Source organism: Nitrobacter sp. MLSD-S21, assembly GCF_058809865.1.
In genome coordinates this window covers 112,813-170,483 of sequence record NZ_JBXASZ010000006.1, presented here as the reverse complement: position 1 = coordinate 170,483, position 57,671 = coordinate 112,813, and the positions used below count along the sequence as shown (strand labels likewise).

44 protein-coding genes (2 of these 44 only partly in view) are annotated in these 57,671 nt (G+C 61.3%); 17 read left to right on the top strand and 27 right to left on the bottom strand.

Translation table 11 applies throughout. From position 1 onward, the window contains the following. A protein-coding gene (locus AC1RT6_RS16780) for a flagellin N-terminal helical domain-containing protein (protein WP_493029547.1) crosses the window boundary here: on the bottom strand, positions 1–1,301 show its 5' portion. It extends 316 nt beyond the left edge of the window; 1,301 of the gene's 1,617 nt are visible here — the first part of the coding sequence; the start codon lies at positions 1,299–1,301; its stop codon lies off the left edge, out of view. Positions 1,302–1,794: 493 nt separating this feature from the next. Then, a complete protein-coding gene (locus AC1RT6_RS16775) occupies positions 1,795–3,405 on the bottom strand; it encodes a flagellin N-terminal helical domain-containing protein (RefSeq protein ID WP_309774233.1) in 1,611 nt (536 codons plus the stop codon). Between the two features lie 355 nt (positions 3,406–3,760). Here AC1RT6_RS16775 and flbT point away from each other — a divergent pair, with 355 nt between their 5' ends. Next, entirely contained in the window at positions 3,761–4,189 is a 429-nt protein-coding gene (gene flbT, locus AC1RT6_RS16770) for a flagellar biosynthesis repressor FlbT (protein ID WP_079446151.1), read from the top strand. Positions 4,190–4,345: 156 nt separating this feature from the next. Here flbT and AC1RT6_RS16765 read toward each other — a convergent pair whose 3' ends face one another. From AC1RT6_RS16765 to AC1RT6_RS16740, 6 genes are all read right to left on the bottom strand, one after another. Next, a complete protein-coding gene (locus tag AC1RT6_RS16765) occupies positions 4,346–5,803 on the bottom strand; it encodes a pyridoxal phosphate-dependent decarboxylase family protein (protein WP_079446150.1) in 1,458 nt (485 codons plus the stop codon). Positions 5,804–6,133: 330 nt separating this feature from the next. Next, positions 6,134–7,639, bottom strand: coding sequence for a flagellar biosynthesis protein FlgL (locus AC1RT6_RS16760; RefSeq protein WP_079446148.1), 1,506 nt, complete (start codon positions 7,637–7,639; stop codon positions 6,134–6,136). A gap of 28 nt (positions 7,640–7,667) precedes the next feature. After that, on the bottom strand, positions 7,668–9,530 hold the full coding sequence (flgK, locus tag AC1RT6_RS16755) for a flagellar hook-associated protein FlgK (RefSeq protein WP_472789334.1): 1,863 nt from the start codon (positions 9,528–9,530) through the stop codon (positions 7,668–7,670). Positions 9,531–9,670: 140 nt separating this feature from the next. Beyond that, positions 9,671–11,512 carry a flagellar hook-basal body complex protein gene (locus tag AC1RT6_RS16750; RefSeq protein ID WP_079446146.1) on the bottom strand — a complete coding sequence of 614 codons (1,842 nt, stop codon included), beginning with the start codon at positions 11,510–11,512 and terminating at the stop codon, positions 9,671–9,673. Positions 11,513–11,826: 314 nt separating this feature from the next. Next, positions 11,827–12,342, bottom strand: coding sequence for a peptide-methionine (R)-S-oxide reductase MsrB (gene msrB, locus AC1RT6_RS16745; RefSeq protein ID WP_079446192.1), 516 nt, complete (start codon positions 12,340–12,342; stop codon positions 11,827–11,829). Positions 12,343–12,478: 136 nt separating this feature from the next. Then, complete coding sequence (locus tag AC1RT6_RS16740) at positions 12,479–13,912, bottom strand: NAD(P)/FAD-dependent oxidoreductase (protein WP_087881118.1); 1,434 nt, start codon at positions 13,910–13,912, stop codon at positions 12,479–12,481. Positions 13,913–14,020: 108 nt separating this feature from the next. On the opposite strand from AC1RT6_RS16740, the gene AC1RT6_RS16735 reads away from it, so the two are divergent. Together AC1RT6_RS16735 and AC1RT6_RS16730 are read left to right on the top strand one after the other, a co-directional pair. Further along, positions 14,021–14,554 (top strand): SixA phosphatase family protein, encoded by a 534-nt coding sequence (locus AC1RT6_RS16735; RefSeq protein ID WP_079446145.1) that lies wholly within the window; start codon positions 14,021–14,023, stop codon positions 14,552–14,554. Between the two features lie 137 nt (positions 14,555–14,691). Beyond that, positions 14,692–15,120 carry a universal stress protein gene (locus tag AC1RT6_RS16730; RefSeq protein WP_079446144.1) on the top strand — a complete coding sequence of 143 codons (429 nt, stop codon included), beginning with the start codon at positions 14,692–14,694 and terminating at the stop codon, positions 15,118–15,120. Positions 15,121–15,147: 27 nt separating this feature from the next. Here AC1RT6_RS16730 and AC1RT6_RS16725 read toward each other — a convergent pair whose 3' ends face one another. Continuing rightward, positions 15,148–15,738 (bottom strand): hypothetical protein, encoded by a 591-nt coding sequence (locus AC1RT6_RS16725; RefSeq protein ID WP_079446190.1) that lies wholly within the window; start codon positions 15,736–15,738, stop codon positions 15,148–15,150. Between the two features lie 167 nt (positions 15,739–15,905). On the opposite strand from AC1RT6_RS16725, the gene AC1RT6_RS16720 reads away from it, so the two are divergent. The 3 genes from AC1RT6_RS16720 (at position 15,906) to AC1RT6_RS16710 (ending at position 20,277) form a co-directional block, all read left to right on the top strand. Next, entirely contained in the window at positions 15,906–16,340 is a 435-nt protein-coding gene (locus AC1RT6_RS16720) for a hypothetical protein (RefSeq protein ID WP_079446143.1), read from the top strand. A gap of 688 nt (positions 16,341–17,028) precedes the next feature. Continuing rightward, positions 17,029–18,156 carry a lysylphosphatidylglycerol synthase transmembrane domain-containing protein gene (locus tag AC1RT6_RS16715; RefSeq protein WP_139372851.1) on the top strand — a complete coding sequence of 376 codons (1,128 nt, stop codon included), beginning with the start codon at positions 17,029–17,031 and terminating at the stop codon, positions 18,154–18,156. A gap of 57 nt (positions 18,157–18,213) precedes the next feature. Next, entirely contained in the window at positions 18,214–20,277 is a 2,064-nt protein-coding gene (locus tag AC1RT6_RS16710) for an SGNH/GDSL hydrolase family protein (RefSeq protein WP_079446142.1), read from the top strand. Here AC1RT6_RS16710 and AC1RT6_RS16705 read toward each other — a convergent pair whose 3' ends face one another. The 5 genes from AC1RT6_RS16705 to AC1RT6_RS16685 form a co-directional block, all read right to left on the bottom strand. Further along, a complete protein-coding gene (locus AC1RT6_RS16705; RefSeq protein ID WP_472789330.1) occupies positions 20,278–22,815 on the bottom strand; it encodes an HWE histidine kinase domain-containing protein in 2,538 nt (845 codons plus the stop codon). Beyond that, positions 22,812–23,402, bottom strand: a complete 591-nt coding sequence (locus AC1RT6_RS16700; RefSeq protein ID WP_079446140.1) for a biliverdin-producing heme oxygenase — start codon at positions 23,400–23,402, stop codon at positions 22,812–22,814. The genes AC1RT6_RS16705 and AC1RT6_RS16700 overlap by 4 nt, the downstream gene beginning before the upstream one ends. A 166-nt stretch (positions 23,403–23,568) precedes the next feature. Then, positions 23,569–24,597 (bottom strand): NAD(P)/FAD-dependent oxidoreductase, encoded by a 1,029-nt coding sequence (locus AC1RT6_RS16695; RefSeq protein ID WP_079446139.1) that lies wholly within the window; start codon positions 24,595–24,597, stop codon positions 23,569–23,571. A gap of 231 nt (positions 24,598–24,828) precedes the next feature. Further along, on the bottom strand, positions 24,829–25,149 hold the full coding sequence (locus AC1RT6_RS16690) for a 2Fe-2S iron-sulfur cluster-binding protein (protein ID WP_079446138.1): 321 nt from the start codon (positions 25,147–25,149) through the stop codon (positions 24,829–24,831). A gap of 124 nt (positions 25,150–25,273) precedes the next feature. Further along, entirely contained in the window at positions 25,274–25,651 is a 378-nt protein-coding gene (locus tag AC1RT6_RS16685; RefSeq protein ID WP_079446137.1) for an Hpt domain-containing protein, read from the bottom strand. A gap of 379 nt (positions 25,652–26,030) precedes the next feature. Between AC1RT6_RS16685 and AC1RT6_RS16680 the strand changes: the two genes are divergently transcribed. The 3 genes from AC1RT6_RS16680 to AC1RT6_RS16670 all read left to right on the top strand — a co-directional run bounded on the left by AC1RT6_RS16680 (position 26,031) and on the right by AC1RT6_RS16670 (position 34,089). After that, positions 26,031–31,427, top strand: coding sequence for an apolipoprotein A-IV repeat region-like domain-containing protein (locus tag AC1RT6_RS16680; RefSeq protein WP_079446136.1), 5,397 nt, complete (start codon positions 26,031–26,033; stop codon positions 31,425–31,427). Positions 31,428–31,812: 385 nt separating this feature from the next. Further along, complete coding sequence (dgcA, locus tag AC1RT6_RS16675) at positions 31,813–32,808, top strand: N-acetyl-D-Glu racemase DgcA (protein WP_079446189.1); 996 nt, start codon at positions 31,813–31,815, stop codon at positions 32,806–32,808. Between the two features lie 192 nt (positions 32,809–33,000). Next, on the top strand, positions 33,001–34,089 hold the full coding sequence (locus AC1RT6_RS16670; protein ID WP_079446188.1) for a hypothetical protein: 1,089 nt from the start codon (positions 33,001–33,003) through the stop codon (positions 34,087–34,089). 26 nt (positions 34,090–34,115) lie between these two features. On the opposite strand, the gene AC1RT6_RS16665 is transcribed toward AC1RT6_RS16670, so the two are convergent. The 3 genes from AC1RT6_RS16665 to thiD all read right to left on the bottom strand — a co-directional run bounded on the left by AC1RT6_RS16665 (position 34,116) and on the right by thiD (position 36,848). After that, complete coding sequence (locus AC1RT6_RS16665) at positions 34,116–35,165, bottom strand: glycosyltransferase family 4 protein (protein WP_079446135.1); 1,050 nt, start codon at positions 35,163–35,165, stop codon at positions 34,116–34,118. Beyond that, positions 35,166–35,963, bottom strand: coding sequence for a UDP-2,3-diacylglucosamine diphosphatase (locus tag AC1RT6_RS16660; RefSeq protein WP_079446187.1), 798 nt, complete (start codon positions 35,961–35,963; stop codon positions 35,166–35,168). 78 nt (positions 35,964–36,041) lie between these two features. Continuing rightward, positions 36,042–36,848 carry a bifunctional hydroxymethylpyrimidine kinase/phosphomethylpyrimidine kinase gene (thiD, locus tag AC1RT6_RS16655; protein WP_079446134.1) on the bottom strand — a complete coding sequence of 269 codons (807 nt, stop codon included), beginning with the start codon at positions 36,846–36,848 and terminating at the stop codon, positions 36,042–36,044. 171 nt (positions 36,849–37,019) lie between these two features. Here thiD and AC1RT6_RS16650 point away from each other — a divergent pair, with 171 nt between their 5' ends. Both AC1RT6_RS16650 and AC1RT6_RS16645 read left to right on the top strand, forming a co-directional pair. Further along, positions 37,020–37,265, top strand: coding sequence for an Lrp/AsnC ligand binding domain-containing protein (locus AC1RT6_RS16650; RefSeq protein ID WP_079446133.1), 246 nt, complete (start codon positions 37,020–37,022; stop codon positions 37,263–37,265). 79 nt (positions 37,266–37,344) lie between these two features. Continuing rightward, the gene (locus tag AC1RT6_RS16645; protein WP_079446132.1) at positions 37,345–37,770 is read left to right on the top strand and encodes a CHRD domain-containing protein; all 426 of its coding nucleotides are present in this window, start codon (positions 37,345–37,347) and stop codon (positions 37,768–37,770) included. A gap of 19 nt (positions 37,771–37,789) precedes the next feature. Here the strand turns inward: AC1RT6_RS16645 and AC1RT6_RS16640 are convergent, their stop codons facing one another. From AC1RT6_RS16640 to AC1RT6_RS16615, 6 genes are all read right to left on the bottom strand, one after another. Beyond that, positions 37,790–40,081, bottom strand: a complete 2,292-nt coding sequence (locus tag AC1RT6_RS16640) for a xanthine dehydrogenase family protein molybdopterin-binding subunit (protein WP_079446131.1) — start codon at positions 40,079–40,081, stop codon at positions 37,790–37,792. Between the two features lie 88 nt (positions 40,082–40,169). Beyond that, positions 40,170–41,696: a murein biosynthesis integral membrane protein MurJ gene (murJ, locus tag AC1RT6_RS16635; RefSeq protein WP_472789323.1), complete on the bottom strand. Its 1,527-nt coding sequence runs from the start codon at positions 41,694–41,696 to the stop codon at positions 40,170–40,172. Positions 41,697–41,739: 43 nt separating this feature from the next. Further along, a complete protein-coding gene (locus AC1RT6_RS16630) occupies positions 41,740–42,888 on the bottom strand; it encodes a DegT/DnrJ/EryC1/StrS family aminotransferase (RefSeq protein WP_079446129.1) in 1,149 nt (382 codons plus the stop codon). 16 nt (positions 42,889–42,904) lie between these two features. Continuing rightward, the gene (locus tag AC1RT6_RS16625; RefSeq protein WP_244553435.1) at positions 42,905–43,942 is read right to left on the bottom strand and encodes a Gfo/Idh/MocA family protein; all 1,038 of its coding nucleotides are present in this window, start codon (positions 43,940–43,942) and stop codon (positions 42,905–42,907) included. A gap of 220 nt (positions 43,943–44,162) precedes the next feature. Continuing rightward, a complete protein-coding gene (locus AC1RT6_RS16620) occupies positions 44,163–45,575 on the bottom strand; it encodes a mannose-1-phosphate guanylyltransferase/mannose-6-phosphate isomerase (RefSeq protein ID WP_079446185.1) in 1,413 nt (470 codons plus the stop codon). Between the two features lie 240 nt (positions 45,576–45,815). Then, positions 45,816–46,835, bottom strand: a complete 1,020-nt coding sequence (locus AC1RT6_RS16615; RefSeq protein WP_079446184.1) for an NAD-dependent epimerase — start codon at positions 46,833–46,835, stop codon at positions 45,816–45,818. A 191-nt stretch (positions 46,836–47,026) separates the two neighbouring features. Between AC1RT6_RS16615 and AC1RT6_RS16610 the strand changes: the two genes are divergently transcribed. Further along, entirely contained in the window at positions 47,027–47,986 is a 960-nt protein-coding gene (locus tag AC1RT6_RS16610; RefSeq protein WP_079446183.1) for a lysylphosphatidylglycerol synthase transmembrane domain-containing protein, read from the top strand. A gap of 9 nt (positions 47,987–47,995) precedes the next feature. Here AC1RT6_RS16610 and AC1RT6_RS16605 read toward each other — a convergent pair whose 3' ends face one another. The 3 genes from AC1RT6_RS16605 to rfaD form a co-directional block, all read right to left on the bottom strand. Then, positions 47,996–49,939, bottom strand: coding sequence for a nucleoside-diphosphate sugar epimerase/dehydratase (locus tag AC1RT6_RS16605; RefSeq protein ID WP_079446128.1), 1,944 nt, complete (start codon positions 49,937–49,939; stop codon positions 47,996–47,998). Between the two features lie 61 nt (positions 49,940–50,000). Next, positions 50,001–51,470: a D-glycero-beta-D-manno-heptose-7-phosphate kinase gene (gene rfaE1, locus AC1RT6_RS16600; protein WP_079446127.1), complete on the bottom strand. Its 1,470-nt coding sequence runs from the start codon at positions 51,468–51,470 to the stop codon at positions 50,001–50,003. A 125-nt stretch (positions 51,471–51,595) separates the two neighbouring features. Next, on the bottom strand, positions 51,596–52,576 hold the full coding sequence (gene rfaD / locus AC1RT6_RS16595; RefSeq protein ID WP_079446126.1) for an ADP-glyceromanno-heptose 6-epimerase: 981 nt from the start codon (positions 52,574–52,576) through the stop codon (positions 51,596–51,598). Positions 52,577–52,923: 347 nt separating this feature from the next. On the opposite strand from rfaD, the gene waaF reads away from it, so the two are divergent. The 3 genes from waaF to AC1RT6_RS16580 all read left to right on the top strand — a co-directional run bounded on the left by waaF (position 52,924) and on the right by AC1RT6_RS16580 (position 55,316). Further along, positions 52,924–53,994 carry a lipopolysaccharide heptosyltransferase II gene (waaF, locus tag AC1RT6_RS16590; protein ID WP_079446125.1) on the top strand — a complete coding sequence of 357 codons (1,071 nt, stop codon included), beginning with the start codon at positions 52,924–52,926 and terminating at the stop codon, positions 53,992–53,994. 177 nt (positions 53,995–54,171) lie between these two features. After that, entirely contained in the window at positions 54,172–54,765 is a 594-nt protein-coding gene (locus tag AC1RT6_RS16585) for a D-sedoheptulose 7-phosphate isomerase (RefSeq protein WP_493029546.1), read from the top strand. Then, on the top strand, positions 54,762–55,316 hold the full coding sequence (locus AC1RT6_RS16580; RefSeq protein ID WP_079446123.1) for a D-glycero-alpha-D-manno-heptose-1,7-bisphosphate 7-phosphatase: 555 nt from the start codon (positions 54,762–54,764) through the stop codon (positions 55,314–55,316). Before AC1RT6_RS16585 ends, AC1RT6_RS16580 begins: the two co-directional genes overlap by 4 nt. Here AC1RT6_RS16580 and waaC read toward each other — a convergent pair. After that, positions 55,313–56,257 (bottom strand): lipopolysaccharide heptosyltransferase I, encoded by a 945-nt coding sequence (gene waaC / locus AC1RT6_RS16575; RefSeq protein WP_493029545.1) that lies wholly within the window; start codon positions 56,255–56,257, stop codon positions 55,313–55,315. The genes AC1RT6_RS16580 and waaC overlap by 4 nt on opposite strands. A 186-nt stretch (positions 56,258–56,443) precedes the next feature. On the opposite strand from waaC, the gene galE reads away from it, so the two are divergent. Continuing rightward, positions 56,444–57,454: a UDP-glucose 4-epimerase GalE gene (gene galE, locus AC1RT6_RS16570; protein ID WP_079446120.1), complete on the top strand. Its 1,011-nt coding sequence runs from the start codon at positions 56,444–56,446 to the stop codon at positions 57,452–57,454. Between the two features lie 120 nt (positions 57,455–57,574). Continuing rightward, positions 57,575–57,671, top strand: partial view of an ABC transporter ATP-binding protein gene (locus tag AC1RT6_RS16565; protein ID WP_079446119.1) — the start only. Its footprint extends 1,712 nt past the window's final position; 97 of the gene's 1,809 nt are visible here — the first part of the coding sequence; it begins with the start codon at positions 57,575–57,577; the stop codon falls past the right edge of the window.

Here is a 57,671-nt window from a genome sequence, read left to right as displayed (position 1 = left end):
GACAGTCCAAGGCCAACTGCATTCATGTTGGTGCCGGTGATCGTGAGCGTGGACTTTGCGGTCTCGTTGAAGATGAGCTTCAGCGTGTCGCCGCTCAGCAGATTAATGCCGTTGAAAGACGAGTCCGACGCCGTCGTGTTTATCTGCTGAATGATGTTGTTGTATTGATTGACGAGGCCGGCGCGAGCCGCCTGAACCGCTGAATCTTGAACGGGCGCGCCGGCGACAAGGCCATTGAAGGCATATCCCGCGCCGGCCGCGGTTCCGCCGATCGTGCCAATGGTCTCTGCGGCAGCCTCGTTGGCGGTCGAGATCGTGATAACGCCTGCCGAATTGATCGTGGCCTGGAGATTGTTTGAAGCAAGCTGCGCGTTCAGGTCGTTAAGGGTTCTGACGGTACCGTTGGTGCCGTCACCGAACGTGACGTTGGTCGCGACGCCGCCGCCGGTTGCCCCGATCGTTAGCGTCTTGCCGTCGAGGTTTCCCGCGCCCCCGCCGCGCGCCGTCGTTCCCGCGCTCAAGCCTAGCTTTGCGAGAACTCCGGCCGGCGTGGAGTCCGTCAGCGCCAGGTCATGAGCGATACCGGTGTTGAGCGCGATCTGCCCGCTGCCGTTGACTGTCGATGCGGTGGCGGGCGTGGTGTTGCCGTTCAGCGCATCGATCACGCCGGTCAACGCACTGAGTGTCTGGTCGATGCCGATCGTGACGTTTCCGGAAGGGTCGGTCGTCGCCGCGCCCGACGCCGCGAACGTGATGGTCTTGCCGTTGACGGAAAAGCTCTCGCCGGCCGCGGGGCCGGTCGGCGTCGCAACCGCGCCGTCGGTCAGCGCGCTGATAAGGGTGGCGCCGGTCGCGGCGGCGTTGGCGGTGCCGGTCTTCAGGGCGGTGCCGGGCGTTGCGGCGACATTTGTAAACGGTGTCGTGCCTCTGAGATCGAGCGCGGTCGCGCCCGTTACGGGAAGACTTTCCACCGACGATTTCTGTGAATAGCCGACCTGGGATTGCAGAACCTGATTGGCGACCGACTTCGCCGTGTCCACCAGCTTCTGCAGCGAGGTCAGGCCGGTATTGGCCGCCTGCAGCACCTGTATGCCGTTGCCGATGCCGTCAAGCAGATTGCTGATATCGTTGGCGCGGTTGTCGAGCGCTGCTGCAGTGAAATAATTGGTCGGATTGTCGAGGGCCGTGTTGACCTTCTTGCCGGTGGCAAGACGGTTCTGCGTTTGCGCCAGCAAATCGGCAGTAGACTGCAGCGAGAGCAAATTCTGGCGAACGGATGCCGAGAGAACGATGTCGGACATGACTGGCCTTCCCTAACCTGCGCGGACGCCAACTCGCCCCAAGAGCCGGTCGCTGGTCGGAAAGGTGAACAAGACGTTTTAATTTATGGTTAACCCAGGATTAATCCCCGCTCGATCGTCGCGGCCACAAGAAAGCAGTCGTGACATTCTTGGCGCGCACGTCCTTTCTGAACTCAATCGGCAGAATGCAAGGCGGATGAGGGTTTTGTCCTACTATGTTGACTACGAAATTCAATAGCTCGGAAGCATCGCCCCACGAGCAATTTTCGCCGTTCTTTCAAGACCTCATGAACAAGCACTGACAATCCGGCTTCAGAAGAATTGGACCGCCGGCTAAAGCTATTCCGCTTTGATGAAATCAAACCCGAACCCTTAGCTTTTTTGTTTGGCGCGTTTTCTTCACGCGAACCTCGTGTCCACTTCGCTCGAAACGCTACAACAAAAAACGGCGGGGTTTTCCCCGCCGTTTCCGTCGTCTGAGATGCGTTTGCGATTAGCGGAGCAGCTGCAGCACGCTCTGCTGCGACTGGTTGGCCAGCGCGAGCGCCGACACCGCGATCGACTGGCGGGTGGCCAGCGCCTGGCTGTTCGCCGCTTCCTCGTTGGTGTCAGCCAGCGTCAGGTTGGACGAGCCGGTCTGCAACACGTTGATCAGGTTCTTCGAGAAGTCCTGACGGATCTGCACGATCGACAGGTTCGAACCGAAGGTCGAAGCCTGCGAGCGCAGCGTGCCGGACGCGTTGTTGAGCGAGTCCAGAACCTTGTTGGTCGAGGCGTTGTCGAGGAAGTCGGTGCCCTTGACCAGCGACGCGAGGCCGAGGCCAGCCGGATCAAAGGTCACGCCCTGAATGGTCAGGGTGGACTTGCCGGTTTCGTTGAACACCAGCTTGAGCTGATCGCCATTCAACAGGTTGACGCCGTTGAAGGACGAATCCTGCGCGGTGGTCTTGATCTGGTCGATCACCGCGTTGTACTGGCTGATCAGCGTGGCGCGGTTGTTCTGCGCGTTGGCGTCTTCCACCGGCGCACTCACCGTCACGGAAGCTCCGAACAGGCCTGCACCAGCGGCAACCGCCGTACCACCGAACGCACCGATCGTGGCATGGGCATGATCGTTGGTGGTGGTGAAGGTCAGCGCGCCGGCCGTGCTGATCGAGGCCGACAGGTTGTTCGCGGCCAGCGCCGTGTTCAACTGATCGAGGGTCGTCACGCCGCCCGTACCAAACGTGATGCTGGTCGCGGTGCCACCGTCGGTCGCGGCGATCGTCAACGTCTTGCCATCGAGCGCAGCCGGAGTTCCGGCCGTGCGGGCGTAGGTGTTGGCGGTAAGACCAAGCTTGGTGAGAGCAGATCCGCTGATCACCAGATCCTGGGCCGTACCGGTGTGGATCGAAATCGCACCGGCCGCAATCGTGGACGTGCCAGCAGTATTGCCCGTGATCGCATCAATGGCATCGAGGACATCGCCCACGTCACCGGTGGTCACGTCAATCGAGAGCGTGCCAGCCGTCGCCGAACCGCTAGTGCCGGAACCGCTGTTGAACGAAATCGTCTTGCCGTTCACAACGATGGTGTCGGATGCGCTGATATTGGACGCAAGGTTGTCCGAACCCGCACCCGCCGTACCAGCCAGCTTGGTCGCAGTCGTGATCGCCGCTGCGCCACCGGTGTCGTCGTTGTTAACCGCCGAGCCGGTCACGGTCCGGTCAGTCGGAGCGCCGCCCGGTCCGAGCAGGTTGTCCGCCGTCGCGCCGGTGATGGCGGCAGTGGTCGCCTGCGACTTGGTCGAATATCCCGTGGTCGCCTGGAGCGCCTGGTTGGCGATCGACTTGGCGGTATCGACCAGCTTCTGCAGCGAGGTGATGCCGGTGTTGGCAGCCTGCAGCACTTGCACGCCGTTGCCGATCGAGTCGAGCAGGTTGTTGATGTCGCTGGCGCGGTTGTTGAGGCCCTGCGCGGTGAAGAAGTTGGTCGGGTTGTCGAGCGCCGAGTTGACCTTGTTGCCGGTGGCAAGACGGTTCTGCGTGGTGGAGAGCAGATCAGCGGTTGACTGGAGGGAAAGCAGATTCTGGCGAACCGATGCGGAGAGAACGATATCGGACATCTTTCATACCTTTCTGGTGTGAATACACATACGCCCATACGCCGAAGATCCTCGGCGAGGCGCCACACTGGTGTGAAGACTCTAAGAAAGCATGAAGCCAATCGCAGACTCGCGCGGCTGTTCGGCCGGCGGCCGAAGCGAGCGCATGGCTTGATTTGCGCCGGTATGGACGGGATTCAAGGACATTTCATTTCCGGTGGCCGCTACCGCCGTTTACCCGGCGTTAACCACAATCGGGAAGGATCACGGCCAGACTGTCCGCGATGCTCGCGCCGACGCGGCCGTCCGCCGCATTTCGCAGCGAATGGCAGTGCCGTGCGTTCCGGCACGCTTCATTCAATGACAGGAAACCGTCATGGCGCTGAAAGTCGAATTGAAGCCGCATGAACGCATCATCATCGGCGCCTGCGTTGTCACCAACACCGACCAGCGCGCGCGGCTTTTGATCGAAGGCGACAAGATTCCGATCCTTCGCGAGAAGGACATTTTGACGCCTGAAACAGCGGACACACCCGCCAAGCTGATCTACCTCGCGGTGCAACTGATGTACCTGTCGCCGGAGCCACAGATCAATCACGGCACGTATTTCAGCCTGCTGCGCGACATCATCACCACCATGCCGGGCGCGTGGCCGATCATCGAGGGCATCAACAACGACATCCTCAACGGCGACCTCTACAAGGCGCTGAAGGAAGTCAAGAAATTGATCGCCTACGAAAAGAAGCTGGCGGGTATGAGCGACAGCACCGCCGATCGCGCCGACAGCAGACGACGCTCCGCCTGACATCACGCCGCGCGAGCATTTCCGGTCAAGTGGAATCCGGTTAGCAGAAAGAAAATGCCTTCGATCAATCTGCGCGTATTTCGATCGCGAACCGGTATCCACTTCGCTCGAAAACGCCATAATACGCGCCGACGCGGGCGCGCGGCCGTCACGGCTTCAGGTTTCGCGCGCGCCGAATTCCAGCACCGCTGATACCAGCGCTTCGATGTCGCGCATTCCGGTGCGATGATTGACGATCGCCGCGCGGATCGCGAGCCGACCGTCCAGCATGGTCGTGGACGGCGCTGCGATTCCCGACTCGTGCAGCAATGCGACGATTTCCGCATTGACCCTGTCGGCATCGTCGGCCCGATAGCGGAAGCACACGATGTTGAGTTGCACCGGCGCGAGCAGTTCGAGTTTTGGTTCGGCCGCGATCTGCGCTTCCAGGCAGCGCGCCAGCGCGCAGGTCCGGCCGATCATCGCGCCGAGCCTTTCGGTGCCGTAGGCTTTCAACGTGAACCACGTCTTCAACGCGCGAAAGCCGCGGGACATATCCGGGCCGTAGTCGCATGGCCACGGCGAGCCCGCCGCAAGCCCGCGCGTTTCCCGGCGCAGATAGGCGACCGGCGCCGCAAATGTGCGGCGGTGCTGTTCGCCGTCGCGAACGAGAAGGAAGCCCGCGTCGTAGGGCACCTGTCCCCATTTGTGGAAATCGAAAGCAATGGAGTCGGCGCTTTCAATTCCTGCGAGGCGAGGTGCAATCTCCGGCGACAAGACCCCGAGAGCGCCGAATGCGCCGTCGATATGCAGCCATAGTTTCTCGTCGCGGCACACGCCATGCAGCGCCGCAAGATCGTCAATCGCTCCGATGTCGACTGTTCCCGCCGACCCGATCACGAGAAATGGTTCAAGTCCCGCGGCGCGATCGACGGCGACCTGCGCACGCAACGCATCGGCATCGATGCGATGACAGCGGTCAACCGGAATCCGCCGCAGGGCGTCGGTGCCGAAGCCTGCGAGGTCCATGGCCTGGGCAATGCAGCCATGCGTCGCAACCGATGTATAGGCGATGAGACCGGCGCCGCGATCCATCAAGCCCCGCTGGCGCACGGACGGGCCGATTCGCGCTGAACGCGCCACCAGAATTCCCATCAGGTTCGCCATCGACGTTCCCGTGACGAAGATGCCGCTCGCGGTATCGGGAAAGCCGAACATCTGCCGGACCCACAGAACGATCTGCCGCTCGACTTCGATCGGCATCTGATCGCGGCCGGCGACATTGGTATTCAACCCCGCCGCCAGCATTTCGGCCAGCATCCCGACAGCCGTGCCGCCGCCGTTGACCCATCCCATGAATCCGGGGTGGACATTCCCGGCGGTGTACGGAGCGATGTACTCGGCAAACTCCCGATAAATGTCGGCCACATCGGCGCCCTCTCGCGGCAGCTCTTCGCGGAAACGGGCGCGCGTTTCCGCCGGTATCGGCCGCCATACCGGGCGCTCGCGAACCTTGGCTATATGATTGAACATATCATCGAGCATCCGGTGCCCCTCCGCTCGAAGCTTGTTCCAGTCGTCTGGATCGAGCGTTTCATCGGCTTCCGGCAGCGTGTCGCGCGATGCAGGCTTCATGATGCGCGCTCCCCGCCGCAAGCGATCATCGTGCACGGCGCATCGAAATGACGAAGGACGAATTCAATCTCAAAGCTGCGCATGAAACGTGCTTCCTTGCCGCGCGCAAAAGGGCTTCTGACCGGCATTTCCCGATGGGCTGATAAACCGTCGCGCCTGCCCGCTCCAGTTCCACTTAGAGCATTTTCGTTCGAAAACGCCATAGGGAGGCGGGCCAGTCCCGGCAGCGCGGAATTCCCAATGAGTAACGCATCATGACGGGTTTTGGAACGGGTTTGTCGTTCCTTCGTCAGGGCTGAAGCTATCCTGCTTCGGACGTAACTAATAACGTCAGATGAATTTTACCAGGCTGAGCTGCGAGAGCATCGCGGTGGTCTGGTATGACGCCTGCAGGTCGGTTTGCAGCGCCAACAACTGACTCGCGACCTCGTCGGTGGAGACATTCTCCGCCTGGTCGATGATATTCTGCATGGTCGCTTGCGTCAGTTTCTGCCGCGCGGTCGCATCCTTCATCACGGTCTGCGCGTTGGCGAGGTCGACCTGGATGTCACGGATATTCTGACTGCCGGGCGCGATCGTCAGATTTTGCGCAACGCGCGAGTTGAGCGCCGAAATCTGGTCGGTCGCGTTCGGATCGGTCGGCGATGTCGTCACCGCCGCGAGAACCGCAACGGATTCCATCAGCGAGCGGATGGCGTCCTCGTTCGCGCGCATACCATACTGCACCGTCACCGAAGGATCGACCCGAACGGTCGAGGTTGCGCGCGCCGACCCGGCTCCGGCGTCGCCGGTGTACCACTGCACGGTATCGGCGGCGGTGCCGTTCACCGCGGCCGTGGCGGTCGCAAGCGTCGCGGGCGGCGTAATGTCGACGCGCTGCGGCGGCTGATCGAAGAAATCATGCGTCGCGCGGATGGCGGAGGCCGCGACCAGCGCTGTCTTTGCCAGCGTTCCGACCGAGCTCGTCAGTGCGGCGTTGAGATTGGCAGCGGTTGCGGCAGGCGTCGCGCCGATCGCAAAGCTGCCGGCAGGCGTCGGGACTGCGCTGGAGGCCGTCAGTTGCACTGTCTCGCTGGTGCCGTCCGGAAGATTGAAGGTGAAGCTCACCGCGTCGCCGTCGGCCGGGTTGGTGGCACCGAGATCGATTGAAATGGCAGGCGGCGCTCCGGCCGGACCTGTGACGGTGGCCCCTGTCAATGACGACGACACCGATTGCAGTTTCATGCCGTAGACCGAGGGCGACGCATCCTCCGCAACTGACACCGACGTCGCGGTCGGCGAGGAAATGTTGAGACGGCCAAGGCCGCTGGTACCGAGGTCGGCCTGGTTGCGCTCGGAGATGACCTGCTTCAACCCCGCCTGCCCGGCCCCATTGCCGTTCAGGATGAGATCCGACGCGGCCACCGACTGAGTATAGATTGTGCTGCCGGAAAAGATGTAGCGGTCGCCGGCCTGCGTATTCAGGATGCCGACCACTGACGAAAATTGCGCGACCGCGGTCTGCTGGCCTGCGGTCTGTCCGGCGCTGTTCAGCACCTGCGATCCGCTGTTCGCCGCATTTTGCAACTGCGTACCGATGTTGGAGAGTGCCTGCAGCGCCGTATTGGCAACTCCGATGTTGGTGTTGATCTTCATCATGGTGTCGGTATACGCGGAGATGTTCGACAGTTGCGCGCGCGCCGCGATCGCAAAGCCTTCATTGGCGCCCATGCCCGAGTAGGTGGTCGCACGCTTGCCGCTTGTGAGTTGGTTTTGCAGATCGGCCATCTGCGTCTTCAGGTTCTGGATCGAGCCGCCAAGGATGGTGTTGCCGAAGCTGATTCCGTTGATCGCCATGCGAACCGCCTTTACGCCGTCGTTACAATTATGCCTGCAGCAGCGTCTGCATCATGCTCTGCACCACGGTCATCACATGCGCATTCGCCGCATAGGAATTCTGCAACGCGATCAGATTGGACATTTCGGTATCCATGTTCACGCCGGACTTGGCGTCGAACTTCTCCTGCAAAGTATTGACGACGATGTCCTGACCTTGCGCGACCTGCTTCGCTGTTGTCGCCGTGCCGCTCTGCAAGCTGACGAACTGCTGCAGGAACGATGGCAATGTACCCTGAAACGGCGCGGCGGCCGCGCCAAGGCCGGTGTTTGGAGAGTATGTGAAAGTGGCTGACGTCAACCGGTCGAAAATGAAATCGGAGCGCGTGGTGTCGCCGGCGGGAGTCAGCGGCGAGGTGTTGTAGACCGTGAGCTTCGAGGGATCGGCAAGCAGCGCTGCGTTGACCTGAATGCGCCCCGCCAGCCCGGTGATCTGCGACGCGGTGCCTGTGATCGCGCCGGTATAGAGCGAGGCACGGTCGGTGAAGAACGGCAGTTGCGGACTGCCCGAGGTCAGCGACTGCACCGTCGTCGTAGTCGATGCCGCGGTCACGGTCGATGCACCCGAACCGTCATCGACCACCCGCAACTGCGACCCGGAAGCGGAAAACGTCAGATGCGACGTAGCTCCTAGTTGCGCATTCAGTTGCGACACGATCGAGGCGAGCCCGCCCGAGAAATCGACGCCGATCACCCTGTCGTTTGGATTCGAGGCCGTGTTCGGAATCGGCAGCGCGGTTGGGTCGTCCACCCGCACCACGGTGACGGTGTGCGAGACGTTGCTGGAGTCGGTGTAGGTGACGTTGAATGCGTTGCCCGGCAGCACGCTGGAGAGACTGGTGTCGAATCCCGATGGCGGTCCGGCCACCGGCGCGCCGCTCGTGGTGACGTCCGACAATGCGCTGGCGAGCGTCGCCGCCATCTGGTCCACCTGGTTCTGCGCCTGCACCAGAATCTTGTCACGCAACTGGACATCGGCGGCGATCTGACCGGAGTTGATGCCTTGCAAGGCGATCATGTCCATCTTCGCGCCGTTCGGGAGCTGGCAGATGATGGTGCCGACGCTCGACTGCGCGGGATCCGCGCTCCATCGCGAGTTCGCGGTAAGCGAGGACTGCGCGTTGAACGTCAGCGTTGAAGCGTACACACCGCCGACGAGCTGGATGCCAGACGTGGTGAATACCGAGGTCTGATTGACGCCGTCCGTCGTCACGCGGATGTCCATCAACCTTGAAAGCTGATCGATTGCAGCGTCGCGTTGATCCATCAGCGTCGCGGCCGCCGGGTCCTGAGCACTCAAGCTTTGCAGCTTCTGATTGAGCTGCGCGATCTGTTGCATCGCCGCGTTGGCCTGCGAGACCGACACCGAGAGATCCTGCTCGGCGTTGGAGCGCAGCGTCTGGATGCCGCTGGTGGTGGCGTTGAGCTGCTGCGCCAGCGCCTGCGCGGCGTTCAGCACAGAGGATTGCGCCGCCGTGTTGCCCGAACTCGCCGACAGCGCCTGCAATGCGGAGGTGAAGTTATTGTAGGCCGCCTCCAGCGTTCCATCGTTGCCGGGGGTGCCATAGACGTTCTGCAACTGGCCGAGCACTCCGGCGATCTGATTTGCATAAGCGCTGCCGGCATTTTCCGTGCGCAACTGCGACTGGACATAGGCGTCAAGCGTGCGGTTGACGCCGATAATGCGGACGCCGGAACCGGTGCTGCCGGTAACGATCTGGTCCTGCACCAACGTCTGCGCGACGTAGCCCGGCGTGTTCGCGTTGGCAACGTTGCCGGACACGATCGACAGCGCGGCCTGGTTAGCGCGCAAGCCGGACATCGCGATGGAGAGGGCCGAACTCAAACTCATCTTTTTGCCCGCCTCGAAACCGGATCAATCCGCGTCGTGACCAGAGTCCGATTCAACTGCGTTGAATCAAACTCTGTTCTATTCATTCGACTGAGCATGATCTTGTCCGAAAACCGGTTCCCACTTTTTGGGATCATGCTCTATCGCAGCACGTTCAGAAGATCCTGAACCATGCTGTTCGCGGTGGTGATGACTTTCGTATTCGCCGAATAAGCCTGCTGGGTCACGATCAGCTTGGTGAACTCATCGGCGATATCGGTGTTGGAGCCTTCGAGCGACGAGCCGCTGATGTGCCCTGCCGCACCCGCGATTGCAGGCCCCGACTCGTCTGTCACCGCATAGGCCCCGCCGTCGAGCGCCTTGAGGTAGTTGGTGCCGTTGAAGTGCGACAGCGACACCTGCGCGAGAGACAGGTTCTGCCCATTCGAGAAGGTGCCGACCACAACGCCGTCATTGTTGACGGCAACCGACTGTAGCTGTCCGGCGGCGTAGCCGTTCTGGTTGATCGCATTGATGGTGGCGTTGCCGCCGCTGCTGGCGTACTGGGTCAGACCGCCGGAGCCGATATTCAGCGTGAGATTGCCGAGCGACTGGGACCCGACACTGACGCTGGGAATGGTGACGGACGACCCGACCGGGCTCGAAAGCTGGCCGTTGGTGCCGAAGGTGAAATTGGTGCCGACGTTGATCCACGCCGCTTGCGTGCCGGTGGCGTTCGGATTGGCCTGATAGAACAGGTTCCAGGTATCGGAATGCCCGGCGCCGAGCGAAGCGCTGTCGGTCTTGGCCCAGCGCAATTGCAGGTTCACCGCCGTCCCGGTCGCATCATAGGCCGTGACCGCGCCGCCGCTGATCGATTGCTGCTGGAAGATTGTCTGGTCGTTAGCGATCACCACGCCAGCCCCGGGCGTGCCGCCGCCCCCGCGCGCTACGTTGGTTGTCGCGCCGAAGCCCATTGCCGTCCAGCCCGCGGCTGCGCTCGTCACCGAGAGGTCCTGCGCGGTGCCAGTATGCAGGGTGATTGCGCCGGTGCCGGCATTGATCGTCGGAGCCTGGCCGGTGATCGCGCCGATCTTGCTCAGCAGATCACCGACGGTGTCGTCGATGCGGACATGGGTCGCATCCTGCGCGCCCGGCGGCAACGCGGTGCTGGCGTCGGTGAAGGTGATCGTGGTGCCGTTCACGGTGATGGTGTCACCGACCGCGAATCCGCCCGGCAACGAGTCGCTCGGCGCCGTGCCCGACAAAAGCGTCGCGCTGGAGATCGCGACCGCAGGCGTCTGCTGATTGGTCGCCGGCGACCCAGTTATGGTGTTGTCGGTATAGGGCGGGGCCGGTGTGCCGACCACAAGGGGATTGAAATTGGTCGTGAAGTCGGACGGGTTCAATCCGCCGGCCGCCGTAATGCTCCCGACCGGCGCGGTCGCGCTCGACAGCGTTCTCGGCACCGCCGGAAGATTGGCGGCGTATTGCACCGTCGTCGTGGCTTGCGCAGGAACGAAGCTATTCTGGAATTTCAGCACCTGCGGCACATTGCCGAGCGGGTTGCCGGTCCTGGGATCGACCGTCACGCCCATCAGATAGTAGCCAGCGCTATTGACCAGATGGCCGTAAGCATCGACCTGAAAATCGCCGCGCCGCGTGTAGTAAGTCACGCCGGAAAACTGCGGCTGGTTGTCGACCCGTCCCGTCGGCGCCTGGACGTTGAAGAAGCCATCGCCGTTTATCGCCATGTAAGTGCCAACCGTCGAGGCGGACACCGTTCCCTGACTGCTGATGGTTGGCGTCGCATAGGCGGTTACGCCGCCGGCAACCTGGCGATTGGGGGTGGTCGAATCCGGGATCAGGTCAACGAAGGCGGTGGTGATACCCTTATAGCCTGTGGTCTGGGAGTTTGCGATGTTGCCGGAGATATTCTGAAGTGCAAAGGACTGTGCCTGCAAACCGCCGACCGAAGTATTCAGTGCGTCGAAAATACCCATGCGTCGTCTCCAACTCGATCCAGGCGGCGGCCCAAAACGCGGGTCAAAATTCGCCGCGGCCGGCAAACGACATCGCAAGCTCCATGCCACCGGAAGAGACAAATTATTTCAGCAAGTTAGCATAGAGCTCCGGCTTCAAAGCCCGGGGCATTCTTGCCTTGCTCGGCAACTCTTGCCGGGAAGCGCCTCGCGGTGGCGAGCGATCGGGACTACTTTTTGCGAGGGGTCCGGTTCGCTGTCTTCGGAAGATATGAAGGAGTGCCGGGCCGAGCCCGGCCATCACGATCTCCATCCGGGGATGAAGCAAACGAACTTTACGTCGCCGATGGCGAAGCAGGATGGAAGACGAGCGCCAACCCGTCCATGCAGTATCGCAGGCCCGTGGGTTTCGGCCCGTCGTCGAAGACATGGCCGAGATGGCCCCCGCAGCGACGGCAATGCACTTCGGTCCTCGCCATGCCAAGCGTTGTGTCGGTAGATTTTCCGACCGCGTTGTCGAGCGGCTTCCAGAAGCTCGGCCAGCCGGTACCGCTTTCGAATTTCGTCTCGGACGAATAAAGCGGCAGGCCACAACCGGCACAGGCGAATGTGCCCTTGCGATGCTCCTTGAGCAAGGGACTGGAGAAAGGCGGCTCGGTGCCGTGCTCACGCAGGATGTGATACTGCTGCGGCGTAAGTTGCGCCCGCCATTCGGCATCGGTCTTTTCGATCTCGAACTTTCGCGAGACCTTCGTCCCCGTCGCCCAAGCGGATTCTCTCCCTGCCCAGCGGAAGCCGAACAGACCCGCAAGACCGGCGGCGGATGCGAGCAGGATGCGGCGATCAATCATGGTTGTCTCCGTGCAAGCGAGAACCGATTCACCTTGCATCTCATACGGGACGACCTGGGCAAAGTTACACGGACGTGTCGGGAATGTTCTCACGTTCTTGCGAGGTGGTTTCCGGAAGCGTTTTGGCTTCCTCCCATTAGCGGGGCGAGGTTGAAGAGCCGCCCGCTCCTGTTTCCCCGGAATCATTTGGCGCCAGCGCATGATGAGCCGCGGATCGCCGCGGACGCGATCCCGTCTGGCGATTGGCCGCATTCAGCCGCGCCTGCCGCGCCCGCTCGCGATAGCGCGCCAGCGTGCCGGCGGCGGCGGATCGCGCTTGCATGGCCATGCTGATCGCATAGCCTGCCGCGCGTCCGGTCATTCCGCCCGCCCATACGAGTTCGAACGGCGCAAACAACCGCCAGCGGTCATCTCCTTCCAGCATGCCGCGGGCGATCAGTTGCCCGGCCATCGCCGAGGTATTCAGCCCCTGCCGGCCGAAGCCGCTCGCAACCCACAGTCCAGGCCGTAATTGGCCGACCTGCGGCATACCGTGCACGGTCTGACCGACCGCACCACAGAAAGCCTTCGCGATCTCGACAGTACCGAGTTGCGGGAAGGTGGTACGGATGCGCTTGCAGATCCCCCCGGCATGGCGCTCCGGCCGCGCCTCCCAGGTCGTTTCCGGGCTCGCCCACATCAGCCTGTCGCCATCAACGATCCGAAAATGATCGATCCCGTCAGTGTCGATGACAGAGCCCTGAAACCTCATCACCTCGGCGAGCCGCTCGCCCAACGGCGAAGTGACGGCGGCATACCGCCAGACCGGCACCAGAGTATCGGACAATCGCCGCAACGCTTCGCCAAGATGGACATTGCCCGCAAGCACGACGTTGGAAGCCCGCAGCCGCGCCCGCGGCGTCGTAATGCGTTTCCGAATCCCGGACGAATCGATGCTAACCACCGGCGTCCCTTCGAAGATGCGAGCACCGGCCTTACGCGCGAGCTCCGCGAGGCCGTGAACATATTTGCGACCGTCGATCTGGAACGCTCGCGGATAATGCACCGCGTGAAAATACCGGTCGGTGCGTAAGGTGTCGCGGACGCGGTCGATCTGCCATCCCTCTGCCTCGGTCGCAAAATCCTCGCTTAGCATTTGCAGTTGGCTGATGAGCCGCTCGCCGGCATCGACATTGGAAACCTCGAGCGCGCCTTCCGTGAGTCCTAGTCCCGGAATGACATCTTCAGCGGCATGGGCGCGAACATAATCAGCGCCCTGCTGAGACAGCGACCAGAGTTCGTAGGCATCATCGAAACCGACGCGCGCGATCAGATCGGAAAGCGGAAGTCCGTAGCCAGGCATCGCCGTGCCGAGATGATGGCCGGACGCACTCCAGCCGACATGGCGGCCCTCGAGCACGACGACGCTTGCGCCTGTCCGTGCCGCCTCCAGCGCCACAGTGAGGCCGGCCAGGCCGCCGCCGACGACGCAGATTTCAACGTCGAGATCGAAAGTCAGTTGCTCGCGCCGCTGCGCCGCAGACTCCGCGTCACCGGGACCATCGGCCGCAACTATGTTATCCGAAATCATGACGTTTCCTACCACTACCCCTGTGACCTTGTCCCGTGCAAGGTTGTAGACTAAGCCGGCCCTACCCCGCGTTCCGGGTCATGCTTAACCTCGAATCGAGCCAGCGTCATGCGCCGCCTTTTGCTGCTTCGACACGCGAAAACCGAACGCGACTCGCCCAGTGGAAGCGATCGGGACCGCCCGCTTGCCGCGCGCGGCCGCAACGACGCCGCCGAAATCGGCGCGTGGCTTCTCACAGAGCGATCACTGCTGCCGGATCTCGCGTTGATCTCGACCGCTGTGCGGGCACGCGAGACCTGGGACATCGTTCGGCAAAAGTTTTCGGATCAAATGGCTCCGGGACTTGTCGAGCACCTGCCGGAGCTATACGGCGCCGAGCCGGCGCAACTCCTGACAATTATTCGTTCCGCCGGCCCGGATCCTGAGCGCCTCATGATCGTCGGGCACAATCCCGGCATGCACGACCTCGCGCTTCGTCTGATCGGCGGCGGTGACGCAGCCGGACGTGCGGCGCTGGCCGACAACCTGCCGACGTCGGGTCTTGCCGTCATCGACTTCGCCGTCGATCGCTGGGACAGCATCACATTCGGTGGCGGACAACTCGTCCGGTACGTCAGCCCGAAACTGCTGAAGGAAGCCTGACAGTTCGGCCTTTCATCCGACTCCGCATCGCTTTCATGATATGCTTGTATGGCACGCAGCATGGCAAGCTGCCCTTGAGTCAGCCCCTTAGGAAGACAGGATTCGACGCGGGGACTGGGCATGATGGAGGACACCCGATGTTCAAATCCATTCTCGTGCCGATCGATCTTACCAACACCGATCTCGCCAAGCCCGCGGTTGCAACCGCGGTGTTGTTGTCGCAAACCTCGAACGGAACCATCAGGCTACTGAACGTGCTGCACATGACGCCGGTGATGCTCACCGAATACGTGCCGGCGGATTTCGACATGCTGCAGCGTCAGTCGTCCCAGGAGGCGCTGGCAATCGTCGCACGCGAGGTGGGCATCGAACCGTCGCGCATTTCCAGCGTGGTGCGGCAGGGCAACAGCGTCTATCATGAGATTCTTGAGGAATCCCAGGCCGTCGACGCCGACCTGATCGTGATGGCTTCGCATCGGCCGGCGATGAAGACCTACTTTCTTGGCTCCAATGCCGGCTATGTGGTGCGTTATGCCAGTTGCTCGGTGTTGGTCGTGCGACATTGAGCGTCGAGAGCGAGGAGCAGCGTCAGTTTACGGCAGCAACTCCCGCGGCAACGCATTGAATGTGTAGGCACGCGGTCTGTTGCGGTGCATGAAACGGCCGATCTGCCAGCCAAAAAGCGCAGACAGACCGACGATGAACAGGGCGCCGGCCCATTCGCCTGTGACCATCGCCCGCACCAGCAGGGCTGCCATCGCTACGGACAGCAGCGTCAACACGCCCGCGCCCGCAAAATAAAGCACCGGGTTCAGGCCGCCAACGAGCATGGTGCGCGCGCCATGCGCTGCAAGCCGTCGGTGCAGTTCGACGATGAACGTGCTGTAGTCCTTGTCCTGCGCATCCATCAGCGCCAAAGTCCGCCAGGTGGTGGACATCACGATGATGCATCCGCCGTTCCGATGGCTGATCTCGGTGCGGAATCGGTGCGACTGCATCGACATCGGCCGGTAGGACATGCGCAAGGCAGCGACGTCCGCATAGCGCCATCTTCCCGTCCGGCGGCCAACGCGCCACGATATCCCGTCATCCTCCAGCGCGAACCGATGCGCTGAGCCGATCAGCGAGGCTCTATAAGCGTATCCAACGCCAGGCGGCGGTATCTCTGGTGGCGGCGACACAATCAGTACCCTTCGCACAGCGGTGCGTTCTCTTGCTCGACGTGCAGTTTTTATCCTAGAGTCTTTCACCGCTTCACGGAAACAGCGAAAGACTTAAGCTTTTTGATTTGAGGCGTTTTCTTCACGCGAACCGGATTTCACTTCGCTCGAAAACGCTATAGAAAACCCTCATGGCTGAAACCGCTTATTTTCCGCGCCACTTGATCGTCGGCGGGGCAATGGTGTCCGGCATATTGCTCGCTCTCGCCGTGCACATGCTGGGCGCTCAGATTGGTCTCGACCTCGGTGGGCTCTGGCGTTCCGATGCCAAGGAGTTCATGCCTGCGGGTGCCGCGATCGCATGGTGGCTGGTCGCAACGGCCAGCTTCTCCGGCAGCTATTTTGTCGCGACGCTGATGCATAGCGCAGCGTCCAACCGCATTCAGCAGCGGCTCCGGCAGTTCCTGATCGTAGTCGCCGTACTGTTTCTGGCGGGCGCGGGACAGGCCGCCTCGGCGCCCAGCACCGCGCCGACCGTCTCAAGTTTCATAACTGGCCTTGCCGTGCTCGGCCTTGGCGCGGCGATGGCCTTCTGCGGCGCTTACTTCACGCTGCGCAAGACCTGACTCTCAAAACGTCTATTTGCATGGCACTTCCGAGTCGCTAAGTCCCGGCACAAGCTCATCGTGTGCTGGCATTCCGTCCTGGCTGTCCTGAGCAGGAAGGGGTGATCGATCCGGATTCGATTCGCACCGGCTCGCCAGTGCACTGCGAAGCGGCCATGCACAAGTTCAGCACCAGCTTCACAAATTGTTTCCCTCGCGTAATAAGCGATGTCATACATCCGACGCATAAGGAGCTGTCGGGGCTTTGATGATGTCGTCTGCAAGAACTTCCTAACCGGCGATGGAACACGGGGCGTCTTATGCCTATATGCATCGTCAACTCACTTTCGCCGCTGCGGACGCGCGCAGCGGGGATGTGTCCTGACTTTTTTCAACCGGTGAAGGCGCCGCCGCGTTCAGGCCTGATAGCGACCGTCAAACGCCCCGTTTTGTCTTATGAGTTTTTCGCGTATGAGAGACGGAACAGCCGCTTGCCTTCCTCTCCGCAATCGGCTCGAAACGTATCGTGACCTGGTGTGGTGGTCAGAATTTGGCGTCATGGTCCCGACGAGGCCGTCGAGCGGCGTCTTCTGAAATCAAGCCACACCGGAATAGTGAGATTACTAGTGTCCCTTGATTTCGAAATTCGCATTGGACGTTTCCACAAGGCCATAAGACCTTCGGAATCGGGGCGCTAGCGGGAGGACGAATGCAACGGCTGCTGACCGCGCTGCAGCGCGGCTTCAAGGAATGGATCGGCTGGAAACGGCTTGGTGTCGTTGCGAGCTTCGTCATCATCGCTTTCGCGATCACGACTCTTATCCACACCCTTAAGGGCGTCGACTCCGGTGTTATCCTGGTCGCGCTGACGGAAAAGTCGCCCTCCGAGATCGCCTTGGCCGCGCTTTGCGTCGTCGGGGCGTTCTGCACCCTGACCTTTTATGATTTCTTCGCGGTGCGGACGATCGGCAAGGATCACATCCCCTATCGCGTCGCGGCGCTCGCAGCCTTCACGAGCTACACCATCGGCCACAACGTCGGCGCGACGGTGTTTACCGGCGGCGCGATCCGGTTTCGGATCTATTCGGACTATGGGCTGAACGCCATCGACGTCGCAAAGATCTGTTTTATCTCCGGGCTGACGTTCTGGCTCGGCAACCTGTTCGTGCTCGGCATCGGCATGGCCTGGCATCCCTGGGCGGCGAGCGCGATGGACCTGCTGCCGCCGTCAGTCAACCGCCTGATCGCATTCGGCTGCCTCGGCGGCATCGCAATCTATCTCGCCTGGATCATCACCGGTCGCAACCGCCGCGAACTCGGGCAGAACGGCTGGAAGGTCGTGCTGCCGTCCGCGCCGCTGACCTTCGTGCAGATCCTGATCGGAGTCGTCGATCTCGGATTTTGTGCATTGGCAATGTATCTGTTGATGCCCACGCATCCGGACATTGATTTCGTGTCGGTGGCGGTCGTTTTCATTCTGGCCACCCTGCTCGGCTTCGCCAGTCATGCGCCGGGAAGCCTCGGCGTGTTCGACGCGGCAATGTTGGTGGCGCTGCCGCAGTTCGGCAAGGAGCAGTTGCTGGCGACGCTGCTGGTATTCCGGATTCTTTATTTCATGATCCCGTTCGCCATTGCCATCACCATCATGGGCACCCGCGAACTCTGGCTCAACGTGGTGCAGCCTTGGCAGCACCGCCGCAGGATCAACGGCAACGGCAACAGCGACGTTGTCGGTGACAACGGCGCTAACGACGACCACGGTAAGGGCAACAGTGATGGCCCGCCGGATGAGGCGGCATCGCCACGGGCGGCCAAGTCGCCGGTCGTGCAGGACTGAGCCGGCGACTTCCTCTCCGCTCTTATTTCCGCCAAAACTGTCACGTCAAAACCATTCATGCTTCGCGCCCACGCCTCGTTCCTGGTCGGTATTGCCCTCACATTTCTTGGCAGCCTTGCTCTTAGCAGCCTTGCCGCGCAGCAAATCGCCGCGCAGCCGCTTTCCACTGGCATCGCCCCGGCCGACCCCGCTGCTCCAATCCAGGATCAGGCTGCCGGCGGAATGCAGATTTCCTGGGAGGTCCGTAGTCGCTTCCGGCTGTTCCGGGAGGAGCGGGATTTCCAGATCCATGTCGCCGCTGCCGGCAACCAGAGCATTCTCGCTGCTGAGCAGGCGCTGGAACTGCAAAGCGACGGTCGCGGCTGGGCTCGCAACGCCGTGAACCGTCTTTGCATCGATCTCGGGGGGCACATCAGCGAGCCCTGCACGCGCGACAAGATCAAGGAAAGCTATCTGACGCCGACGGAGCATCCGGTCACCGTGCGCCTGACCGGCGCGGTCCCGGTCGGCGCCGTCTGCGCCTGGTCTTTCGATGATGGCGACGGCCCCCGCGCCACGACGCAGGACTGCGCCGAGCCGATCGACTTCCGCGCCCGCTATGGCCGCGCCACCAACGCCACCGTCGATGTCACGAGCGGCAGCGACGCACCGCAGCGCCTGATGACGCAGATCAAGGTGCGCGACATCCTCGTCGCCGGCCTCGGCGACTCCATCGCTTCCGGTGAAGGCAACCCGGATCGCCCTGTTGCGCTGTCGGACGAAGGCTTTTGCTTCCGCTCCTATCTCGGCGGCGCGGCGGACGAATTTTACCGGCCGAGCCGCGCCGGCTACAAGGGCGGCCGAGCCTGCGGCACCTCCGGCTCGCTACAGACCTGGCAACAATACGGCGCGCTGTGGATGAACGCGGCCTGCCATCGCTCGCTTTACAGCTACCAGGCCCGCACCGCACTCGCACTCGCGGTGCGCTATACGCACGTCGCGGTGACCTATCTGCCGCTGGCCTGCACCGGCGCCAGCATTCCCGACGGGATGCTGGGTTCGCAGCGTGCGCGCGAATGCCTGACCTCGAAGTCGTCGGCCAAGTGCCAGGGCACCGTCAACGGCCAGATCGCCCAACTACGCGAAGCGCTCGCGGCTGCGAGGCACCGCCAGCCCGACCGCAGGCTCGATCTCGTGCTGATGACCATTGGCGCCAACGACATCAATTTCTCCGGCCTCGTGTCCGACGTCATCGTGGATGCGGCAACCGAACGCGCGCTGTTCAGGCGCGGCGGCCTGATCGGATCGGTCGACGATTCACGATCGAGCCTTGTGCGCGACCTGCCGCAATCCTTCGTCCAGCTGCGCGCAGCATTGAAGCCACTGTTGGATAACGACCTGTCGCGGGCGGTGTTCGTCTCCTATGCCAACCCGGCGCTGACGAACGGCGGCGCGCCCTGCACCGGCGGCAAAGCGGGCTTCGACGTGCACCCGTCATTCAATGCCGATCCCGGGCGGCTCGCCGCGGTCACCGGCTACGTTCAAAATGAATTCCTGCCGCGGCTGAAAGCCCTCGCCTTGTGCCAGTCCGGCGTGATCTGCCGCGATCCCGCCGGCGACCGCATGACCTTCGTCGAGGCGCATCAGGCGGCTTTCGCCGATCACGGGTTTTGCGCGCGCGCCGGCAGCGATCCCGAATTCGACCGCGAATGTTTCTCGCCCCAAGGCAACAGCTTCGTCAGCAACATCGTGGAGGCGCCGCAGCAGCCTCTCGCCTGCGGCCGTGAGGCAAGCGCGTTCCGCGCCTATCTGCCCCGCGCGCGCTGGATCCGCGACGCCAACGACAGCTACTTCACCGCGATGACCTACCCGCAGGCGCAGTCCTCATCAATGCAGCCGTCCGACATCCATGACGCGACATGGGGACTGCTCTCCGCAGTGTATGGCGGCGCGATCCATCCGACCGCCGAGGGTCATGCCGCGATGGCGGACGCCGCGCTGCCGGCGGCCGAGGCGCAACTGCATCTCAACGCCGCCGACGGGAGCAACGTGACAGGCGAACCGCTGCCGCCATTGGCGTTGCCGACGTCGCCGGCACTCACCCCACCAGCGGCAACCCCACCCGCACCGATGCAGCAATAGTCAGCCTGCGCACGCCATGTTTGCAAGCGCGGCTTCGACCACCTCTCGTGTGTAGGGCTTCTGGATCACCGGCACGCTGCCGAGTTCAGCCGGTATTGGCGCGCGCTCGCCGTAACCGGTGGCGAAGATGAATGGCACATTCAATTCCTGCAGCTTCATGCCAACCGGAATACTATTCTCGTTGCCGAGATTGAGATCAAGCAACGCGAAGCTCGGTTTGGTGCGTTCAATTGAGTTCAACGCCTGAGCGACTGAGGCCGCCGTATTCACGTGGCGAGCGCCGAGTTCAAGAAGGATCACCTCGCCGCTCATTGCGATGATGAGATTGTCCTCCACGATCAAAGCCGTGTCGGAGATGCGGGGCGCCTCCTGCTTTTTTGCTTCAATCCGCTCCGACGCGTTCGCCAGAGACGGCACCCACTCGATAAAGTTGGGCGGGATGACAAAGCGAGCCTGAACGCCGAACAAGTCAAAATGGATCTCTGCGTCGCCTTTGAGGTCGAAGGGAATCGAGCGCTCGATGATGGTGGTACCGAAGCCGCGGCGCGATGGAGGCTGGACCGGCGGGCCGCCGCTTTCCTTCCAATTGATCACAAGACCCGACTGATCATCAATATTCCAGATGATTTCGACCCGGCCGACCGAGTCAGCCAGCGCGCCATACTTGGCCGAGTTGGTCATCATCTCGTGGACGACCAGCGCCAGCGCCGCAAACGCCTTGGGATCCAGAGCGACCTCAGGCCCCTTCATCTCGATGCGGTCGGCGCGCGCTCCGAGATAAGCGCCCGCTTCCGACTCCACCAGCGACCGCAATGCGACCGGCGCCCAGTTGAGATTGGTGATCTGGTCGTGAGCGCGCGCCAGCGCCTGGATGCGGCCGCCGAGCACGCCGGCAAATTCCTCGATGCTGACGGCCGTGGTCTTGCTCTGGGCAACCAGCCCGCGCACCAGGCTCAGAATGTTGCGGACGCGATGATTGAGTTCTGCAATCATCAATTCCTGCCGCTCCTGCGCGTTACGGCGCTCCCGCGCTGCGAGATCGGCAAGTTGCAGGATCACCTCGAGCAGCGTGACCCGAAGGCTTTCCGCGATATGAAGATCGGCTGACGTCCAGGGTTTGGACTGGCCGCGCACGACTTCTTGCCAGAGCTCGAAACTTTTGCGCGGTGTTAGCCGGGGCCCGTGCGGTCCCTCCTGATAAGATTTGTTGGGATCGCCCGCCCAATTCACCGACTGCTGGATTTCCCGGCGGAAGAAGAGCAGGCAGTCGCGCGGGGTCCGCGACAGCGGAATGGCGAGAAAGCCCGCGGCCCGGTCGCGAAACGACTCGCCGGCGGCGTAAACTTTGCCTATCTCGGCGGTGGCGAATATCCGTCCCGGCGAGGTGCGATTGATAAATGCTACGAGATCCTTGACCTCGTTCTCCCGCGGTGTCTCACCATCGAGCGTGATCTCTCCCTCCGACCACACGGCGATCCCGTCGCATGCGATCATCTTGCGATACTCGGGCATGAAATCCAGCACCGCGCGCTTGCTATGGGCGTGCGTCGCCGCCGCCTCCATCAACCACTCCTGGATTTGCTGTGCCTTGCTCTCGTAGGCGACGTCCTCTTCGCGGATTTGTCCCTCAAGTATCCACGAAAACATCTGACCGAATAATTCGGAAGCGGTCCGCCGCTCGAAGGAAATGTGCCTCGGCGAATAGTGGTGGCATGCGAACAGCCCCCACAGCTTGCCCTCGCGTAGGATCGAGACCGACATCGAGGCGCCGACGCCCATGTTGCGCAAATATTCGATGTGGATCGGAGAGACCGAACGCAGGACGCTCATCGACAGGTCGAGCGGATTGGTATGCATCGGTAGCGATTGCAACGGCGCGGGCTTTTCATTGATGTCGGCGATGATCCGCAGCCAGTTGCGCTGATAAAGCAGCCGCGCCTGCTTCGGAATGTCCGAAGCCGGGTAGTGCAGGCCGAGGAAGGACTCCAGGCCGGAGGTCGCGGCTTCGGCGATTACCTCGCCGGAGCCGTCGAAATGGAAGCGGTAAACCATGACGCGATCGAAGCCGGTCAGAACCCGAAGCTGCCGCGCCGCCTCCTGTGCAAGCTCTGTGGTGGTGCGCCTCTTGCGGATACGCGCCAGCATCAGGCGAACGAGCTCGCCGGAATTGACGCCCGGTTCAACGATGCTCGGCTCTGCCTCGATCACGAAGTAGACGCCAGAGAAATGAACCGCCAGATCGAATGGCGGCCCATCCGGCATGAGTGGAATGCCGAACATACGCTCGACAGTGTCCGGGCCCGAGAGAAAATCAATCCGCTCGCGGATCGACTTCACCGCCGACTCCAGCAGGATGTCGCCGAGGGGACACTGCAATAATTCACCGGCGGCAATACCGAGGTGCTGCTTCACGCTTTCGGAAGCTATGCTGATGGTGAAATCGGGCAGCAGCGCGAGCAAAAAGCCGAATGGCTGGACGCTGCCAGGAATATGGATCGGCTCGCGATCGCAATTTGTAAGATCGACCTCGATGTTCATAAGCGCGCGAACGCCATGCCGAAGAGATTGAAAGCCATGATCGAGCCGGCGACCGCGCCCGCCTCATCGGCTATACGGCTTTTCCGATTGAGTACCGCAAGAAAAGTCTGCCACAACGACACTGAGCCATGGCCGAGATAGGCTGTTGCATTTACCACCATCGGATCGGACGATGCGCTCACGGTGCGCAACAGATATCTGGCGCCAAGCCGCGAGCCCTCCAGAACGTAAAGCACACCGAGTGTCTCGGCGTGGCTCAAGCGCTTAACCGACGGAAGCGGCAGGACTTGTCCCCCGATCCGCGCGAGATCACTGCGGATCGCTTGAGTACGCGCACGCTCCTGCCAATCCTCGACAACCGCGTTCACATTGGAGTCTTCGAGCGCTGCTTCGAGCGGGATCAAGGCCGCTGCGGTCGCTTCAAGAAAATGCCGATAGCATGCGAGGCTAGTCAAGTTAGAGGCGGCTATCCGCGCGTCCAACGATTGATGCGCTGTAGCCGTCGCTTCACGCAGCCGAACCCGAAGTCCCTGCGAGCGTGAGCCACGAGCTCTACCTCGAGCGATTAATTCCGCGAAAGTATGCATTACCCCAACCCGCTGGAAGCTCGGTACCAACGTAAAACGCTAGATACCGCGCCTGGTTCCACACGAGCACAGAGGCTATAGCGCCGCCGAACAGGCAGCAGGATTCTTAATCGAAATTTGAGGTCGCGATGAAACGCCGGATCAAAGTCGGCGAGAACATCCGGTCTCAATTCACCCCGAGCTTCTTCTGCAGGCTCGACGACGAGGTGGTGTACTGGAACACCAGCCGCTTGTCCGGATAGACGTAGCGATGCGCCTTCTGCGCCATCAGCGCGCCCTCGTGGAAGCCCGAGAGGATGAGCTTTAGCTTGCCGGGATAGGTGTTGATGTCACCGATCGCGAAGATACCGGGAACGTTGGTCTCGAACGACGCGGTCTCCACCGGAATGAGGTTGTTCTCAAGATGAAGGCCCCAGTTGGCGACCGGGCCGAGCTTCATGGTCAGACCGAAGAACGGCAGCATGGTATCGCAACTGACCGTCGACATCGCATTGTCGCTCCCCTTCACCTGCGCGCCGGAGAGTTTTCCGTCCGCGCCTTCCAGCGCCGTGACCTGACCGATCTTCAAATCCATCTTGCCGTCGGCAACCAGCTTGCGCATCTGCTCGACGCTATGAGGCGCCGCGCGAAAATCGTCGCGACGATGCAGTAGCGTCATGCGCTTCGCCAGCGGGTGCAGGTTGAGCGTCCAGTCGAGCGCGGAGTCGCCGCCGCCGACGATCAGAATCTCCTTGTCGCGGAATTGCTCCATCTTGCGCACCGCATAGAACACGGAAGTATTTTCATAAGCCTCGATGCCGGGCACCGGCGGTCGTTTCGGCTGGAACGAGCCGCCACCCGCGGACACCACGACGACCTTGCACTCGAACACCTGGCCAGCGTCGGTGGTGACGCGGAATCCGGGATCGCCGATTTTCTCGATGCTCTCCACCATCTCGTTGAGATGGAACGTCGGGTTGAACGGCTTGATCTGCTCCAGCAGGGCTTCGGTGAGCCCTTGACCGGTCACCAACGGAATACCGGGAATGTCGTAGATCGGCTTCTCCGGATAAAGCTCGGCGCACTGCCCGCCGATCTTGTCGAGGATGTCGACAAGATGCACCTTCATGTCGAGCAGCCCCAGTTCGAACACGGCAAACAGTCCGCAGGGGCCCGCACCGATAATCAGCACATCCGTCTTGATCGCTTCGCTCATGTCAGCTTCTTTTTCCGTTGAAACCTTTGCGCGGGCCAGCAGGACGGCCGCGCCGCTGCCTGGATATTCCTGACGCGTTTCTTCCCGCGAACGCTTATCAAATTCGCTTCGCTATAACCAACCGGCCGGTTTGAGGAAAGCCATAAACTGTCGCGGCGCCTGCACCGCGTCCGGCCAGCGTCACGCCAGATGCGGCTTTGTGGGCGGGCGTCAGTCGGCTATGCGACGCGCTTAAGCCTGCCGTTCCGGTACCGTAACCACGAGGCCTTCGAGTTCGTCGCTTACCTTGATCTGGCAGGACAATCGCGAATTCGGCCGCACATCGTAGCCGAAGTCGAGCATATCCTCTTCCATCGGCGTCGGTTTGCCGACCTTCTCGGCCCACGCGTCGTCGATATAGACGTGACAGGTGGCGCAGGCGCAGGCGCCGCCGCATTCGGCCTCAATGCCGGGAACGGCGTTACGGATTGCAGCTTCCATGACGGTCGCGCCGTTATCGACGTCAACAGTGCGGGTTTCGCCGGAATGGTCGACAAAGTTGATCTTGGTCATAGGGTGCCGTGTTGCCGAACAGATTACTGGTAATGAGGAAGTTCGGCTGTCCTATAACGAAACGATCGGGCCAACGCCAGCGGTCGGCGCAAAAAGGCGCACTCGCAGGAATTCGCCCGTGGCCTCAGGAGCGCCGCAGGATCGCATCAATTGCCTGGCAAACCTGATTGACGGTGTCATTCAGCGTAACCCGCGGCTCGGCCGGATCGGCACCCTTGCGAAGCGCGGTTTCCAGGTCGGCGGCGGCAACGGCGACGTGAATGGCGCCTATCGCCCGCGCGGAGCCCTTCAGTTTGTGCGCCAGGATCGCGGCATTCGGCGGAAGTTGCGCCAGCGAGGCGGCCAGCTCGGCGGCCTGACCGGCGAACATTGCCAAAACCTCCCGTTCAAGACTGTCATCGCCGAGTGTCATGCGATGGAGATGGTCGAAATCGATCGGCCCATCCTCTGGAACCAACGGTGGCGAGGGCATCCAGTCGACCTGTCCAAGAGAAAACGACATTGCTGCTATCCGGGCATCCGCTGCGACGGCGAGGTTCCCCCCGCAGAATCCGACCCAGCCAATCACGGAACTGGTTAATGGAACGTTTCAGGTACGAAACTGACCTTCCGTATGTTTAGAGACCAATTTCGACCTACTGCCCCATGACTTTCGAGCCGCCAGAGCGGTCGGCGCCGCCAGCCGTTAACGATGATTAAGATTGTGTTAATCACGACCATTTCATTCGAGACGCCAAGCCAATAGGATGTTGGGGGGAAGTGACCGACAACGGGCGGTGGCGATTGCCGCGCCTGGGACCGGCTTGGGGCTCGGGTCGGCGACCGGACTTGCAGCGGCGACGCGAACTTGCGGTTTGCGTAACACGAGGGCGTGGACTGAGATGGCGAACAATCCCAAGAAGATCAAAGATCCGACAGAGGTCGCTCTCTCCGCCATACAGGAGGCGCTGAGCATAGGTGAGGCATCCGCAGCAGACCTTGATCAGGCTGTGACCCGTCACGATGTCTTCCCGCCGGTCCCACCCGCTGGCCATGGCGAGGAGTGGCCCGGCATCCGTGCAGATCGACCGATTCCTGAAGCCGCAGAAGGACCGCACTTCACGCGACGCCCTGCCAACGACGACCGTGAAACGATCGGGCAGATCCTTCAGTCGCTCCAAAAGAGCGGTCCTTCCCGCAACATCTATACGCTGGCGACGCTGTTCGCCGGTATCTGGATTCTCGGCGCCGGTCTTCTGACGATCAGCTTTTTGCCGTCGCTTCAGGCGGCCCTTGGTCAGGGTAGCGGCGGCACGCTCGCCCTCACCGGTCTGATTGCCGTGTTTTTCGCCCCTGTGCTGCTGTTCTACTTTTTGGCCAATATGGCGTGGCGCGGACAGGAATTGCGCATGATCGCTCAGTCGATGGCCCAGGTGGCGATCCGATTCTCCGAGCCGGAAGGCTTGGCCAGCGATTCAGTGGTAACCGTGGGACAGGCGATCCGGCGCGAAGTCGCCGCGATGGGTGACGGCGTCGAGCGTGCCATCGCCCGAGCCGGCGAACTGGAAGCTTTGGTCGCCAACGAGGTCGCCGCGCTGGAACGTGCCTATTCTGATAACGAGGTGCGGATTCGCGCTTTGCTTCAGGATATCGCGCATCAGCGGGACAACCTCGTCGGCCAGGCCGAGCAGGTCCGCAGTGCGATCTCGGGTGTCCAGATAGACCTGCGGCATGACATCGCGCTGATCAGTGATGCCATCGCCTCGCGCGTCGACGAAGTCGCAAAGGGTATCACCGGTACGTTGGAAGAGCGCGGCGAGCACATCACAACGGCTCTTAGTAATGCCGGAGACAACATGATTTTTGCGCTCGGCGAACGGGGCGGCGACTTGCTCGACCGCCTTGAGGAAGCCAGCGCCCAGACCGCACGCGCCGTTCTCGACGCCAGCGAGCGCTTGACCAGCAGCCTTAATTTCAAGACCGGTCACGTCCACGATGAATTCGTCGATCTGGCCGACCGCGTCCACGACATGCTGAACGATCGGATCGACCGGATTACGGGCGACTTCGAGCAAAAATCGGCATCCATCGTCGAGGGCATTTCGGACCGTACCGAACAAGTCCACGACGCTCTGAAAAATTCCAGCGATTCCCTGCTGGTGGAGCTCGAGCTTCGCGGCGGCGACCTTGCCAGCAAGATCGACGAGGCAGGCAACCGGCTGGCAAGCCGGATTCTATCGTGCGGTGACAAGGCGAGCGAAGCACTCGACGTCACAGTCAACACACTGGTGGCCAACGTTGTCACTCAAACCGAAACCGCGCACGATACGCTTAGCCTTCAGATGAACGCGTTCGATCAACTGGTGAAAGACCAAGGCTCCGAACTCGCAGAGAAATTCGCACGCGACAGCGGCACGCTCGGCGCCCTGATCACTCGCCACATCTCGGAGTTTGATCGCACGGTGAAGACCTTCGGCGCTGAGATCGTCGATCGCCTTGGCCAGCGCACCGAAGATATCGCACAGAGTATGAAGAACTATGTCGATACCTTCGATACACGACTGACTTCCAATGGAGGCGAGATCAGCGCCGCGCTGGATCAGCATCTGGCAAGATTCGAAACCTCGCTCCAGTCGCGCGTCACCAATCTCGATGCTTCGTTTGACGCTAAAATCAAGTCGTTCGACGAATCGGTCAACGGCCGCCTGAAAACACTGGAGCAAATCTTCGATACGCGTGCAAAATCAGTCACGGAGACAATCGACAGCCGGCTCGGCACCCTCACCTCGTCGCTATCCGATGGCACCGCTCATGCGATCGGCTCGATCGAGAGTCGTCTCTCCCTCCTTACAACATCGCTGGCTGAAGGCGCGACGCAGGCCGTCGTGGCCCTTGAAGGACGCATCTCAGGGGTGACCGAAGCCATCGACGACCGTAGCGCTTACCTCGCGGATACGATCACAGCTCGGTTCCAGGAAATCCATCAAGGTCTCGACGAACGTGTGGGCTTTGTCGCAACCGCGATCGATACACGAGTCGCGCAGTTCGAGGATCTGCTCGGATCGCGAATTGAAGCTGTGGCAGGCCGCTTCGAATTGAGCGGGCGCGAGGCCAGCGACACACTGTTGGCACGCGCCGAAGAGCTGTCGCTCGGTATCAAGTCGCACGTCGAGGATGCGGAACGCTCGCTGACCAATCTGGTCGTCAACACAAGCGAAACCATTCAGACGGGTGCTCGCTCTGCTAAACAGTCCCTGCTTTCGATTTCAACCGATGTGGGTGCCCAGCTTCAGCTGACGTCGACGGAGGTCGAGCGCGCCTTGACCACAGCCGGAACGGCGGCTGCCAGCTCCATCCTCAACAGCGCCCGCGAGGCGCAGACGACGCTGATCAACTCATCCGCAGAGACTGCAAGTCAGGCGAAATCCCTGTCAGCCGATATCGAGCGGACGCTGACTGCCGCTGGCGCCAACACGGCAGATTCGGTTCTCGCCGGCGCCCGCGCGGCGCAGACCACGCTGGTCGCCGCGTCATCGGACGCCGCAAATCAAGTGAAATCGCTCGCGAGCGATATCGAACGCACGCTCACGACTGTCGGGTCCGACGTTGAGCGCATGCTGTCCGCCACCGGCACGTCGACCGCGAACACTGTACTGTCGAGTGCGAGGGAGGCCCAGACCACACTCGTCAACGCTTCGGCCGACGCCGCAAATCAGGTCAAATCGCTCGGAAGCGACATTGAGCGAACATTGACAGCAGCGAGCGTTGATACCGCCGCCGCCATACTCAACAGCGCACGCGAAGCCCAGAGCACTCTCACCACCACCTCGGCAGAGGCCGTAAGTCAGGTCAAGTTGCTTGCAAGCGACATCGAGCAGACATTGACGACAGTGAGCGCCGGCACCGCCGCCGCCATACTCAACAGCGCACGCGAAGCCCAGAGCACCCTCACCACCACGTCGGCCGATACCGCAAGCCAGGTCAAATCGCTCGCAAGCGACATCGAGCGGACATTGACGACAGTAAGCGCCGATACCGCCGCCGCCATTCTCAACAGCGCACGCGAAGCCCATAACACCCTCACCACCACGTCGGCCGATACCGTAAGCCAGGTCAAATCGCTGACGAACGAGATCGAACAGACGTTGACGACGGTAGGCGCTGAGACCGCCGCCGCGCTTCTCGGCAGCGCACGTCAGGCCCAGAGCACGCTGACCACCGCTTCCGCCGACTCTGCCAATCAGATCAAAGTGATCTCGTCGGATATCGAACGCACCCTCCACGCAGCCGCGGCAAATACCACCGAGATAATTCAGGCGAGTGCGCAAAATGCGCAAACCGCCCTTGTCTCGGCATCGAACGAAGTCAGCATGAAGGTCAAGTCGGCCTCGACCGACGCCGAGCGCTTGATCTTCTCGGCCAGCGGCGGCTTCGGCGCGATGATTACCGGTAAAACGGACGAAATCGTCAATTACGTTCAGCAGCAGACGGATCGTCTCTCACAGGTTCTCGACACCAAACGGGGATCTCTGATCGAAGCTCTCGGGAGCAAGGCCGATCAACTCAACTCCGATATCGGCCGCGTTACCGGCGACGCCCTCAAGTCGATCGAAGCCAGAGGCCAGGCATTCTCGCAATCGATCGCGGCGAATGGCTCTGACGTGGTCCGCACAATCACCAACGCGGGTGAGCTAGCAACGGCCGCGGTCAGCAAATCATTGAAGGATCTCGAGGAGGCATCCCACTCCGCCATCGATCAGTCCCGGCAAGCATCCATCGCGGCCGTCACCGAGATGCAGGAGACCAGCAAGATATTGCGCACGGATACAGTTGCGCTGTTTGAGCGGCTGCGCGAGGGCAATATTCTCCTTCAGGAGGTTCTCACCGGAGCGCACGAAAATCTCAATTCGCTAGAGCGCACGCTCGTCACACGCGTCGCCGATTTCGTCACTACGATGAGGGATGTCACCTCGCAGAGCGGCCTCGCGACTCAGACACTTGAAGATCAATTGACGTTGTTCAACACCAAAACCTCGAAGGCTCTCGATGATCTTGGCGGCTTATCCGCCGAGTTTGAGAATCATGGAAAAATTTTGGTCGAAGCTACAGCGCGAGTCGAACAGAGCAACCGAAGCGCCACCTCCTCCGTCGAGGAGCGTAAGTCGGCGCTGGAATCACTCGTGACAACAATCGATTTGCGGACGACCGACTTCGACCAACGGCTGACGCGTTTTACGAGCTTGCTCGATGAATCGCTCGCCGCCGCCGAAGAGCGCGCCCGCGATATCGCGCGGGTGGTGGCCGAAACCGCCGGCGCGGGATCTGCCGCGATCAACCGTCAGTTTGAGGCCGTTCGGGCTACGGCCGAGGAAGAACGCCGGCTGACGTCAGAATCGATGAGCGAGATTTGCAAGAAGGCGAGCCAGGAAGCTGAATCGATGCTCAGGCAGTCCGCCGACCGGTTCGCCGCGTTGGTGCAGAGCATGAAGCAGATGTCGGCCGAGATGCATTCCGAACTGGAGGCGACGCGCGGCGAGCTTCGTCGCGGCGTGCTCGAGATGCCACAGGAGGCGGCGGAGAGCACCGCTCAGATGCGCAAAGTGATTGTCGATCAGATCGAAGCGCTTGCCGAACTCAACCGGATCGTCGCACGCCATGGCCATGGGTTCGACGTCGTCAGCAGCGGCAGTTCGCAGCGCGAGGAAGAGCCGGTGATGGCGGCCGCTGCCGGTCGGAGCGCGGCAACGGCACGCCCTGCGGCACGTATGCGTGACAACGGCAGTGCATCGAACCTGCCGACGCCGGACCTTGGCATTCAGTCAACTCGCCGCACCGATCAGCCAGCCAAACCGCCAGGCGCTGACGATGAGGGTGACGGTTGGCTTTCGGATTTGCTGAACCGCGCCGATACCGGAAGCGGCGACATTCCACGCGGACGACCAGCGCCGCCGGCTGCGCCTGTAAATCCTCTGGATTCACTGTCGCTCGATATCGGCCGCCTGATGGACCGCAAGCTTGTCGGCGAGATGTGGGACCGCTATCAGCGTGGCGAACGCAAGGCCTTCACTAAGCGGCTCTACACGCCAGGAGGTCAAAAGGCCTTTGACGAGGTGGCCCGCAAATACCGTACGGACCGCACTTTCAAACAGACGGCGGATCGCTACATTGCCGAATTTGAACGGCTGCTGGATGAGGTCGCACGCGACGAGCGAGAACCCTCGGTGATAAGCGACCATCTGACATCCGAGACCGGGTTGGTCTATACCTTGCTCGCGCATGCGGCGGGACGGCTCGCATAGCGCTTCACAGGCTGAAAAACGGAGGCTTAAACCTCCGTTTCTTGGCTTTTGATACCGACGAAGACCAGATCGCCCCCGGAATATCGCAGCCCTTTCAATTCAAGGGGCCGCAGCGGGCACAAGATCGCGCTACGCAGCATGCTCCTTCCGTCCCTTTAGAAGGCCAGCCGACAGCGCGGGGGCCGTGCGTTGCCGCCAACGTTTAGCCAGCGCCAGACCGGTCGCCTTGCGCAACCGTGTTCAGTGTGGGATCGTCGACCAACATTGGTTCCGCGCAGTGGTCTCTGCCGACATGAAGCGGAACGTCAACATGGGGTCGCTGGCTCGCGGATTTATCCCTCCCAACGTGACCGGCTTGCGGTGCATTCGGACCTGCCAATTGGAAATATTGTCGAACGACGCAATCACGCTTCGGTGCCGCATCGAACGCTGGCCGATCGCCGGGAGTTTCACGATCAGCCGCGGCGCCAAGACCGAAGCCGTCGTGGTCGTCGCCGAAATCAGCCGGAGTGGCCACACCGGACGCGGGGAATGCGTTCCATACGCTCGTTATGGGGAGACACCGGAAGGGGTTCTCGCTGCCATCCTTGGGATGCAGAAGCCTCTCGCAGCAGGCCTGGATCGCCAATCACTCGCGTCCGCCATGCCAGCTGGCGCGGCGCGGAACGCACTGGACTGCGCGCTCTGGGATCTCGAGGCTAAATGCAGCGGCCGGCGGATATGGACGTTACTGGATCGTTCGGCGCCCTCTCCTCGCTCCACGGCCTACACAATCTCACTCGGCTCGCCTGAGGCGATGGCGGCAGCGACCGCCAAAGCCGCGCATCGGCCCCTCCTCAAGATCAAACTTGGTGGCGACGGCGATCCCCAGCGCATAGCCGCTGTGCGCAAACAGGCGCGCGAATCGGAACTGATCGTCGACGCCAACGAAGCATGGACGCTTCATAATCTCGAGCGGAACCTGGCGGCTTGCGAGGCCGCCGGCGTCACGCTCGTCGAGCAACCCCTCCCCGCAGGGAGCGACGACGCGCTGGCACGCATTCGCAGACCCATTGCTGTCTGCGCCGATGAAAGCGTTCATGACCGGGCATCGCTCGACGGCCTTCGGGAACGCTACGACGCCATCAATATCAAGCTCGATAAGACCGGCGGTCTGACCGAAGCGCTGACCATGGCAGATGCGGCTCGCGCATTGCGTTTCGAAATCATGATCGGGTGCATGGTCGCAACTTCGCTGTCGATGGCGCCCGCCATGCTGATCGCGCAGCAAGCCCGCTTCGTCGACCTCGATGGTCCGCTGTTGCTGGCTGACGACCGTGACAACGGTCTTCGCTACGACGGCAGCACGGTCTATCCGCCGAACGCGGAGCTCTGGGGCTGATCCCGCTGGCTCTCACGGAACGTTCTTAGGGATGGTGCGCCGGCAAGCTCACGGGCAAACGCAAACCACCTGCCCTCCAGAACGCGGCGAATGGGGGATTTCTGATTCGGATCGCGTCAATTCAATTGCGATTCGGGCTGAATCGTGTTGATCGTTACAGCAACGCGCAATGATTTACGCGACGAGTTTGCCATGGCCGATGAAGCTTTTGCCCTGTCGCCGATTTCCGCCAGCGCTGCGCCTCTCAGCGAGACCGACTTCGACGCCATTCGCGAAGCCTTTATGGAGACGTCGAGAGGCCGGTGGTTTCTTGCCGAGTACGCCAAGCGCAACCGCAGCGCCGACACTGCGATGGTGCTCGATGCCGTTGCGCGCATCGAGCAAACTATCGCGACTCAACAACAGGCAGCGCCCGCCGACACATTGCCCAACGCACTCGCCGCGATCAGGAGAAGTCTCGTTGAAGCCAGAACCGCCACAATGGCGGCATTCGACAAGCGGATCATAAACGATGCACTCGTCCCGATTCAGAATGGCGTACGCATCATTCGTGAAATCTCGTGGCGTTGGCGCGAGATCGGCGGGGACAGCCGTATTTGCGATATCCTCGAGTCGCAGGCCGGCGCGATCGAGAAAGCTCATTCACAGCTTGCCGCCAGAGACGACGTGGCAGTGCTGCATTCAGCGTTCAGCCTGATCGAGGCAACACTCGACGGGTTGTGGGACTCGCCGAGCTCGAAGGCTTCTCCGTCCCCACTCAAAACCGCATCCCCGACGACGAGCGATGAAGCCGTCACCCTACCCGAAGAAGCAGCATCTCACGAGCAGGCAATGGCGGAAGCTGCTGTCGTTGAGCCAGAAGCCGCCACCGCTACTGCGGGCGACACGCCGGTCGCGGCCGCCGATGGAGCGACGACGGAAAATCATATCGAACGCGAACCCGCCGCCGAAGTGAGTGAACAGGACATAGCGCACGACGACGCCGTGCTCGACATGATCGCGCTCGAAATGGCAGCGCCTGATTTCGAAGAACCCGCGACGGACCATGCTATTGACAGGCCGGGAACCGTCGAGCTAGCGCCAGTTGCCGAGCCGATCGCAAACAGCTCTGACGCGCGTATTGATCCCGAGCCCGAGTCAACACCCGATATTGCCGCGCCACCTTCACTCGGCGTCTCGCTGCTGGAGAGCGGAATCGTCCCGCGAATCACGCCGCGTTCCGATCCGATGGCTCCGTTCAGGCGCATGACTCAAGCAGAAAAAATCGCGTTCTTTTCCTGACCATCCGTCTCCCATTGCAGCTTTTGTCAGGCGACGAAACGCGGGTTGGCGATGTGAGAACTTGCCGCCCTCGTCTCAGCTGCACAAGCCTCAACTATATTGGTGACGAAAGCGCGGGCTGACTTCTCCCATGTCCGGCTGGCGGCAAACTCAAGGCAGGCCTCGGGCGCGATTTTCAGCGCCGCCAGGGACGCCGATCGTAAATCCTCGTCGAGGACGCCGACGGGAGTATCACCGATGACATCGCGCGGGCCGGCCGCAGGGAAGGCCGCGACCGGAACGCCGCTCGCCAGCGCTTCGAGAAGAACGAGGCCGAACGTATCGGTGCGGCTCGGGAACACGAAGACGTCGGCGGCGGCATATGTTGCTGCCAGTTGTTCGCCTGCTTGCGCGCCGAGAAAGACCGCGTCCGGATAGGTCCGCTCGAGCGCTGCGCGAGCCGGTCCATCGCCGACGACAACCTTGGTGCCGGGTAGATCGAGGCTGAGAAACGCATCGAGATTTTTCTCGACTGCAATGCGTCCGACCGACAGAAAAATCGGGCGCGGCAGGCGGAGATCGGTCTCCCGCGGATGAAACAAGCCGATGTCGACGCCCCGCGGCCACAGCACCACATTGCGGAAGCCACGGTGGCGCAACTCGTCCGCAAGCGCTGGGGTTGCTGCCATGACCGCTCGGCTGGCACTATGAAACCAGCGTAGCGCGGCCCATATCCAGGCTTCGGGGATCGGCGCCCGCGCCGAAATGTAATCCGGAAAACGGGTATGGAAGCTCGTCGTGAACGGCCTTGCATGCTTGCGACAATAGCGACGCACCAAAAGGCCGATCGGCCCCTCGGTCGCGATGTGAATGCTGTCGGGATTGGCCTCTGCGATCAGCGCGGCGATCCTGGTCGGCTCGGGCAGTGCGACGCGAATTCCAGGATAACCCGGCAGCGCAACAGTCCGGAACGACTCCGGGGTCAGGAAGCGGATATCGACGCCAAACGGCCTGGCGGCGGCGGCAGTCATCGTCAGTGTCCGCACGACGCCATTGATTTGCGGATGCCAGGCGTCGGTAGCGATCAGTATACGCATCTACGCCGCACGCGCGCTTATAGGTACCACAGACGGCGAATGGCGCAACGGATCGGCCCATGTGATGATCTCAAATCGACCGTCCTCATGTTCGGCAAGCGCGGTGCAACTCTCCACCCAGTCGCCGCAGTTCATGTAGCAAATGCCCTGTTCGTTGCGGATCGTGGCGTGGTGAATATGGCCGCAGATCACGCCGTCGGCGCCGTGACGACGCGCCTCGCCGGCCAGCGTCTGCTCGAACGCGCCGATGTAGTTCACTGCGTTCTTGACCTTGAATTTCGCCCATTTCGATAGCGACCAGTACGGGAATCCGAACGAACGGCGGAACGCGTTGACGATACGATTGGCCCGGATGGCGAAGTCGTAGGCTTTGTCGCCGAGGTGGGCGAGCCACCGTGCGTTCTGAACCACCAGGTCGAAGATATCTCCATGGATAACGAGATAGCTCCGCCCGTCAGCGCCGTTATGGATCGCGTTCTCGACGACCTCGATGCCACCGAAATGCGTTCCATAATAGGACCGAAGGAATTCGTCGTGGTTGCCGGGCACGTAAATAACTGTCGCGCCTTTGCGCGCCTTGCGCAGCATTTTCTGGACGAGGTCGTTATGCGATTGCGGCCAGTACCAACTCGACTTCAGCGCCCAGCCATCGATGATATCGCCGACGAGATAAATCGTCTCGGCATCGTGATACTTGAGGAAATCCAGCAACTGGCCGGCCTGAGAGCCGCCCGCACCCAGATGGACGTCGGAGATGAACAGAGCCCGGAAACGGCGATCTGGATTGCCTTCATTCATCGCGTCGCTGCCCATGGTAGCGCAGCTACCATGCCGTCATGACAGAGCAATGACAGACACAATCGGACGACGACACCATCAGCCGCGATCGAACCCGTGAAAATGATGAACAGGTCCATGGCCGCGACCGACGTTTAGCCGGTCGGCGGCTGCGATCGCCGCCGTGATGTAATCTTTCGCTTTGCGCACGGCGGTTTCCATGCCGTCGCCTTTGGCCAGACCTGCAGCGATAGCCGACGACAGCGAACAGCCAGTTCCGTGGGTATTTTTCGTGGTGGCACGCGGAGCGGCAAACTGAAGCGTTCCTTGGCGGGTGACAAGATAGTCGACGCTTTCGGGACCATGCATGTGCCCGCCTTTGATCAAGACCGCAGCACAGCCTAGCTCCAGCAACCGCTGGCCCTGCCGCACGATATCGCTTTCACTCTCAGCAACGGGTTCGTCGAGCAGCATTGCGGCCTCCGGGAGGTTTGGCGTCATCAGTTGCGCTCGCGGAGCAAGTGTTCTCCGTAATGCCTCAACCGCATCAAACTCCAGCAGGCGGGCCCCCGAAGTCGCGACCATCACTGGATCGAGCACCACATGCGCGGGCGCCCAGCGCAACAGGCCAGCGACGATGGCATCGATCGTGGCGGCGTGAGCGACCATCCCGATCTTAAGGGCTGCGACATCGAGATCGCTGAACACGGCGTCGATCTGCGCGGTCACGAAATGGGCCGGAACGTGGTGGATTCCCATGACGCCTTGCGTGTTCTGCGCAGTCAGCGCCGTAATGACAGACGCTCCATAGACGCCAAGCGCGGCGAATGTCTTGAGGTCGGCCTGGATTCCCGCGCCGCCGCTGGAGTCGGAGCCAGCGATGGTCAAGGCGATAGGGACTGTCATCGTCTTCTCACGTAAGCCATCAAATCACGCCAGCATAATCAGCGCGGACCGGCAGGGATAGGCAACAGGGTTAGCCAGCAGGCGCAGGCGCGGCGTGCTTTCTCAAGCGCGACCGGTGTGCTCCCGACCTGAAATTGTTATATTGGAGCTTCGTCCTTCCGGAGATACGCGATGGTCCCCTTCTTCGTCCAATTCAAGTGCAAGCTCGGCCAATCCTATGCCGTCGCCAACACGCTCGCCGAAGCCGAGATCGCCTCCGAGATTTATTCCACCGCCGGCGACTACGACCTGCTGGCGAAGTTCTATGTCGATAACGACACCGATATCGGTCACTTCGTCAACGAAAAGGTGCAGGTCATTCCCGGCATTCAGGACACCCACACCATTATTACTTTCAAGGCGTTCGGATCGAAATAGCTGCTGCCGGTATCGGGAACAAACTGCGGAAAGCCTCGTTTGAATTTGCGCCAACTCTGAACACGATGAGGAGAAAACGATGAAAACCGCCGGGATTTCTCTCGCTGCCCTCACCCTCGCCGCTGCTATCACGTTCGCGGGTCAAGCCTCCGCTGAAAAACTGAAAGCAACCCTGAACGGCGCATCCGAAGTGCCCGCCAATACCAGCAAGGGCACCGGAACGGTCGATGCGAATTACGATCCCGCGTCCAAAAAACTGACGTGGAAACTGACCTATTCGGGTCTCACCGGTCCGGTGACGGCCGCCCATTTCCATGGCCCGGCAGCCGCTGGCGAGAATGCGGGCATTGCAGTTACGATCCCCGATGCGACGTCCAGCCCGGCCGACGGCAGCGCTACGCTGACCGACACGCAAGCCGCCGATCTCCTTGCCGGCCAGTATTATGTCAACGTCCACACCGCAGCCCATCCTGGCGGCGAAATCCGGGGTCAGGTCACCAAGTAGGCTTCCGACTCGACCGTCTTCACCGGCTCCGCTGAGCGTTTTGGATCGCCGTCCAGACTCGCTCGGGCGTCGTTGGCATGTCGATGTGGTCGATCCCGTACTCCCGCCACAGGCCATCGATGATGGCATTGACCACCGCTGGGCAGGAGCCGATGGCGCCTGCTTCACCCGCTCCCTTGATCCCGAGAGGATTGGTGGCGCAGGGAACATTGTGGGTCTCGAAGGTGATTGAGACGCCGTCGGCGGCGCGCGGCAGCGCGTAATCCATCAACGTACCGGTGACGAGCTGTCCGTCCTCACTATAGACCGCGTGCTCCATCAGCGCCTGGCCGATGCCCTGCATGGTGCCGCCATGGACCTGCCCCGCAAGCAGCAGCGGATTCAACGTCACGCCGAAATCGTCGACGACCACGTAATTCACAAGTTCGATCTTTCCGGTCGCCGGATCGATCTCGACTTCGACGAGATGGGTACCGTTCGGGTAAGTGCCGTCGGCGCTGCTGAAACTCTCGTCGGCCGTCAGCTTCGATGGATCGGCGCGCTTTGCAAGATCGGTTAAGGAGACGGAGCGGTCCGTACCGGCGATACGGATCGAGCCGTCGCTGATCTCGAGGTCGGCCGCGCTGGTTTCGAGCGCCTCGGAGGCGATCTCGCGGAGCTGCGCGCCGAGCTTGCGTGTCGCCCGCTCGACGCTGACGCCGCCGGACGGAATCGAACTCGACCCTCCGGTGCCGAGACCGGTAGCGACCACATCGGTGTCGCCCTGCATCAGGTAAACCCGTTCGGGAGGTATCCCAAACTGATCGGCGATGATCTGCGCATAGGCGGTGGCGTGGCCCTGCCCGGTTGATTGCGTACCGATCAACACGGTGACGTCACCATTGGCATCAAGCCGTACGTCCGCCCGCTCGCGTCCCATGGTGCCGCAGACCTCGACATAGGTGGCCAAACCGATACCACGAACAAAACCCCGCTTTTTCGCCGCTTCAGCCCGCTTGGGAAATTCCTGCCATTTCGCGATCTCGATCGCGCGCGTCATGTGCGTCGCGAAATCGCCGGAGTCATAGATTTTGCCCGTCGCGGTCCTGTACGGCATCGCTTCCGGTGAAATGAAGTTCTTGCGCCGGATCGCGTCCGGCGTCATTCCGATCTTGCGCGCAGCGGCATCAACCAACCGCTCCACAACATAGGCTGCCTCGGGCCGGCCCGCGCCTCGATAGGCATCGACCGGCACGGTGTTGGTGAACACGGCGCGGACGCGGCAATGAAACGCCTGGATATCATAGAGGCCCGGTAGCATCCCGGCTCCGCTATATGGAATGTCCGGACCAAAGGTCGAGAGATAAGCTCCCATATCTCCCATCAGATCGACGTCCATGCCGAGGAACCTGCCGTCGTGGGCCAGCGCCATACGCGCGGTCGTGACGTTGTCGCGCCCCTGCGAGTCGCCAACGAAATGGTCCGACCTCTCTGCCGTCCATTTGATTGTTCTGTGAAGTTTTTTCGAGGCGACCGCGATCAACGCGTATTCGCGATAAGGAAACAGCTTGGTGCCGAATCCGCCGCCGACATCGGGACAGATCACGCGCATCTTTTCCATCGGTATCTTCAGCACGGACCGGCAAAGGATCTCGCGCAGGCGATGGCTGCCCTGACTGCCGACCGTCAGCGTCAGGTGATCGCGTCCCGCGTCATATTCGCAGACTGCGGCGCGCGTCTCCATAAAGTTGGTGACGACGCGCGGATTGACGATCGAAATCTCGGCAACGGCATGCGCCCCGGCGAAGGCTGCATCCGCCGCCTTCTTGTCGCCGAGCGAAACGTCGAACAGAACGTTACCGACGTGATCGGACCAGACCTGAGGTGCGCCATCCTTCACGGAATTGGCGACGCCAACAACCGAGGCAAGCGGCGTCCATCCGACCTCGATCGCCTCGAGCGCGTCCCGTGCGTGCTCGACCGTATCGGCGACAACGAAAGCGATGGCATCACCGACATGCCGCACCTCGTCCTTCGGCAGAATGGGATACGGCGGCGCGGTGAAGGGTTGGTCAGGCAAACTGAACTGGCAGGGCAAGCCCCCGAGATCGCCGACATCGGCTGCAGTGAGAATCAGGGCAACCCCCGCCAAGCCCCGAGCGCGCGAGGCGTCGATGCTGTATGTTGCATGAGCATGCGGTGAGCGCAGCATCAGCGCGTGCAACGCATCGGACGGCGTGTGATCGTCGGTATAGCGCCCCTTGCCGCGAATAAGGGCATCATCTTCCTGGCGCCGAACGCTTTGGCCTATGCCGAACTTTACGGGAGCCATGGGATCTCCAGCTATGTTCCCGGATTACCGAGATACTGCAGCGGAACACTACCGAGCGCAATGCTCGAGCAACTGTCGGAATCGGAGACTAGACCCGCACCAACGACCTCAACCAGCGCGGACCGAACAGCAGCAAAATCGCGCCGGCATAAACGAGGGCTCCGACGATCATCAGCAATCCGAGCACCGCTTCGTCGCGCATCGCGCTCCAATCCGCAAACTGTCCAGAGGCGAAGCGCGCGGTGAACCACAGCGCCGCTGCGAGCACCGCGCCCGCGATCAGAAATTTGACGAGCGAGACTCGCAACGCCCGATCGACCTCGAAGTATCCTGCCCGCATCGCAAATCCGATCACGAGCAGAAGATTGATCCAGGCCCCGACCGCGGTGGCGAGCGCCAGACCGACCTGCGCCAGCGAGCCCATCAATGCCACCTTGAGCACGAGATTGACTCCGAGCCCGGTGAGCGAAGCTTTCACCGGAGTCGCGGTATTCTTGCGCGCGTAGAACGTGGCGACCGCGCTGCGGATCAGAACAAAGGGGATGAGACCCACCGCGTAGGCTGCAAGCGTCGCGCCGGCCGCCGCCGCATCCGCCGCGGAAAAAGCGCCGCGCGCGAACATCGCCCGCATGACCACATCGGGGACGGCCAGAAAGGCGGCCACGAACGGCACCGAAAACAGCAACGTGAAATCGAACGCCCGGCGCTGCGATGCCATTGCACCTGCAAGATCACCGCCCGTGATCCGCCGCGACATTTCCGGCAGCAGCACGGTGCCGATGGCGATACCGATCACCCCGATCGGCAATTGATTAAGCCGGTCGGCATAATAGAGCGCCGACAGCGCGCCGACCGGGAGAAAGGTGGCAATGATAGTATCGGCAAACATCGCCAGTTGCGTTCCCATGGAGCCGACAGTTGCAGGTCCGAGCGCGCGAAAGAAACCACGTACGTCGGCGTCGAGCGTTGGACGTGTCAGCCGCGGCATCAGGCCGTGACACGCCGCGTCGGCCGCCAATAAAAAATATTGCAAGAAACCCGAGAGCAGCACGCCCCAGGCCGCCGCGTGTCCGGCGCTCGGAAAAAAGGCGGCGAGCGCCAGCGCCATCATCATCGACAGATTAAGGAAAATCGGCGCCGCGGCCGCGCTGGCAAAGCGGTGGACGACGTTCAGCATTCCGCCGTACAGCGTCACCAGCGTGATCAGAAGAAGGTAAGGAAAGGTGATCCGGGTCAGCGAAATGGCGAGCTCGCCGCGTATCGGGTCATCAGCGAAGCCGGGTGCCAGCAATGCGATGACCTGCGGCATGAACAGCCATGCGATCACCAGCAAAATCACCTGCGACAGCAACAGCAGGGTGAAGATGCGGCTGGCGAACAATTTTGCAGCAGCAGGGCCGCCGGCAGAGACATGCGCGTAAGCAGGCACGAACGCAGCGTTGAAAGCGCCTTCGGCAAAAATCGCCCGGAAATGATTCGGCAATCGCAGCGCCACGAAGAACGCATCCGCGACCGGCCCGGCGCCAAGGATTGCCGCGAGCATGATGTCGCGCGCAAACCCCGTCAGCCGCGAGAGCAGCGTATATCCGCCGACGGTGAAAATACGTCCAAGCATCCGGCGTTTCTACAGGATCGCCTTGCGGCGCAAAATGCCGAAGTCAGTTCGGAAGCGCGGCGCGCACAGCCTCGATGATTCGGCCCTGGGTCGATTCATCCAGATAGGGATGCATCGGCAGGCTGATGACCTCGGTCGACAGCTTTTCGCTGACAGCAAGGCCGCCGGCGGCGACCGGGAAGCTCCGATAGGCGGTCTGCTGATGCAGCGACCTCGGATAGTAGACCACGGTCGGAATGCCCTGCGCCTTTAGCGTCGATGCCAGCGCCTCACGGCCCCCATTCGGCAGCCGGATCGTGTACTGCGCCCATACCGAGGTGCAATCCGATGCGACGCGCGGCACGATCGCAACCTGCCCGAGCCCTTCATTGTAGCGTCTGGCAACTGCATTCCGCGCCGCAATCTCGTCAGGGAATATCTTGAGCTTTTCGATCAAGACCGCCGCCTGCACAGTATCGATGCGACCCGTGAGACCCAGCCTCACGTTGTCGTACCTGTCAGATCCCTGACCATGCACACGCACGCTGCGCAATGTGTCGGCCAGTTCGGCATCGTCGGTGAAGATCGCTCCGCCGTCGCCATAGCAGCCGAGCGGCTTGGCGGGGAAGAAACTGGTCGCGGTCGCAAGGCCGAACGTACCCAACCGCCGGCCCTTGTAGGTCGCGCCAAAACCTTGTGCGGCGTCGTCCAAAACGAACAGATTCTCGGCCGCAGCAACTGCCGCAATCGCATCATGATCGGCGGACTGACCAAACAGGTCGACGGGGATGATAGCCCGGGGCTTGAGACCCTGCCGTTTCGCGACGGCGATGCCGTTCTTGAGCGAAGCGATGTCGATATTGAAGGTTGTCTCGTCAACATCGACAAACACGGGCGTCGCGCCGAGCAGCGCCACGACCTCTCCGGTCGCGCAGAATGTAAATGTCGGGCAGATCACCGCGTCGCCAGGGCCGACTTTCTTCGCCAGCAGCACCATCAACAGCGCATCCGTGCCACTCGCGCAGGCCACCACATGCTTCGCGCCGCTGAAAGCCGCAAGATCGGCCTCCAGGCGTGCGACCTCCGGACCGTTGATGAACTGGCAGTGCGTCAGGACACGAGCTATCGCGTCATCGATACGTTTACCCAGGCGACGGCGCTGTTCGGCGACGTCGATGAATGAAATCGCCTGAGAAGGCATATGCTGCTGCATTCTGTGCTCTGGGCTATCAGCCGGCAGCACGGCGCACTGTCTGCACCGGCGGAGCGACGGGAGACTGGTCTTGCAGGCACTTGATCGCGATCGCGAGGCTGGCGACGCCTTCGGCGCCACCCACGGCCGGAGCTTTGCCCGAACGCACCGCATCAACAAACGCGATCAGTTCGGCGCGCAGGGGCTCGTCATGACCTACCGGAAGATGCCGCATGGAGTAGCTGCCGTCCGGCTGAAAACCGAAACATTCCGTGACCTGGCGAGTCAGCAGATCACCCATCACGTACTTGCCGCGGGTTGCGACCGTAACGTTGCGGGCCTTGAACGGCGTCAGCCAGTTCGTATTGATGTGCGCGAGCACGCCGGACGCGGTCCGGAACTGAAGCAGCGCGATATCCTCCCGCTCGGCGACCGCACAGGAGAGCTGGGGCTGGACGTCGACAATTTCGGATTCTGTAAACCAGCGGATCAGGTCGATGTCATGCACGGCGAGGTCGATCACAACACCAACATTCGACATGCGCGGCGGAAATGGCCCGACACGCGTGATCGCGATCGAGAGAATATCCTCGCCCCCAATCGCCTGCTTGATGGCGGCGACCGCCGGGTTGAAGCGCTCGACATGGCCGACCATCAGAGTCAAACCAGCACGGTGCGCCGCTGCGACGATCTTAAATCCCTCCTCGACCGTCGAGGCTATCGGCTTCTCGACCAGAACATGAACGCCGCGCGCGATACAAGCCAGCGCGAGTTCACAATGAAGATGTGTCGGCGCAGCGATGGTCACCGCGTCGACGCCGGCGGCGAGTAGCTCATCGAATGTCCCGAAGGTTCGGCACCCGGTCATCTCGGCCGCACGGGCACGATGCCCGGGCAAGGGGTCAACAATGCCGACGAGCCTGACGCCCGGAAGACCGGCCAGCACGCGGCCGTGATTGCTGCCCATGACGCCCGCGCCGATCACGCCGACGCGCAGCAAGCGCTCGGACGCTGCAGTTTTCAATGCAGGCGGCTTTAATGCAGACGGCTTCAGTGCAGATGGCTTGGAACTCATCAGGTACCCCAAAAAAAACGGCAGCCTAGGCACCCCCGAACCCGACCGCGCGTTCTCCCTAGCACGCCATAACGAAAGAGGCGATTAGAGGAATAACAATCCCAACACGTTTTGATTCAAAGAATTACATAACATTGTGGCCGGCCGAACGAAGAACAACACCTTTGGATACGGCAACAGTGTGTCCACAGATTAGCCGATTCGGTGCCCGAGCCGTAGCTCAGTTTCGCCGATAATCATCCTCGATCCGGACGATATCGTCGTCGCCAAGATAGCTGCCGGTCTGCACTTCGATCAGCTCCAGGGGAATCTTGCCCGGGTTCTCCAGCCGGTGGACGGCTCCAATCGGGATATAGATCGATTCGTTCTCGTGCACGATCTTGACAACGTCATCGACCGTCACCCTCGCCGTACCGCGCACCACGATCCAGTGCTCCGAGCGATGGTGATGTTTTTGCAGCGACAGCCGGTCGCCGGCCTTCACGGTGATGCGCTTGACCTGATGCCGCTCGCCCCTGTCGATCGACTGGTAAGCGCCCCAGGGCCTATGGACCCGCAGATGTTCTTCCGTGACCTGCGGCGCAAGGCCCTTCAACTTCGCCACCAGACGTTTCAGCCCGCTGGCGTCCTTCTGACGCGACACCAGCACGGCGTCCTGCGTCGCTACCACAACGAGATCGTCGACACCTTCCAGCGCGACCAGTGCTTTATCGGTCGCGACATTGCAGTTGCGGGAATCCTCGAACACGGCGATCCCCTGCGCCGCATTGCCCTGACCGTCCTTGTCCGACAACTCCCAAACCGCATGCCACGATCCGACATCTGACCAGCCGCAATCAACCGGCACCACGGCCGCATGAGCGGTCTTTTCCATTACGGCGTAATCGATCGAAATTGCTTGCGCCCTCGAAAAGGCCTCCGGATCGAGCATGACAAAACCAAGATCCCGGCCAGCATGGGATACCGCATCGGTCACCGCGGCGACGCTGTCTGGATCGACGTTGCGATATTCATCCAGAAGAACCGCTGCGCGGAACATGAAGTTGCCGCTATTCCAGAGATACCCCGCCTCAAGGTAACCGGCGGCGGTTTGCGGATCGGGCTTTTCGACAAACGTCGTTACCACTCGCACCGCGCCCGCAATCGCCGCGCCAGGGTTGATATAGCCGTACTCGGTCGCCGGCCGCTGCGGCCGAACGCCGAAGGTTACGATGCGGCCACCATTGGCGGCAGCTAATCCCTGGCGGCAGGCGGAGACAAACGCTTCGGTGTCGCGGACAACGTGATCTGCGGCGAGCGCGAGCACGACGGCTTCACTGTGACGCATTTGCGCGAAGATCGTCCCCGCGGCTATCGCCGGCCCCGAATCGCGCCGTGCCGGCTCCAGCAGAATGTCCGCTTCAAGCCCCATCTCAGCGAGTTGTTCAAGCACCATGAAACGGTAGGCGGCGTTGGTGACCACGATCGGCCGCTCGAACAGCAAGGGATCGGACACCCGTCGCAGCGTATCCTGAAACGTCGAACGCGGCCCGAACAACGGCAGAAACTGCTTCGGACGCCCCTCCCGCGAGGCCGGCCACAGCCGGGTTCCCGCACCGCCGCACATGATGAGCGGGACGATACGCTCACTCACAGGACCATCTCCGTATGCTGATTTGTCCATCCCGATTCCGACGTTCGCAGACCCTTAGAGAAAAATGGAAACCGGTTTTCGGATAAGATCATGTCAATCAAAAAGTTAAGGCCAGAGTCTGATTCAACGCAGTTGGATCAGACTCTGCCGGCCATCTTGATGCGAACCCGGATCAAAGGGACGAGGGAAGCCGTACGATGAAAGGCACTCAATCGGATCACGCAAACCCCGACGGCCGCACTAATTGACCCGATGATAACGACAATACCAGGCTGCAAAACGATGAATACCATCTTCCAGTGAAGTCGAGGGACGGAAACCGACGTCACGGGCAAGATCATCGATGTCAGCAAATGTTGCCTGTACGTCGCCGGGTTGCATCGGCAGCAGTTCCTTTTGCACGGATCGTCCGAGAGCTTTCTCCAGCAGGGTGACGACGCTCATCAATTCTGCCGGTTTGTTGTTGCCGATATTATAAATTCGCCATGGAGCCGAACTGGTCCCCGCATCCGGAGCATCGCCCGACCAACTCGCATTAGCCTGTGGCGCATGATCGATCAGGCGGACAACGGCTTCCACCACGTCATCGACGTAGGTGAAATCCCGTTGCATGTTGCCATGATTGAACAGCTTGATCGGCTGCCCTCCGACGATCGCGTCGGCGAACTTGTAGAGCGCCATGTCCGGTCGGTACCACGGGCCATAGACCGTGAAGAAACGCAAGCCCGTCGTCGGAATCCGATAGAGGTGGCTATAGGCGTGCGCCATGAGTTCGTTGGACTTCTTCGTCGCCGCATAGAGGCTGACGGGGTGATCGACATTATCATGAACGGAAAAAGGAAGCTTTGTGTTTGCGCCGTAAACAGAGGACGATGAAGCAAACAGCAAGTGAGGACAGCAGGCGTGCCGACATCCTTCTAGGACATTCGCAAAAGCCGTGAGGTTGGAATCGACGTACGCATGGGGATTCTGCAATGAGTAGCGAACGCCCGCCTGCGCTGCGAGATGGAGCACGACCGAAAGGCGGTGTTCAGCGAACAATGCGGCCGTCGCCTCACGATTGGCCAGGTCGGCTTTGACAAAACGAAAGTGTGAATCCTTGCGCAAGATTTCGAGCCGGCCATCCTTGAGTGCAGGATCATAATAATCGTTGAGACTGTCAATGCCGATAACCCGATGCCCCTGCTTCAGGAGTCGGCCGGCGACGTGAAATCCGATGAAGCCCGCCGCGCCGGTAACCAATATCGGATAATCCGACAATTTCACTCCTCAGGAACTGTGAGCCGCGGCCCACGGGGTAGCCCTGCCTCGTTATCCATGGCATCGCAGGACCGCAATACCCCGCTGTGCACGACTATTGCCAGAGGCAATCCAAAACCATACCAAGACAAGACGTCCACTTTGTCCCGAAGAGCCCGATGGCCAACTTAACCTCGGCACAGACAAGCGCAATGCGCCAAATTCTGCTTTCAACGGCAAAAATACTGATTTCGGCTGCCCTGCTCTACCTAGCGCTCCGTAAGGTCGATATCTCTGACCTCCTCTCGCGCCTCGGTTTCACCAGCGCCGGCTGGATCGCGCTCGGCATTGTCGTAACGCTATTGCAGGTGTTCGCCAGCGCCATGCGGTGGCGTGAAATCAGCGCCGACTGCGGCGCCAGCCTCTCGGTCGCACAGGCGGTGCGCTATTGCATGATCGGCTCGTTTTTCAACCAGACCCTGCCTTCATCGATCGGCGGCGACGCCATGCGGCTCTGGCTGGTCGGACGTGGTCCGGCCGGTTGGCGGGCAGCGGCCTATTCGATCTTCGTCGACCGCGCGATTGGCCTGATTGCGCTTGCCCTGCTGATCGCCGCGAGTCTGCCGTGGAGTTACCGTCTGATCGGCGATCCCCAAGGCCGGCTCGCATTGCTGTTCGTCGATCTTGTCGCGCTCGCAGCCGCCGGTGGTTTCCTGCTTCTCGGTAGATTGCATTGGCACTGGCTCGGACGTATCCGGGCCGTGCACCATCTTCGCGCCTGCTCGATCATCACGAACCGTGCCATCTTCAATCGAGAGCGCTGGTCGAAGATTGCGTTTCTGTCGCTGCTCATCCATATCCTCGCCGTGGTGATTGCATGGTGCGTTGTGAAGGCAATCGCCGCGCCAATCCTTTTCAGCGAGATTTTCTTGCTTGTCCCACCGGTCATGCTGATTACGATGCTGCCGATCTCGATAGCCGGCTGGGGCGTGCGCGAGGCGTCCATGGCTCTGACTTTCGGATATGCCGGACTGGCGACTAGCGAAGGCGTCAATGTCTCGCTGCTGTACGGCGCGGTGTTTTTGGTCGTAGGCGCGCTCGGGGGACTCGTCTGGATTTTCAGCGGCGAAAGAAGTCAGAAAGGATCGACCTCAATCGAGAGTGCCGAATAACGCAGCGGTTCATCGCGACATATCGGGCGCGAGAGGCGAGGTTTGCGCGGGATGCGCGCCGAACTCCGGCACGGCATCTTTCAGGATCGATCGGATCGCCAGCTTGTTCTCGCTCGCGACGGCTTCCTTTAGAACCGCAACCCACTCGCGAACCGTGTCCATCGGCGGCTCGTTCGGCTTTGCCGCCAAGATCCCCGATAAGCCGATCTCGATCGTCGGCTCCTGGCTTGCAAACAGGATTTCGTTCAATCTTTCGCCCGGCCGCGCCCCGGTAAAAACAATCTCAATGTCGCTGTGAGGCTGCAGGCCGGACAGGCTGATCATGCGTTCGGCCAGATCGACGATCTTCACCGGCTGACCCATATTCAGGACATACACCGAGACATCATGTCTTTCCGGCATCGCTGCATGGCTGGCCGCGGTAAGGACGAGATCGCAGGCTTCGCGGATCGTCATGAAGTAGCGAACCATGTCCGGATGCGTGACTGTCACCGGACCGCCGGCTTCGATTTGCGCCTTGAACTTTGGTACCACCGATCCGTTCGACGCCAGCACGTTGCCGAAACGGACTGAAATCAGCCGCATCGGAACTTTGCCGGCCGCACGTGCCGCCAGTTCACGATCCAGCGCCTGACAATACATCTCGGCAAAACGTTTGGTCAGCCCGAGCATCGACACCGGCTCTATCGCCTTGTCGGTGGAGATCATCACCATGGATTCGGCACCCGATGCCAGCGCGGCATCGGCGACATTGACTGAACCGAAAATGTTGGTCTTGACGCCCTCGCCCCAGTCCCGCTCGAGGATGGGAACATGCTTGAGCGCAGCCGCATGAAACACGATGTCGGGCTTGAATTCGTTCATCAAGCGCATCAGCCGCTCGCGATCACGAATGTCAGCAATGCGACCTTCCACCACAGCGGCTCGGCTCGTGGAGCTGAACTCCTCCACGATCGCATAAAGAGCAGGTTCAGAATTTTCGACGATCAACAGACGGCTCGCACCAAACGTCACGACACGTTTGCAGATTTCGGACCCGATCGATCCGCCGCCGCCGGTCACGACAACGGACTTGTTCTTGATCAGTCCTTCGAGCCGTTCATAGTCGATGGTACGGCTTGGGCGAAGCAGAAGATCTTCAACGGCGACCGGCGTCAGGCGCGGAATCTCCCCTCCCTCCCCTAGCGAGGGCAGCCGGCTTACCTTAAGGCCTAGTTTGCGGCCGTAAGCGAGAACCGTTTCCGGCTGGGCGTCGGGCTCGAAGGCGGAGGGCGTCATGATGATGCGCTTGATCGACGTCTGCCTTTCCGCAAAATCCGTTATCACCTCTTCGAGTTGATCCACTCCACCAAGGACGGCAACGCCGCGTATCGTCTGACCAATGTCAGCGGCCGACGGCGACAATAGGCAAACCGGTCGCAATTGCTTGACCGCGCCACTCTCGACCGAACGCAGGAGAATTTCGGCATCCGCAGCGCGTCCGACGATGATGGCTGGCGTTGCGTCGTCGGCCCTTACGTGAACAAGGGTCCGCTTGTAACGAAAATACCGATAGGTAAAGCGCGTAGCTGCGAGCAGAAATATCTGCAACAGCCAGTAAAGTATGATCGTCTTCTTTCCAAGAAAGAACGTGCCATAAAGATTGGGGGCGATGATGACGTAGTCGAAGACCAGGATGACGAATGCCAGAAGCGAGGATGCCTTGACGATATTGAGGGCGTCCACAAGGGAAATGAACCGCCATTTTGTTGTCGTCAGGTTAAAGACATAAAAGATAACGCAGCTGATGGCCAGGAAATAGGGCAGCGCTTTCAAGAGCAGTGGCAAGCGCAGGGCAAAATCATGATCATCAAAACGGAAGTAACAACTCACGAGCACCGCTGCCACGACCGTTATCAGGTCATGCAGCGCGATCAGAACATTTCGGGAAGTAAACTTTCGGCGCGGATTCATGAGGCTTTGGTCCGGACAGTATAAGAAACGAAAACACGCCGGCCACTGCGGAGCAAGACTCTCATGCTCGGCCTCCTGCGCGCTTCACCAGCGACGTCGTACTGAATCCTTTCAGAGTATCGATCAGCACCACTTCCCCGCCTCGTGCAGTAACTAGCTCCTGACCGACGACTTGCTCAAGAGAATAATCTCCGCCCTTGACGAGCACATTCGGCTGGATTCGCTCGATCAGGTTCATCGGCGTGTCCTCTTCGAAAACCACAACGAGGTCGACAGCCTCGAGCGCAGCCAGAACTTCTGCGCGCGCCCGCTCATTCTGGATCGGACGGCCCTCGCCTTTCAGCCGCATCACGGACGCATCGCTGTTTAATCCCACGATCAGCCGGTCGCACGTAGCGCGTGCTCCGGTCAGCACCTTGACGTGACCGGGATGCAGGATATCGAAACAGCCATTGGTGAAGCCAATTCGCAGACCTTGCGCACGCCACGCCGTCAGGTGTTGGTCAAGGTTGACCGTCGATTGCGCGATTTTCTCTTCGGCGGCCAGAGAGGCCGGCGGCAGAATATTGCGGCGCAGTTCCGCGAGCGTGACAATCGCAGTCCCGCTCTTGCCGACGGCAACAGCAGCTGCGGCGCTCGCTGTCCGCAGCGCGGTTTCCCAATCTGCGCCCGCGGCAAGCGAAACCGCGAGCGTGGCGACGACAGTATCGCCGGCGCCCGTCACGTCGCGAACCTTGACGGTGTGCGCGGGAACATGGATGACCTCGCCCTCGCGCGGCACCAGCGTCATGCCATGTTCGCTTTGCGTCACCAGCACGGCCTCACCATCGACGAGCCGCATCATTTCGCGAGCCGCTGCCGCAATGCTCGGCTGATCGTCGGCGCGGGTGCGAGTCGCATCCGCAAACTCCTTGCGGTTCGGCGTGAGCAACGTGGCGCCGCGATAGATGTTGAAATTAGCGCTCTTCGGATCGACGATCACGCGCTTGCCAAGCCGGCGCGCAGCATCGATGACGTCGCGGATTACCCGCGCTGTCAACACTCCCTTGGCATAGTCGGACAACAATACGATGTCGGCGCGTGGCAGTTGCGGCAGAATGGCATCGATCAAGGTCTGCTCCACCGCCCCGGACGCCGGAACGGCCATTTCCCAATCGGCTCGCAGCATGTGGGTCGAAAAATGCTCCGAAACAAAGCGGACCTTGCGCGTCGTCGGTCGCGCCGGATCCGAAATCAACAATGGTTCGATCAGGCGTTCCCGCGAAAGCGTGGCCCGGAGCCTCTCGCCGGCGTCGTCCTCACCCGCCAATCCAACGAAGATGCAGCGCGCACCGAGCGCGGCGATATTGCGCGCCACATTGCCGGCCCCACCGACGTTGGTTTCGCTCCGCTGAACCGCGATGACCGGGGCGGGCGCCTCCGGCGAAATCCGCGAAATCTCGCCGTACACGAACTCGTCGAGCATGAGATCGCCGACACAGAGGACCGTCTGGCCGGAAAAGCCATTCGACAAGTCGTCAAAATCGATCATCAAAACCCTTCACCTGTTGCTGGAGTCTGATGCAATCGCATCAACCAGACCCAAGCCCATCCTTCGGTCGAGCATGATCTTATCCGAAAACCGGTTTTCACTTTTCGGGATCATGGTCCAGCACGTCAGCGAAAGCGATCATCGCGATCCAGATAGCCTTTGACATAGGCATCGACGGCTTCCTCCAAAGGCGTGAAGCCTCCGTTGTAACCAGCGCTTTGCAAGCGCTCGATATCTGCTTGCGTAAAATACTGGTAGGCCCCGCGAATCTGTTCAGGCATATCGACGTATTCGATATTCGGCTTCGTGCCAAGCGAGGCATAGGCCGCAGTCATCAGATCGCGAAAGCTGCGCGCCTCGCCAGTTCCCACATTCAAAAGACCGTTGACCGAAGGCGTCGCAAACAACCACATCATCACACGAACGACGTCGTCGACGTAAATGAAGTCGCGGCGCTGATCGCCATCGGCGACGCCTTCACGGTGCGACTTGAACAACTGCACCGGGCGGCAGCCTTTCACATCGCCGAAGCGGCGCGCCAGCACGCTCATCATGGAGCCTTTGTGATATTCATTCGGTCCGAACACGTTGAAAAACTTCAGACCAGCCCATTGCGGCGGCAGAGCACCACCTTTGGCGGCGCGGTCCACAACGGCCATGTCGAACAGGTGTTTGCTCCAGCCGTAGAGATTCATCGGCCGGAGCGCTCGCAGCGCGGACAACGATTGATCATCGCGAAAGCCCTGCGCGCCATCGCCGTAGGTTGACGCCGAAGAGGCATAGATGAAAGGCGTCATGGTCGACGTGCACCAGTCGAGCAATCGGAGCGACAGCCGGAAGTTGGTCTCGATGACGAGATCGCCATCGGTCGCCGTGGTTTCGGAGATCGCGCCGAGGTGAAAGACGGCGTCCAGGCGACGGCCGTCCAGCCAACGCATCAATTCCTCGGGTGGAACGATATCCGCAAGCTGCCGCTTGGCGAGGTTACGCCATTTGCCGTCATGTCCCAGCACATCGCACACCGCCACATCGCTGCGCCCGGCGTCGTTCAACGCGGCAACGAGATTGGATCCGATAAAACCGGCGCCCCCGGTCACCAGCAGCATGATGTCCCCGTCATGGATGTGCGACTCTTAGTGGTCCGTTCTAACATTTGCATCCCGGCGCGGCAGGCGTTCTTTGCAAATGTTAGAATCAAGAGCCCACTAGCAACCATAAGGTTTTCCAGTGGAGTTTTGAATTTGACATTCCCTTGCCGGGTTTGCGGCAAAGTGGGTGGCGAATGTCAAATTCACCCCACTGGTTTGCCCCACTCTAGCCCGCGAGGCAACTTAGGTGGGCCTGCCGTGTGACGATCGGCCGTGAAAAACAGCGCGCGAGATAACTTTACCTCACGGGTCGGAGCGGATACCGAGGACCGAACATCGATCCTGGATTGCGCATCGATTAAGATATGAAAACAGATTCACCATATGGGCCGGAAATGGCCGACCCGGACGATACCCGACCCATTCTGATCGTTCCCTACATGTGGATCGGCGACTTCGTGCGCGGCCACACGGTGGTGCGGGTGCTCAAACAGCGCTGGCCGAATCGACCGGTGGATATGCTGGTGACAACGCTCTGCGCGCCGCTGGTCGATTATATGCCCGGAGTGCGCGCTGGCGTGGTCTGGGACCTGCCCCGCAGCCGGCTGGCACCGACGCAACAGTGGAGTCTCGCCCGGCAATTGCGCGCGCGCGGGTATGGAACGGCCTTCGTCATGCCGCGCACCTGGAAATCGGCGATCGCGCCCGCGCTGGCCGGCATCCCGGAACGGGTGGGTTTTGTCGGCGAAGCGCGTTTCGGACTACTTAACCGCTGGCGGTGGGGTGAAAGAGCCCTGCCCCGCATGATCGACAGGAAGGCGTCCCTGGCGCTTCCGGCCGGGGCAGCCCGGCCACCTGAATGGCCGGCGCCGCAGCTTCGGATATCCACCGAAGACGTCACCCGCTGGCGGCAGGCGCAGGGATTGGGCGCGGGACCGGCGGTGGCGCTGGCACCCGGGGCGGTCGGCTCCAGTAAGCGCTGGACCTCCTACGCCGAGGCCGCCCGAATGCTGGCCGAGCGCGGAATCGACCTTTGGGTGATCGGCGGCCCCAATGAAAAAGCGATGGCGACCGAAATCGCAGCAACCGGGGGCCCGCGGGTCCGGGATCTCACGGGTCACGACCTGCGAAATGGCATTCTGGCGATGGCGGGGGCCACCATTGCAATATCGAACGACTCCGGTCTGCTACACGTCGCGGCTGCGATCGGAACGCCGACACTGGGAATTTTCGGGCCGACCAGCCCCTATCACTGGGCGCCCTTGAACGGGCTCGCCGCGACGATTCAGGCGAAAACGCCTCTCCCGTGCCAACCATGCCATCGTCCGGTCTGCACCAGGAATGATCATCGTTGCATGCGCGATATCCCCGCAGCAGAGGTAATCGCGATCGCGGAACGGGTGCTTGCGGAGGCCGGCGCGCACGACGCACGTTGATGCGACACGCCATGCTTGCGTGAGTATGACGCGCTCATTACCACTGCTATAGCGTTTTCGAGCGAAGTGGATACCGGTTTGCGTGAAGAAAACGCGTTAAAATAACAATCTAGAGCTTCGCTTCTGATTCAATCAGAAGCGAAAATGCTCTGGCCATCACGGTGACAAAGGTGCGTCTTGAGCCAGAACCCGATCGCAACCCATTTTCAGCAATCGCTGACGGCCCTCCAGCGCGCAGCCAATGACACGGCGCTGCTCGCAGTCGTAAGCGACATTGCTGTCACGATCATCGACGCGCTCCGTTCCGGAAATAAAGTGCTTCTGATCGGAAACGGCGGAAGCGCCGCCGACGCCCAACACATCGCCTCGGAAATCGTCGGGCGTTACAGGAAAGAACGGCCCGGCTACGCCGCCATTGCCCTGACGACCGATACGTCCGCTCTCACCGCTATCTCCAACGACTACGGCTTCGAGCAGATTTTCGCCCGGCAGATCGAGAGTCTGGGCCGACCTGGCGACGTGCTGCTGGCGCTGTCCACCTCGGGACGGTCCCCAAACATCCTCGCTTCCCTATCCGCCGCGCGACGACTCGGACTTGTCACCGTCGGTTTTACCGGCCTCAAAGGGCAAAGCCTGCACGAGATCTGCGACCGCCTTCTCGTTGCGCCGAGCGACGACACCCCGGTGATCCAGCAGATCCACATGACCGCGGCTCACGCGATCTGCGATAACGTGGAGCACGCCCTGGTGGACGGAGCGGGCCGCAAGTGAGCGGAGCGGAGATCGCTCAGGCCGGCAAACCCGCCGCCTTCCTGGACCGTGATGGCGTCATCAATCATGACGACAGCTATATGGGTACGCGCGATCGCATTCGTTGGATGCCCGGCGTCGCCAGGGCAATCCAGCGGCTAAACGAGGCCGGCTATTTCGTTTTCATCTTCACCAATCAATCCGGTGTCGCGCGCGGCTTTTTCAGCGAGGATGATGTTCGTAATCTGCACCTGTGGATGCAGTCCCATCTAGCGTCTCAGGGCGCGCGGATCGACGACTTCAGGTATTGCCCGCACTACCCCGACGGCAGCGTCGCCGGATATCTGGAAGATCATCCCTGGCGCAAACCGAAGCCCGGCATGATCCTCGACCTTATGCAGCATTGGCCGGTGCGGCAGCACGGCAGCTTTGCCATCGGCGACCGCAAAAGCGATATCGAAGCCGCTGCCGGTGCAGGAATTCCGGGCTTCCTGTTTAGCGGCGGCGACCTCGACGCATTCGTCGCGCGGGTGCTTGCAGAGATATCCAGTGCAATCACGCCACGTGCCTAAGTAAGCAATCGCTCCGCGGCATCGATCACCTGCCCCGCGGAAGGCGGACCGTTCTTGCCGCCTAGAACCGCCATGCGGCCACTGCCGACAGGCCCGGTCAGGCCGGGATCGGTGCTGACATAGATGCCGACGAGCGGAACGCGATACGCAGCGGCAAGATGCATAAGGCCGGTATCGACGCCGATCACCAACGCCGCATTGCCGATCACCTGCGCGGTCAGATCGAGGCTCTGGCGCGGCTGGACACGACTGCCCGCGATGTCTCCCGACAGCCGCTCGGATAACAGACGTTCGGCCTCGGTGCCCCACGGAAGCACGGTCTGCAATCCGTTCGCACTCAGCCAGCGGCCGGTTTCGATCCAGTCCTCCGCACGCCACGTTTTCGAGAGCCGGGAGGTACCGTGAAGCAAGACTGCATAGGGCTGACCACCTGTCCGCATGAACGGGCGCAGACCGTAGTCAACGTCGTGGGGCGGCTGATATCCGAGCGACAGAGCGGTCAGGATCCGGTTGCGCGTCACGGCGTGGAGATCGCGCCCTACCGTGTGCCTAACGTCGTAGAATCGCGCGGCTAACGGTTCGCGGATGCTGCGACCGTCATAGCCGTGGCGCTCGCCGCGCGCGACGCGCGCCATGATCGCCGAGCGGATCAGGCCCTGAGTATCGATCACCTTGTCGAACGATCGTTCGCGAAGCCTCGCCCGGAACTTGGCGATCTCGCGCCATGTGACGCCAGCACCAAGTTGCGAACGCCAGCGTCGCGTCGCGACAGGAATGATGTCGGCGACCGACGGGTGCAGCCGCACCAACGGCGCGAACGATTCCTCGACCAGCCACGTCACCCGCAACTGCGGACATGCATGCACGGCATCGACGATCGCCGGCATCTGATGCACGACGTCGCCGAGCGAGGATGTCTTGATGATGAGAATGTCGGTCATCGACGGCCGCAGCGGCTCAAAGAAAGACCGGTTCCCGTTACAGTTTGGCAACCATAATGTCGAATCCCGAGATCAGACGGACGAAATCTGGTCGTTCACGGTCATGCTATACGGCAATTCCATTCTTTTGTGGGACACTTCGGCGACCGCGGGACCCGCCGCACACTTTGGTACAAAGGAGCAGATATGACCGTGCTTGTCACCGGTGGAGCCGGCTACATCGGCAGTCATATGGTGCTCGCGCTGGCTGAGGCCGGCGAGAACGTCGTCGTGATCGACAACCTGTCCACCGGATTCTCGTCGGCGCTCCCCGAGGGCGTACCGCTGTTTATCGGCGACGCCGGAGACGAAAATCTTGTCGAGAACGTCATCGCCCAGAACGGCATCGAAAGCATCATTCACTTTGCGGGTTCCGTGGTGGTGCCCGAGTCGATGCGCGATCCGCTCGCCTACTATCGTAACAACACGATGACGACTCGCAGCCTTCTGAACGCCGCCGTCAGATGCGGGGTCAACCGCTTCATCTTTTCGTCGACCGCCGCAGTCTACGGCAATCCCGACCGGATGCCGGTCCCGGAAGAGGCGCCGACCCGGCCGCTCTCTCCTTACGGATCGTCGAAGCTGATGACGGAGATCATGCTGCACGACGTCGCGACCGCACATGGCATGAACTACGTGGTGCTGCGCTACTTCAATGTCGCGGGCGCAGACCCACAAGCGCGTATCGGCCTCTCGACCGCGGGCGCCACGCACCTGCTGAAAATCGCAGTCGAAGCCGCGACCGGGCAGCGCGCCAAGATCGACGTGTTCGGCACCGACTATCCGACGCCGGATGGAAGCTGCATTCGCGACTTCATTCATGTCAGCGATCTGGCGCAAGCGCATCGGGCCGCGCTGACTTATCTGCAAAACGGCGGATGCTCGACCACGCTGAATTGCGGATATGGACGCGGCTATTCCGTTCTGGAAACGATCGAAGCGGTCCGCCGGGTCTGCGGCCGCAATTTCGCGGTTCACTATTCCGACCGCCGCCCCGGCGATATCATGACCATGATCGCCGACACGAGCCGGATTCGCGCGGCGCTCGACTGGACGCCGCAATACGACGACCTCGCGACCATCGCCGCGCACGCGCTGGCGTGGGAAGAAAAGCTGGCGGGCCGACAAGTCTCGGAGGCGCTCGCGGCATCAGCCTGACAAACCGGGCGAAACCCGGTTTTCGCTTGAAAAAGGCTGCTATTGCGGGCATTGAGTCGGAGCTTTCGCAATATCCCTGACGCGCGGGCAACCGCCGATTCACGGCGTCAACGGAACGCGATGACCGAACCGCCGAAGAAAATTACCGACGATCCCTATGGCGCGGCCGTCCTCATCCGCCGCCTGATCACGGAACAGGGCATGGCCTATTGGCGGC

Excerpts from the sequence above, each read along its gene's own strand:
- AC1RT6_RS16775 (WP_309774233.1), bottom strand. The coding sequence starts at position 3,405 with ATGTCCGATATCGTTCTCTCCGCATCGGTTCGCCAGAATCTGCTTTCC.
- flbT (WP_079446151.1), top strand. The coding sequence starts at position 3,761 with ATGGCGCTGAAAGTCGAATTGAAGCCGCATGAACGCATCATCATCGGC.
- AC1RT6_RS16765 (WP_079446150.1), bottom strand. The coding sequence starts at position 5,803 with ATGAAGCCTGCATCGCGCGACACGCTGCCGGAAGCCGATGAAACGCTC.
- AC1RT6_RS16760 (WP_079446148.1), bottom strand. The coding sequence starts at position 7,639 with ATGGCGATCAACGGAATCAGCTTCGGCAACACCATCCTTGGCGGCTCG.
- flgK (WP_472789334.1), bottom strand. The coding sequence starts at position 9,530 with ATGAGTTTGAGTTCGGCCCTCTCCATCGCGATGTCCGGCTTGCGCGCT.
- AC1RT6_RS16750 (WP_079446146.1), bottom strand. The coding sequence starts at position 11,512 with ATGGGTATTTTCGACGCACTGAATACTTCGGTCGGCGGTTTGCAGGCA.
- msrB (WP_079446192.1), bottom strand. The coding sequence starts at position 12,342 with ATGATTGATCGCCGCATCCTGCTCGCATCCGCCGCCGGTCTTGCGGGT.
- AC1RT6_RS16740 (WP_087881118.1), bottom strand. The coding sequence starts at position 13,912 with ATGATTTCGGATAACATAGTTGCGGCCGATGGTCCCGGTGACGCGGAG.
- AC1RT6_RS16735 (WP_079446145.1), top strand. The coding sequence starts at position 14,021 with ATGCGCCGCCTTTTGCTGCTTCGACACGCGAAAACCGAACGCGACTCG.
- AC1RT6_RS16730 (WP_079446144.1), top strand. The coding sequence starts at position 14,692 with ATGTTCAAATCCATTCTCGTGCCGATCGATCTTACCAACACCGATCTC.
- AC1RT6_RS16720 (WP_079446143.1), top strand. The coding sequence starts at position 15,906 with ATGGCTGAAACCGCTTATTTTCCGCGCCACTTGATCGTCGGCGGGGCA.
- AC1RT6_RS16715 (WP_139372851.1), top strand. The coding sequence starts at position 17,029 with ATGCAACGGCTGCTGACCGCGCTGCAGCGCGGCTTCAAGGAATGGATC.
- AC1RT6_RS16710 (WP_079446142.1), top strand. The coding sequence starts at position 18,214 with ATGCTTCGCGCCCACGCCTCGTTCCTGGTCGGTATTGCCCTCACATTT.
- AC1RT6_RS16705 (WP_472789330.1), bottom strand. The coding sequence starts at position 22,815 with ATGAACATCGAGGTCGATCTTACAAATTGCGATCGCGAGCCGATCCAT.
- AC1RT6_RS16700 (WP_079446140.1), bottom strand. The coding sequence starts at position 23,402 with ATGCATACTTTCGCGGAATTAATCGCTCGAGGTAGAGCTCGTGGCTCA.
- AC1RT6_RS16695 (WP_079446139.1), bottom strand. The coding sequence starts at position 24,597 with ATGAGCGAAGCGATCAAGACGGATGTGCTGATTATCGGTGCGGGCCCC.
- AC1RT6_RS16690 (WP_079446138.1), bottom strand. The coding sequence starts at position 25,149 with ATGACCAAGATCAACTTTGTCGACCATTCCGGCGAAACCCGCACTGTT.
- AC1RT6_RS16685 (WP_079446137.1), bottom strand. The coding sequence starts at position 25,651 with ATGTCGTTTTCTCTTGGACAGGTCGACTGGATGCCCTCGCCACCGTTG.
- AC1RT6_RS16680 (WP_079446136.1), top strand. The coding sequence starts at position 26,031 with ATGGCGAACAATCCCAAGAAGATCAAAGATCCGACAGAGGTCGCTCTC.
- AC1RT6_RS16670 (WP_079446188.1), top strand. The coding sequence starts at position 33,001 with ATGGCCGATGAAGCTTTTGCCCTGTCGCCGATTTCCGCCAGCGCTGCG.
- AC1RT6_RS16665 (WP_079446135.1), bottom strand. The coding sequence starts at position 35,165 with ATGCGTATACTGATCGCTACCGACGCCTGGCATCCGCAAATCAATGGC.
- AC1RT6_RS16660 (WP_079446187.1), bottom strand. The coding sequence starts at position 35,963 with ATGAATGAAGGCAATCCAGATCGCCGTTTCCGGGCTCTGTTCATCTCC.
- thiD (WP_079446134.1), bottom strand. The coding sequence starts at position 36,848 with ATGACAGTCCCTATCGCCTTGACCATCGCTGGCTCCGACTCCAGCGGC.
- AC1RT6_RS16650 (WP_079446133.1), top strand. The coding sequence starts at position 37,020 with ATGGTCCCCTTCTTCGTCCAATTCAAGTGCAAGCTCGGCCAATCCTAT.
- AC1RT6_RS16645 (WP_079446132.1), top strand. The coding sequence starts at position 37,345 with ATGAAAACCGCCGGGATTTCTCTCGCTGCCCTCACCCTCGCCGCTGCT.
- AC1RT6_RS16640 (WP_079446131.1), bottom strand. The coding sequence starts at position 40,081 with ATGGCTCCCGTAAAGTTCGGCATAGGCCAAAGCGTTCGGCGCCAGGAA.
- murJ (WP_472789323.1), bottom strand. The coding sequence starts at position 41,696 with ATGCTTGGACGTATTTTCACCGTCGGCGGATATACGCTGCTCTCGCGG.
- AC1RT6_RS16630 (WP_079446129.1), bottom strand. The coding sequence starts at position 42,888 with ATGCAGCAGCATATGCCTTCTCAGGCGATTTCATTCATCGACGTCGCC.
- AC1RT6_RS16625 (WP_244553435.1), bottom strand. The coding sequence starts at position 43,942 with ATGAGTTCCAAGCCATCTGCACTGAAGCCGTCTGCATTAAAGCCGCCT.
- AC1RT6_RS16610 (WP_079446183.1), top strand. The coding sequence starts at position 47,027 with ATGCGCCAAATTCTGCTTTCAACGGCAAAAATACTGATTTCGGCTGCC.
- AC1RT6_RS16605 (WP_079446128.1), bottom strand. The coding sequence starts at position 49,939 with ATGAATCCGCGCCGAAAGTTTACTTCCCGAAATGTTCTGATCGCGCTG.
- rfaE1 (WP_079446127.1), bottom strand. The coding sequence starts at position 51,470 with ATGATCGATTTTGACGACTTGTCGAATGGCTTTTCCGGCCAGACGGTC.
- rfaD (WP_079446126.1), bottom strand. The coding sequence starts at position 52,576 with ATGCTGCTGGTGACCGGGGGCGCCGGTTTTATCGGATCCAATCTCGTT.
- waaF (WP_079446125.1), top strand. The coding sequence starts at position 52,924 with ATGAAAACAGATTCACCATATGGGCCGGAAATGGCCGACCCGGACGAT.
- waaC (WP_493029545.1), bottom strand. The coding sequence starts at position 56,257 with ATGACCGACATTCTCATCATCAAGACATCCTCGCTCGGCGACGTCGTG.
- galE (WP_079446120.1), top strand. The coding sequence starts at position 56,444 with ATGACCGTGCTTGTCACCGGTGGAGCCGGCTACATCGGCAGTCATATG.